General features: G+C 36.7%; 59 protein-coding genes and 1 pseudogene (2 of these 60 running past the window's edge). 11 read left to right on the top strand and 49 right to left on the bottom strand.

What is annotated here, in order from left to right; translation table 11 throughout:
* The 4 genes from H9655_RS02280 to H9655_RS02265 all read right to left on the bottom strand — a co-directional run.
* On the bottom strand, positions 1-29 hold the 5' portion of the coding sequence (locus H9655_RS02280) for an MFS transporter (RefSeq protein WP_191810478.1). It extends 1,177 nt beyond the left edge of the window; 29 of the gene's 1,206 nt are visible here — the first part of the coding sequence; the start codon lies at positions 27-29; its stop codon lies beyond the left edge, outside the window.
* Positions 30-225: 196 nt separating this feature from the next.
* Entirely contained in the window at positions 226-834 is a 609-nt protein-coding gene (locus H9655_RS02275) for a superoxide dismutase (protein WP_191810476.1), read from the bottom strand.
* A gap of 109 nt (positions 835-943) precedes the next feature.
* Positions 944-1,426, bottom strand: a complete 483-nt coding sequence (locus H9655_RS02270) for a DUF456 domain-containing protein (RefSeq protein WP_191810474.1) — start codon at positions 1,424-1,426, stop codon at positions 944-946.
* Positions 1,427-1,549: 123 nt separating this feature from the next.
* Entirely contained in the window at positions 1,550-3,178 is a 1,629-nt protein-coding gene (locus H9655_RS02265) for a Na/Pi cotransporter family protein (protein WP_191810472.1), read from the bottom strand.
* A 240-nt stretch (positions 3,179-3,418) separates the two neighbouring features.
* On the opposite strand from H9655_RS02265, the pseudogene H9655_RS02260 reads away from it, so the two are divergent.
* The 3 genes and pseudogenes from H9655_RS02260 (at position 3,419) to ispG (ending at position 5,896) form a co-directional block, all read left to right on the top strand.
* Positions 3,419-4,197 (top strand): annotated as a pseudogene (locus tag H9655_RS02260) (DUF1189 domain-containing protein).
* Between the two features lie 125 nt (positions 4,198-4,322).
* A complete protein-coding gene (locus H9655_RS02255) occupies positions 4,323-4,661 on the top strand; it encodes a hypothetical protein (RefSeq protein ID WP_191810470.1) in 339 nt (112 codons plus the stop codon).
* Between the two features lie 125 nt (positions 4,662-4,786).
* The gene (ispG, locus tag H9655_RS02250) at positions 4,787-5,896 is read left to right on the top strand and encodes a flavodoxin-dependent (E)-4-hydroxy-3-methylbut-2-enyl-diphosphate synthase (protein ID WP_191811346.1); all 1,110 of its coding nucleotides are present in this window, start codon (positions 4,787-4,789) and stop codon (positions 5,894-5,896) included.
* Positions 5,897-5,942: 46 nt separating this feature from the next.
* On the opposite strand, the gene H9655_RS02245 is transcribed toward ispG, so the two are convergent.
* Positions 5,943-6,317, bottom strand: coding sequence for a DUF308 domain-containing protein (locus tag H9655_RS02245; RefSeq protein ID WP_191810468.1), 375 nt, complete (start codon positions 6,315-6,317; stop codon positions 5,943-5,945).
* A gap of 209 nt (positions 6,318-6,526) precedes the next feature.
* Between H9655_RS02245 and H9655_RS02240 the strand changes: the two genes are divergently transcribed.
* Positions 6,527-7,099 (top strand): 5' nucleotidase, NT5C type, encoded by a 573-nt coding sequence (locus H9655_RS02240; protein ID WP_191810466.1) that lies wholly within the window; start codon positions 6,527-6,529, stop codon positions 7,097-7,099.
* A gap of 44 nt (positions 7,100-7,143) precedes the next feature.
* On the opposite strand, the gene H9655_RS02235 is transcribed toward H9655_RS02240, so the two are convergent.
* The 3 genes from H9655_RS02235 to H9655_RS02225 are packed head-to-tail and all read right to left on the bottom strand — an operon-like array spanning position 7,144 to position 9,218.
* Positions 7,144-7,554, bottom strand: a complete 411-nt coding sequence (locus H9655_RS02235) for a Fur family transcriptional regulator (RefSeq protein WP_191810464.1) — start codon at positions 7,552-7,554, stop codon at positions 7,144-7,146.
* Positions 7,555-7,578: 24 nt separating this feature from the next.
* Positions 7,579-8,427 carry a metal ABC transporter permease gene (locus H9655_RS02230; protein WP_191810462.1) on the bottom strand — a complete coding sequence of 283 codons (849 nt, stop codon included), beginning with the start codon at positions 8,425-8,427 and terminating at the stop codon, positions 7,579-7,581.
* A complete protein-coding gene (locus H9655_RS02225) occupies positions 8,424-9,218 on the bottom strand; it encodes a metal ABC transporter ATP-binding protein (protein WP_191810460.1) in 795 nt (264 codons plus the stop codon). The genes H9655_RS02230 and H9655_RS02225 overlap by 4 nt, the downstream gene beginning before the upstream one ends.
* 168 nt (positions 9,219-9,386) lie before the next feature.
* Between H9655_RS02225 and H9655_RS02220 the strand changes: the two genes are divergently transcribed.
* Positions 9,387-9,644, top strand: a complete 258-nt coding sequence (locus H9655_RS02220) for a DUF2624 domain-containing protein (protein ID WP_095372545.1) — start codon at positions 9,387-9,389, stop codon at positions 9,642-9,644.
* A gap of 94 nt (positions 9,645-9,738) precedes the next feature.
* Here the strand turns inward: H9655_RS02220 and H9655_RS02215 are convergent, their stop codons facing one another.
* Positions 9,739-10,632 carry a deoxyribonuclease IV gene (locus tag H9655_RS02215; RefSeq protein WP_191810458.1) on the bottom strand — a complete coding sequence of 298 codons (894 nt, stop codon included), beginning with the start codon at positions 10,630-10,632 and terminating at the stop codon, positions 9,739-9,741.
* An 18-nt stretch (positions 10,633-10,650) separates the two neighbouring features.
* Positions 10,651-11,955, bottom strand: a complete 1,305-nt coding sequence (locus tag H9655_RS02210) for a DEAD/DEAH box helicase (protein ID WP_191810456.1) — start codon at positions 11,953-11,955, stop codon at positions 10,651-10,653.
* A 222-nt stretch (positions 11,956-12,177) separates the two neighbouring features.
* On the opposite strand from H9655_RS02210, the gene H9655_RS02205 reads away from it, so the two are divergent.
* Both H9655_RS02205 and H9655_RS02200 read left to right on the top strand, forming a co-directional pair.
* Entirely contained in the window at positions 12,178-12,828 is a 651-nt protein-coding gene (locus H9655_RS02205) for a YqfQ family protein (protein WP_225230377.1), read from the top strand.
* Positions 12,829-13,120: 292 nt separating this feature from the next.
* Positions 13,121-14,077 carry a 4-hydroxy-3-methylbut-2-enyl diphosphate reductase gene (locus tag H9655_RS02200; RefSeq protein WP_191810454.1) on the top strand — a complete coding sequence of 319 codons (957 nt, stop codon included), beginning with the start codon at positions 13,121-13,123 and terminating at the stop codon, positions 14,075-14,077.
* A gap of 44 nt (positions 14,078-14,121) precedes the next feature.
* Here the strand turns inward: H9655_RS02200 and H9655_RS02195 are convergent, their stop codons facing one another.
* From H9655_RS02195 to rpsU, 26 genes are all read right to left on the bottom strand, one after another.
* Complete coding sequence (locus H9655_RS02195) at positions 14,122-15,237, bottom strand: Nif3-like dinuclear metal center hexameric protein (protein WP_191810452.1); 1,116 nt, start codon at positions 15,235-15,237, stop codon at positions 14,122-14,124.
* Positions 15,234-15,938 (bottom strand): tRNA (adenine(22)-N(1))-methyltransferase, encoded by a 705-nt coding sequence (locus H9655_RS02190; RefSeq protein ID WP_191810449.1) that lies wholly within the window; start codon positions 15,936-15,938, stop codon positions 15,234-15,236. Before H9655_RS02190 ends, H9655_RS02195 begins: the two co-directional genes overlap by 4 nt.
* A gap of 81 nt (positions 15,939-16,019) precedes the next feature.
* Entirely contained in the window at positions 16,020-16,373 is a 354-nt protein-coding gene (gene cccA / locus H9655_RS02185; protein ID WP_191810447.1) for a cytochrome c550, read from the bottom strand.
* A 361-nt stretch (positions 16,374-16,734) separates the two neighbouring features.
* On the bottom strand, positions 16,735-17,874 hold the full coding sequence (locus H9655_RS02180) for an acyl-CoA dehydrogenase family protein (protein ID WP_191810445.1): 1,140 nt from the start codon (positions 17,872-17,874) through the stop codon (positions 16,735-16,737).
* A 421-nt stretch (positions 17,875-18,295) separates the two neighbouring features.
* On the bottom strand, positions 18,296-19,423 hold the full coding sequence (rpoD, locus tag H9655_RS02175; RefSeq protein WP_191810443.1) for an RNA polymerase sigma factor RpoD: 1,128 nt from the start codon (positions 19,421-19,423) through the stop codon (positions 18,296-18,298).
* A 123-nt stretch (positions 19,424-19,546) separates the two neighbouring features.
* Complete coding sequence (dnaG, locus tag H9655_RS02170; protein WP_191810440.1) at positions 19,547-21,367, bottom strand: DNA primase; 1,821 nt, start codon at positions 21,365-21,367, stop codon at positions 19,547-19,549.
* Positions 21,368-21,411: 44 nt separating this feature from the next.
* Entirely contained in the window at positions 21,412-21,876 is a 465-nt protein-coding gene (locus H9655_RS02165; RefSeq protein ID WP_191811342.1) for a YaiI/YqxD family protein, read from the bottom strand.
* 313 nt (positions 21,877-22,189) lie between these two features.
* The gene (locus tag H9655_RS02160; RefSeq protein WP_095372534.1) at positions 22,190-23,008 is read right to left on the bottom strand and encodes a pyruvate, water dikinase regulatory protein; all 819 of its coding nucleotides are present in this window, start codon (positions 23,006-23,008) and stop codon (positions 22,190-22,192) included.
* A gap of 34 nt (positions 23,009-23,042) precedes the next feature.
* Positions 23,043-23,663: a helix-turn-helix transcriptional regulator gene (locus H9655_RS02155; protein WP_225230375.1), complete on the bottom strand. Its 621-nt coding sequence runs from the start codon at positions 23,661-23,663 to the stop codon at positions 23,043-23,045.
* A gap of 216 nt (positions 23,664-23,879) precedes the next feature.
* Entirely contained in the window at positions 23,880-25,952 is a 2,073-nt protein-coding gene (gene glyS / locus H9655_RS02150) for a glycine--tRNA ligase subunit beta (protein WP_191810438.1), read from the bottom strand.
* On the bottom strand, positions 25,945-26,835 hold the full coding sequence (glyQ, locus tag H9655_RS02145) for a glycine--tRNA ligase subunit alpha (protein WP_191810435.1): 891 nt from the start codon (positions 26,833-26,835) through the stop codon (positions 25,945-25,947). Before glyQ ends, glyS begins: the two co-directional genes overlap by 8 nt.
* A 381-nt stretch (positions 26,836-27,216) precedes the next feature.
* Entirely contained in the window at positions 27,217-27,972 is a 756-nt protein-coding gene (gene recO / locus H9655_RS02140) for a DNA repair protein RecO (RefSeq protein ID WP_191810433.1), read from the bottom strand.
* A 29-nt stretch (positions 27,973-28,001) separates the two neighbouring features.
* Entirely contained in the window at positions 28,002-28,145 is a 144-nt protein-coding gene (locus H9655_RS02135; protein WP_191810431.1) for a YqzL family protein, read from the bottom strand.
* 147 nt (positions 28,146-28,292) lie between these two features.
* Complete coding sequence (gene era / locus H9655_RS02130) at positions 28,293-29,204, bottom strand: GTPase Era (RefSeq protein WP_191810429.1); 912 nt, start codon at positions 29,202-29,204, stop codon at positions 28,293-28,295.
* Positions 29,197-29,595, bottom strand: coding sequence for a cytidine deaminase (locus H9655_RS02125; protein WP_191810427.1), 399 nt, complete (start codon positions 29,593-29,595; stop codon positions 29,197-29,199). The genes era and H9655_RS02125 overlap by 8 nt, the downstream gene beginning before the upstream one ends.
* Before the next feature lie 328 nt (positions 29,596-29,923).
* Positions 29,924-30,307 carry a diacylglycerol kinase family protein gene (locus tag H9655_RS02120; protein WP_191810425.1) on the bottom strand — a complete coding sequence of 128 codons (384 nt, stop codon included), beginning with the start codon at positions 30,305-30,307 and terminating at the stop codon, positions 29,924-29,926.
* Entirely contained in the window at positions 30,285-30,755 is a 471-nt protein-coding gene (gene ybeY, locus H9655_RS02115) for an rRNA maturation RNase YbeY (RefSeq protein WP_191810423.1), read from the bottom strand. Before ybeY ends, H9655_RS02120 begins: the two co-directional genes overlap by 23 nt.
* Positions 30,752-32,932: an HD family phosphohydrolase gene (locus H9655_RS02110; protein ID WP_191810421.1), complete on the bottom strand. Its 2,181-nt coding sequence runs from the start codon at positions 32,930-32,932 to the stop codon at positions 30,752-30,754. Before H9655_RS02110 ends, ybeY begins: the two co-directional genes overlap by 4 nt.
* 415 nt (positions 32,933-33,347) lie before the next feature.
* On the bottom strand, positions 33,348-34,310 hold the full coding sequence (locus H9655_RS02105) for a PhoH family protein (protein ID WP_191810419.1): 963 nt from the start codon (positions 34,308-34,310) through the stop codon (positions 33,348-33,350).
* Positions 34,307-35,500 (bottom strand): sporulation protein YqfD, encoded by a 1,194-nt coding sequence (gene yqfD / locus H9655_RS02100; protein WP_191810416.1) that lies wholly within the window; start codon positions 35,498-35,500, stop codon positions 34,307-34,309. Before yqfD ends, H9655_RS02105 begins: the two co-directional genes overlap by 4 nt.
* A 74-nt stretch (positions 35,501-35,574) precedes the next feature.
* Entirely contained in the window at positions 35,575-35,859 is a 285-nt protein-coding gene (gene yqfC / locus H9655_RS02095; RefSeq protein ID WP_191810414.1) for a sporulation protein YqfC, read from the bottom strand.
* A 73-nt stretch (positions 35,860-35,932) separates the two neighbouring features.
* Positions 35,933-36,439 (bottom strand): hypothetical protein, encoded by a 507-nt coding sequence (locus H9655_RS02090; RefSeq protein ID WP_191810412.1) that lies wholly within the window; start codon positions 36,437-36,439, stop codon positions 35,933-35,935.
* 43 nt (positions 36,440-36,482) lie between these two features.
* Entirely contained in the window at positions 36,483-37,478 is a 996-nt protein-coding gene (gene floA / locus H9655_RS02085) for a flotillin-like protein FloA (protein ID WP_095372519.1), read from the bottom strand.
* Between the two features lie 25 nt (positions 37,479-37,503).
* Entirely contained in the window at positions 37,504-38,820 is a 1,317-nt protein-coding gene (locus tag H9655_RS02080; RefSeq protein WP_191810410.1) for an NfeD family protein, read from the bottom strand.
* 222 nt (positions 38,821-39,042) lie between these two features.
* Positions 39,043-39,486: a GatB/YqeY domain-containing protein gene (locus tag H9655_RS02075; protein ID WP_095372517.1), complete on the bottom strand. Its 444-nt coding sequence runs from the start codon at positions 39,484-39,486 to the stop codon at positions 39,043-39,045.
* A 16-nt stretch (positions 39,487-39,502) separates the two neighbouring features.
* The gene (rpsU, locus tag H9655_RS02070) at positions 39,503-39,676 is read right to left on the bottom strand and encodes a 30S ribosomal protein S21 (protein ID WP_066201342.1); all 174 of its coding nucleotides are present in this window, start codon (positions 39,674-39,676) and stop codon (positions 39,503-39,505) included.
* A gap of 229 nt (positions 39,677-39,905) precedes the next feature.
* On the opposite strand from rpsU, the gene H9655_RS02065 reads away from it, so the two are divergent.
* Positions 39,906-40,832, top strand: a complete 927-nt coding sequence (locus H9655_RS02065) for a Na/Pi symporter (RefSeq protein ID WP_191810408.1) — start codon at positions 39,906-39,908, stop codon at positions 40,830-40,832.
* 81 nt (positions 40,833-40,913) lie between these two features.
* On the opposite strand, the gene deoC is transcribed toward H9655_RS02065, so the two are convergent.
* Positions 40,914-41,585 (bottom strand): deoxyribose-phosphate aldolase, encoded by a 672-nt coding sequence (deoC, locus tag H9655_RS02060; RefSeq protein ID WP_191810406.1) that lies wholly within the window; start codon positions 41,583-41,585, stop codon positions 40,914-40,916.
* A 297-nt stretch (positions 41,586-41,882) separates the two neighbouring features.
* On the opposite strand from deoC, the gene H9655_RS02055 reads away from it, so the two are divergent.
* Positions 41,883-42,083 carry a helix-turn-helix transcriptional regulator gene (locus H9655_RS02055; RefSeq protein ID WP_191810404.1) on the top strand — a complete coding sequence of 67 codons (201 nt, stop codon included), beginning with the start codon at positions 41,883-41,885 and terminating at the stop codon, positions 42,081-42,083.
* A 7-nt stretch (positions 42,084-42,090) separates the two neighbouring features.
* Positions 42,091-42,519, top strand: coding sequence for a hypothetical protein (locus tag H9655_RS02050; protein ID WP_191810402.1), 429 nt, complete (start codon positions 42,091-42,093; stop codon positions 42,517-42,519).
* Between the two features lie 141 nt (positions 42,520-42,660).
* Here the strand turns inward: H9655_RS02050 and mtaB are convergent, their stop codons facing one another.
* The 11 genes from mtaB to gpr form a co-directional block, all read right to left on the bottom strand.
* Positions 42,661-44,004 carry a tRNA (N(6)-L-threonylcarbamoyladenosine(37)-C(2))-methylthiotransferase MtaB gene (gene mtaB / locus H9655_RS02045; protein ID WP_191810400.1) on the bottom strand — a complete coding sequence of 448 codons (1,344 nt, stop codon included), beginning with the start codon at positions 44,002-44,004 and terminating at the stop codon, positions 42,661-42,663.
* Between the two features lie 6 nt (positions 44,005-44,010).
* Positions 44,011-44,757 carry a 16S rRNA (uracil(1498)-N(3))-methyltransferase gene (locus H9655_RS02040; protein ID WP_191810398.1) on the bottom strand — a complete coding sequence of 249 codons (747 nt, stop codon included), beginning with the start codon at positions 44,755-44,757 and terminating at the stop codon, positions 44,011-44,013.
* A gap of 58 nt (positions 44,758-44,815) precedes the next feature.
* A complete protein-coding gene (gene prmA / locus H9655_RS02035) occupies positions 44,816-45,754 on the bottom strand; it encodes a 50S ribosomal protein L11 methyltransferase (RefSeq protein ID WP_191810396.1) in 939 nt (312 codons plus the stop codon).
* Positions 45,755-45,776: 22 nt separating this feature from the next.
* Positions 45,777-46,898: a molecular chaperone DnaJ gene (gene dnaJ, locus H9655_RS02030; RefSeq protein ID WP_191811339.1), complete on the bottom strand. Its 1,122-nt coding sequence runs from the start codon at positions 46,896-46,898 to the stop codon at positions 45,777-45,779.
* 354 nt (positions 46,899-47,252) lie between these two features.
* Positions 47,253-49,088 (bottom strand): molecular chaperone DnaK, encoded by a 1,836-nt coding sequence (gene dnaK / locus H9655_RS02025; RefSeq protein ID WP_191810393.1) that lies wholly within the window; start codon positions 49,086-49,088, stop codon positions 47,253-47,255.
* 29 nt (positions 49,089-49,117) lie between these two features.
* The gene (gene grpE, locus H9655_RS02020; protein ID WP_191810391.1) at positions 49,118-49,738 is read right to left on the bottom strand and encodes a nucleotide exchange factor GrpE; all 621 of its coding nucleotides are present in this window, start codon (positions 49,736-49,738) and stop codon (positions 49,118-49,120) included.
* Between the two features lie 58 nt (positions 49,739-49,796).
* Positions 49,797-50,828, bottom strand: coding sequence for a heat-inducible transcriptional repressor HrcA (gene hrcA, locus H9655_RS02015; RefSeq protein ID WP_191810390.1), 1,032 nt, complete (start codon positions 50,826-50,828; stop codon positions 49,797-49,799).
* Positions 50,829-51,080: 252 nt separating this feature from the next.
* Positions 51,081-52,214 carry a radical SAM family heme chaperone HemW gene (hemW, locus tag H9655_RS02010; RefSeq protein ID WP_191810389.1) on the bottom strand — a complete coding sequence of 378 codons (1,134 nt, stop codon included), beginning with the start codon at positions 52,212-52,214 and terminating at the stop codon, positions 51,081-51,083.
* Between the two features lie 183 nt (positions 52,215-52,397).
* Complete coding sequence (lepA, locus tag H9655_RS02005; RefSeq protein ID WP_191810388.1) at positions 52,398-54,233, bottom strand: translation elongation factor 4; 1,836 nt, start codon at positions 54,231-54,233, stop codon at positions 52,398-52,400.
* Positions 54,234-54,630: 397 nt separating this feature from the next.
* On the bottom strand, positions 54,631-54,924 hold the full coding sequence (locus H9655_RS02000) for a DUF3679 domain-containing protein (RefSeq protein ID WP_191810387.1): 294 nt from the start codon (positions 54,922-54,924) through the stop codon (positions 54,631-54,633).
* 66 nt (positions 54,925-54,990) lie between these two features.
* The gene (gene gpr / locus H9655_RS01995; RefSeq protein ID WP_191810385.1) at positions 54,991-56,109 is read right to left on the bottom strand and encodes a GPR endopeptidase; all 1,119 of its coding nucleotides are present in this window, start codon (positions 56,107-56,109) and stop codon (positions 54,991-54,993) included.
* A gap of 247 nt (positions 56,110-56,356) precedes the next feature.
* On the opposite strand from gpr, the gene rpsT reads away from it, so the two are divergent.
* Positions 56,357-56,620, top strand: coding sequence for a 30S ribosomal protein S20 (gene rpsT / locus H9655_RS01990; RefSeq protein WP_191810382.1), 264 nt, complete (start codon positions 56,357-56,359; stop codon positions 56,618-56,620).
* A gap of 91 nt (positions 56,621-56,711) precedes the next feature.
* On the opposite strand, the gene holA is transcribed toward rpsT, so the two are convergent.
* On the bottom strand, positions 56,712-57,671 hold the 3' portion of the coding sequence (gene holA, locus H9655_RS01985; protein ID WP_191810381.1) for a DNA polymerase III subunit delta. The gene runs 75 nt beyond the window's last position; 960 of the gene's 1,035 nt are visible here — the last part of the coding sequence; its start codon lies beyond the right edge, outside the window; its stop codon occupies positions 56,712-56,714.

Below are 57,671 nucleotides of genomic sequence, written 5' to 3'. Positions count from 1 at the left end.
TTTCCAATCACTCTCTGCCATTTACTCATAAAAAAAACTCCCCTTCGATTCTACAAATAGTCTCCTTCAAAAACAATGGAGTTATGCAAAAAAAGGGAAGATCCGTATTGAAAATTATTTCGTTTCTTTTGGCTTTTTTATTAAATACAATGAGAATGAAATGACTAGGTAGAGATGCAAAAAGCGCTATTCATTGGAATAGCACTTTTTTACATTAAAGATTTTTCACTTCGCTTCTTGATACCTTTTGCTTACTTCGTCCCAATTGACAACATTCCAAAACGCTTTAATATATTCAGGACGTTTATTTTGATAGTTTAAATAATAAGCATGCTCCCAAACATCTAGTCCAAGAATCGGTGTTTTTCCTTCCATTAATGGTGAGTCTTGATTAGGTGTGCTTGTTATGGCAAGTTCACCCTTATCAACAACTAACCATGCCCAACCCGATCCGAAGCGACCAGTAGCTACTTTATCAAATTCATCCTTGAAGTCGTCAAAGCTACCAAATTTACTAGCTATCGCATCTCCTAATTCGCCTGTTGGTGTACCCCCACCATTTGGTGAAAGAATTTGCCAGAATAAAGAATGGTTAGCATGTCCACCGCCATTATTTCGGACAGCTGTACGAATATCTTCCGGAATATCATTTATATGAGCAATTAAATCTTCTATCCCTTTCGATGTGTATGCACTTTTTCCTTCAATGGCATTGTTCAAGTTAGTCACATAAGTATTATGGTGTTTCGTATGATGGATATTCATTGTTTCCTTGTCGATATGAGGTTCTAATGCATCATAAGCATACGGTAATTTTGGTAGTTCATAAGCCATGTAAACATTCCTCCTACTAAAAATATAATCATATGCAGACATAATTTAAATGTCCTCTCCTATTTTCTATACCACTCTGCCATAGAATCAAACATAAAAATTAAATTTTTTATAGAACCACAAATAAGAAATATATGACCATTATCGCTTGAACAATTCCTTTAGTAATGATGCTACTAATAAATCCTACGAGTGATCCGAATCCAACTAAAACTGCTTCCTTAAATGGACGACGATGTACAATTAATTCAGCAATGATTGCTCCGATTATTGGCCCGAGTAATATACCTGCCACCGGGATGACAAAAGGACCTACTAGTATTCCAATGGTGCTTCCCCATATTCCAGCTTTTGTGCCACCATATTTTTTCACACCAACCATATTGGAGATATAGTCGGCACCAAATAGTAATATAACAAATAAAATTTGGATGGACCAAAATAGCACACCAAAAGGTTCAAAGGAATAGAAAAATCCATAAACAATAAAACCAGCAGCAATAAACAGCACACTCGGAATAATTGGATAAATCAATCCGATAAAAGCTATAACAAATAAGATAATGATGAGCGTCCAAGCTAAAATATCCATAAGTTCCCTCCTATTCACAACAAACTCATATCTTGCAATAATTAAAACATTAAAATGGCATCTTTTCCATCGAAAGCTTTTAAAAAAAGAGGTAAGGATTGATTCCTTACCTCTTTATGGTACTTAATCTTCGCCTAATACAGCCTCTGCAATATTAACTGCATGATCACCGATTCGTTCGAGATTACTTAAGATATCCACATATACAATGCCTGCTTGTCCAGAACATACGCCTTCACTTAAGCGAATGATATGCTGTTTACGTAATTTACGCTCCATTTTATCTATTTTATCTTCTTTTTGAACCACATGATGTGCAGCTTCTTTATCATTATGGTCTAGCGCTTCTAATGATTCAGAAACCGTAGAGATCGTTAATTGGAACATATCATCTAAATCTTTCATAGCGGATTCCGTAATACTTACCTTATTTGCTTTTTTATAATCCATTAATTCAACGATGTTTTCGAAATGGTCACCTATTCTTTCAATATCTCGAATCGTATCCATTAGTACCGTATGCTCAGCCGATTCATTATTTGATAAAGAACTTCTGGAAAGTTGAATAAGATAATCTGTAATTTGTCTATCTAGATTGTTTATTGCACTTTCGATTTGATAAGCTTTTTCACCATGTTTAGGAGAACCATCTATTAAAAATGATCGTGTTTCATTTAATCCTTCAATAGCAAATTGTCCCATTCGAAGAACCTCTTCTTTTGCTTGTCCAAGAGCAATTGATGGCGATTGCTGTATAAAAACAGCATCTAAATGTTTGGCTTTTTGTTCTATAACGGTGTCTTCTCCTGGAATTAGCTTTGTCACAATAAATGCTAACACAGCGACAAAAGGAAGTTGTATTAATGTATTTGCAATATTAAATGTACCGTGAGCAAACGCAATGGTAAGCTCTGGGTTTAAACCAAGATTCGCTTGGAACATTTCAACCAATAAAGTAAATGGTTGAAGTAAAATTAAAAAGATAGTTGCCCCAATTAAATTAAACATCACATGTACGAATGCAGCACGTTTAGCAGCAACTGTAGCTCCTAGAGAAGCTAAAATAGCAGTAATCGTTGTACCGATATTATCTCCAAACAATACCGGAAGAGCTGCATCTAAGTCTATTAATCCCTCTGCAAATAACCCTTGCAAGATACCAATGGTAGCAGTTGAACTTTGTACTATAACGGTAATAACCGTTCCTACAAAAACACCCAATATTGGAATTTCACTCATACTAACTGTCAGGTCATGGAAACTTTGCAAATTACTTAATGGCTTCATTCCACCACCCATTAATTCTAGACCATAAAATAAAGCGCCAAAACCAAAAATAATTGAGCCTATATTTTGCATACGATTGTTTTTAAAGAAGACTAGACATAATACACCAACCGCTAAAATTGGCAACGCATAATCACCAATATCTAGCCCAATAATAAATGCAGTGAATGTTGTACCAATATTCGCACCCATAATTACACCGATGGCTTGACGTAGATTCATAAACCCAGCACTAACTAACCCTACTGTTAGCACTGTCGTTGCAGAACTACTTTGAATAAGCATCGTTACTAACATCCCTGCTAGTACACCCATTAATGGGTTTGTGGTAAATCTATCTAAAATATCTCTCAGACGATCTCCAGCTGACTTTTGTAAACCTTCTCCCATCGTTTTAATTCCGAGAAGGAAGATACCTAATCCACCGACAAACTCAAAAATCATCTTTTGAATATCTATTTCCAAGCTATTCAACCCCTAGAACTTTTTTCAATACTATTGTAAACCCCACACTATTATTAAAGCTAACTCTATTAATGTAAATAGTGTAACGATTAAATTTACAAACCTTTAATATTATCCTCCTTTGTTACAATTAGATGACAAAGGTTTAATTATTCAAAAAACTTATTATTCTTGTATGACGAAAGTATTGTCGGTAAAATGAATAGAATATAATGAAAAAAATAAGGACGTGGAAAATTTTTGAATATCCTAAAACAATTTATAAGAAGTATTTATTCACCAAAAGACATTGCAAACTTTCGTGAACAAGGAATAGGAAAGACAATAGGTTATGTTTTTTTCTCACTTTTCTATCCATTATCCCCACTATATTTTTTCTCAGTACATCCGTCTTTAATGGTGTACAATCAATGGAAGCAACCATAACGGATGATCTACCTGAATTTGAGATTGCGAATGGGACATTACAAGCAAATGAAACGGCACCGATTACTGTTGAGAATGATGGTGTGACCATTATTTTTGACTCTAATAATATTGTAAAGAAAGATGAACTATTGCAAACAAATGACACCATTGCCATTCTACAAGACGAAATGGTGTTCATTAGCGGAAACAATCAACAATCCTATAGCTATAGCATGCTTGGTGATGTCAATATTGATAAATCAGCCGTTATTGAATTAATACAAAAAGCCGATTCTTGGTTAGTCATATTCATTAGTATCGTTGCTATTGTACTGTACTTATTTTCTGTAGCAACGCGTTTAATAGAAATATCCATTATTGCCTTACTCGGTATAATGATTGTGAGAATTGTGCAAAAGACCATTCCTTATCGCTATATGTGGCGAATGGCAGCCTATAGTATCACATTATCAACAGTTTTCTTTATTATCATGGACACACTACAAACCGTTGTACCAAATGGAGCACTTATTAACTGGTTAATATCCATCATTATTCTCATGTTAGCTATCAAAGAAATACCTCATCAAAAAAAGGAAATATCTGAATAATAGTGGAATCTTACTGTAGACGCATATAACGTCTACAGTTTTTTTATGTACATATCTGTTCTAATAAGATGTGGACATGCATATGTATGATAATGATTATTCAATAATGACGGGAGCTTGTAAATATGAGAAGAATTTCAACCTTCATCTTAATTATTATCATTTCATTTGCTGTATACGTCGATCTTTCTAAAGGAACTCTCCCTAAACGGATTGCACCCGTGGCTACAGAGGTAACAAATTTAGAAAAAGGAGAACAAGAGGTAGGTCTTGCTTATTTCGAAAAAGAAGTGACTCGAGGCGATACCGTACTATCCATTATTGAACAACAAAATATGAACATCGAAAATCTTCCAATTAATGTTATCGCTGAAGATTTCAGTACATTAAATAATGGATTAAAACCTGAAGAAATTCAATACGGTTATACCTATAAATTTCCTTCATATAATAATGAAAACTAATTGCTTAGCATCTATTTCTTGTCAATTCAATCACTTCATTGATACAATAGTTGATGATAAGAGCTTACTTTGAGAAGTTCAAATATATTTTTTATATATAAAGGAGCGAATCTCCATTGAGTGAAATGATACATCGTACGAAAACTCGTCCGGTAAAAGTGGGACCACTAACGATTGGCGGAAGTAATGAATTATTTATTCAAAGTATGACTACAACGAAAACACATGATGTTGAAGCAACTGTTGCGCAAATTAAACGTTTAGAAGAAGCAGGATGCCAAGTTGTTCGCGTAGCTTGTCCAGATGAAAGGGCAGCTAATGCGATTGCTGATATAAAAAAACAAATTAATATTCCACTTGTTGTCGATATCCATTTTGATTATAAGTTAGCTTTAAAAGCCATTGAAGGTGGAGCTGACAAGATTCGAATTAATCCAGGTAATATCGGAAAACGCGAAAAGGTGGAAGCAGTCGTAAAAGCGGCTAAAGCGAAAGGAATTCCTATTCGTATAGGTGTAAATGCCGGTTCATTAGAAAAACGGATTTTAGAAAAGTACGGCTACCCTACAGCTGATGGAATGGTTGAAAGTGCACTTCACCATATTAAAATTCTTGAAGACCTAGACTTCCATGATATTATCGTCTCCATGAAAGCATCAGATGTCAATTTAGCGATAGAAGCATATGAGAAAGCAGCACAAGCGTTTGATTATCCACTACACTTAGGGATTACGGAATCAGGTACATTATTTGCTGGTACAGTAAAAAGTGCAGCTGGCTTAGGCGCAATTCTTCATAAAGGGATCGGAAATACGTTAAGAATTTCATTAAGTGCTGATCCTGTTGAAGAAGTAAAAGTGGCTAGAGAATTGTTAAAAGTATATGGTTTATCATCGAATGCTGCGACACTCATTTCTTGTCCGACTTGTGGGCGTATCGAAATTGACTTAATTAGTATCGCGAACGAAGTGGAAGAATATATTTCAACAATTAAAGCCCCAATCAAAGTCGCTGTTTTAGGCTGTGCCGTTAATGGCCCAGGTGAAGCAAGAGAAGCTGACATTGGAATTGCTGGAGCACGAGGTGAAGGTTTATTATTCCGCAAAGGGAAAATTGTTCGCAAAGTACCCGAAGATACAATGGTCGATGAATTAAAGATTGAAATTGATAAAATAGCTGAAGAGTATTTTGCCAAACAAAAAGAAGAAGAAGAAAACACCAAAGAAACAGTTTAAATAATAAACGCCTAGGGATATTCCTAGGCGTTTGTCGTTTCTTTATTTAAAAGAATGGCATAATAAAAATTCCTACTAAGAGCGATACAATACCAATACCAATCGCCCAAGTGCCAAATCCTCTAGCTCCTTTGCTATTTGCAATAATACCAAGTACGATCCCTGCAGCTCCAAGAAATATCGGCATAATGAATAGTGAAAGGATTGATAATACTAAAGCAGTAATACCTACTCCTCGGCCACCACTACGCGTTCCTTTTCTATCATCAATATCCCTTCCCCTGTCCTCATCATAAGTTACAGGAGCAGCAATTTCGGCTGCAGTTTCTTCTGAATAATCGCTTGAGACTTCATACTGGTTCTCGTCAACTTTGTCACGACGAAGCTGATCTTCATCATTTTTACGCATCTGATCTGCCATCATGATCCCTCGCTTTAATGGTATCCACTTTTTCTGTGGTGGAGCATTTATTATTATAAGCAAGCGTTACACTTTTACTTGTGTTAAGATTTTCTAGTAACAAAAAGGCTTTTATGGTTTATATAATGAAAAGTTTCCGCTAAAATTAGGAAGTAAAGATAAAATGAAGTGAACGGCTATCTGTTCAAGTTTTAAAGGAGAGCAATGAAATGAAAAAACGATTCGGAATTGATATAGATGGAACTGTCACGAGTCCAGCGGCAATGATTCCTTTTATGAACAAAGCATTTGGGCTACAACTTACTTTAGAAGACATTAAACAATATGACTTATATCCGCTTGTAGATATAGAACGTCAAGCATTCGATCAATGGTTTAAAGAAAATGAACCGGAAATTTATCGCCAGTCAACCATTGTACCTAACGCAAAATCAGTCTTAACAAAATGGAAAGAAGAGCATGAACTATTTTTTATTAGTGCGCGCTCCACTCATTTGATGAACGTAACTGAAAACTGGTTTACACAGAATGACATTTCTTTTGATCATATTGAACTTATTGGCTCGCATGATAAAGTCTCAGCGGCTAAACAACATCATATTGACTTATTCTTCGAGGATAAACATGATAATGCTGTGATGATTCATGAGGCGTGTCAAATCCCCGTCATATTGTTCGATACACCATATAACCGCTTACCGACTCCAGACGGCGTAAAACGGGTGACAAGCTGGAAGGAAGCAGCCATATGGGTAGAGAATTGGTTAAAAGTATCAGTGTAATATTTTCACATAAAAAACCCCTCATCATAGAGGGGTTTTTACAGTTAACAACATTCTGGGCATTTCCCGTAAATTTCAAATTTATGCCCGGAAACATCGTATCCTTTTAAGTTTTCTGCCAAAGTATTCATCGGACAAGTATCAATTTCTTTCGTTTTTCCACAATCCAGACAGATAAAATGATGATGATGATTTTCATGAGAACAAGTAAACCGAAAATGTTTTTCACCAGATAACTCGGTCATCTCAAGAATATCTAAGTTCACAAACAAAGATAAATTACGATAAATGGTATCAAAGCTCAACCCCGGATAATTTGGTTTCATTTCCTCTAAGACTTCTCTTGCTGTTAAGTACTTATTACTATCTGCAAATAGTGCAAGCATTTCTTCTCTCTTGCCTGTATGCTTATAGCCTCGATTTTTTAACAGCTCCAATGCTCCACTCACATTCATGACTGATTCACCCTTTTTTTGCAATTATACTTTAGCTGGTCTAGATGTCTTTACTTTCTTTAAAAGTATCGTTACTAACAATATTAACACAGCAATGATTACAATGGTTCCTCCAGGGGCAAGATCTAAGTAAAATGCTAAAAATAAACCGCCAAGTACTGACACTTCTCCAAAGATAACTGACAATAAAATCGTTTGCTTAAAACCTTTAGCAATCCGCATACTCGCAGCAACTGGTAAAGTCATTAAAGCGGAGACGAGGAGAATTCCAACGATGCGCATAGATGAAGCAATAACAAGTGCCACCATAACAATAAAAATAAAATGAACTATTTTTACTGGAATACCAGATGCTTGGGCATGCTCCTCATCAAAAGATAATAAGAATAGTTCTTTATATAAAGAAACAATAATTGCTATAATAATTACCGAAATAATGATAATAAGCCATAAATCTTCCCTACTTACTGCGCTAACGCTACCAAACAGGTAACCAAACAAATCTGAATTAAAGCCATCCGCTAGTGAAATAAATATTACACTAAGACCGGTTCCCCCAGAAAGAATAATAGGAATGGCAAGCTCCTGATAATGCTTGTACACAGACCTTAATTTTTCAATAAAAATCGAACCTGTAACGGAAAATGCCATCCCCATATAAACAGGATTGACTCCGATAAAACCGGTAAGTTTCTTTTCAAGTAATAAACTTGCTGCAATCCCTGCTAACGTTACATGACTAAGTGCATCTGCTATCAGTGATAAGCGCCTCACAACAATATATACCCCAAGTAAAGGAGCAATAACACCAATAATCATACCAGTTAAAAAAGCATTTTGTAAAAACTCATATTCAAAAATAGCAGCAATCATCCTCTCACCCCTTCATGATGATGGTGGTGATGATCATGGGATAAGATATGAACATCATGTCCATAAAATGTCGACATTTCAGCTTTATCAAGACGCTCAAATTCCTCCGTTTTCCCATGGAAATGAAGTGTTTTATTCATACATGCAACATGTGTTACTCGGTCAGAAATCGTCCCTATATCATGGGTAACAAGTAAAAGCGTAATGCCGCGGTTTTTATTCAGATCTTCAAGCATATGATAAAAAGATTGCACATGTTGAGCATCTACACCAACGGTCGGTTCATCTAATATAAGTAATTTAGGTTCACTAACTAGCGCCCTTGCAATAAACACCCGTTGTTGCTGACCACCAGATAATTCCCCCACATTACTCATTTCATATTCACGTAATCCAACAGCATCTATAGCATCTATAACATGACGCTTATCTTCCTTTTTCATCCATTTAAATAATCCAAGTTTTTTTGTTAACCCACTAGCAACAACTTCAAATACTGTTGCCGGAAAACCTGTATTAAATGAATTTGCCTTTTGCGAGACAAAGCCAATTTTTTGCCTGTCCTTAAACTGATTCATTTCTTCACCAAAAAGGGTGATTTTCCCGTTTTGTAATTTTAATAAATTCAATATTAACTTGAGAAGTGTGGATTTTCCAGAACCATTTGGACCAACAATAGCTAAGAAGTCCCCTTCATTTACGGTTAAATTTACCTGCTCTAATACATTATTCTTTTCATATCTAAAGGAAACATCCTCTATTTTTATCACTGGCTCTTGCCGTGTTTCCATCTTATTCACCTTCGATTTAAGAATCATTACGATTTAGTACAAAGAGTAGTATACATGAAGTTCCTAGGCTTGTAAAGGCGTGAAAAGAGGCTTGTTTCATCAATTTTTGTAGAAAAATAGGCAAATTATTCTCAAGAGGTGCATACAGTTTAATGAGGAGTGATGCACATGAAAATCTTTGAGAACATCATTAATCACAAAGTCAATCACATTACCGCAGATGAATTATTGAAGTATGGAAAACAATTTAATATCTCAGTTAGCCGCTCAGAAGCGGAGCAAATCGCCCAATATCTTCGCGGTAAAAAGGTGAATATCTTTAATGAAAATGAGCGGAAGAAACTTGTCAAAGAAATTGCCAATATTGCAGGTGTAGACACCGCGAAGTCAGTCAACCAAATATTTCTTATGTTTACTAATTCTTAATTCTATTACAAATACGATTGACACCTGCACCTGCGCTTTACAGACGATCGGAAGGGCACAGAAGAAGCATCGAGGATACCTCCTCCATGCTTTTTTATTGTGCTAAAATATCTTCTAATAGATTTTCATTAAATTCTTCTTTACGTAACATATTTATTTCAAATTGATAGGGTGGTTTCTTATTTTTCTTGTCCTCGCCAACATAAGGTGTTTCTAAAATTTTCGGTATGGACATAAGTTGTGGATGATGAACAATATTGTTTATGGCCTTAAAACCGATATGACCAAACCCAATATTTTCATGACGGTCTTTTCTAGCTCCCTGAATGTTTTTACTATCATTAATATGAAGCACCTTTAATCGATCGATACCAATGATTTTATCAAAGTCATTTAATACGCCATCAAAGTCATTAACAATATCATATCCAGCATCATGAGTATGACATGTATCAAAACAAACAGATAAATGTTCATTATGAGTCACACCATCAATTATTTTCGCTAGTTCTTCAAAATTCCTTCCACATTCTGACCCTTTTCCAGCCATTGTTTCAAGCGCGATTTGCACATTTTCATCGCCATTTAGTACTTCATTTAAGCCTTCAATGATTCTTGCAATACCGGTTTCTGCCCCTGCGCCGACATGTGCACCAGGATGCAAGACAATTTGTTTTGCCCCAAGCGCTTCTGTACGATCGATTTCAGAACGTAGAAAATTCACACCTAACTCGAAAGTAGCTGGGTTTGTTGTATTCCCTATATTAATAATATAAGGGGCATGAACAACAATATCACTTATGCCATTTTCCTTCATATGTGCTAGGCCTGCTTCTATATTTAAATCTTCTATTTTCTTTCGTCTCGTGTTTTGGGGAGCACCTGTGTAAATCATAAATGTATTCGCACCGTAAGACGCTGCTTCTTCACTGGCTGCTAGTAACATTTTTTTTCCGCTCATCGAAACATGGGATCCAATTTTCAACATATATTATCCCTCTCTCTTTTATTTTCTTTTGATCCTTCTTTCTCTCTTCTTTATCTTTTCCATTTCCCATTTGCGCTTTCTCTTGTATCCCGGTTTCACTTTTTTCGGTTTTTGTACAAGTGAACTAGCTTTCTTATCAATCTCATCTGTTTGACGTTGTCTCTTTTTCCTTTTATTACGATCGTCGAGCGTTACCCAATTACCTTTAACAAAATCTATATGAGTAAAAGTAACACCCATTTTCTCTAATTTATTTAATGCATCTTCATCTGTTGGATCATAAATCGTTAAGGCAATACCTGAAGTGCCTGCTCTTGCTGTTCTACCTACACGATGAATATAAAAATCTAAGTCTGAAGGTAATTCATAGTTAATTACGTGACTAATTCCTTTAATATCAATACCCCTAGCAGCTAAATCAGTTGCTACGATATATTGGAATTCGAGATCAACAATTTGCTTCATCATTTTCTTTCGCTCTCGTGGATTCAAATCACCATGAATTCTTCCGACTTTCAATCCTTTAGCCATTAAACCATCGGCGACTTCGTCTGCCTTTTTCTTCGTATTCGTAAACACGATGGCTAAATACGGGTTAAAAGACTGTAAAGCATCAAACACAAGATTTACTTTGTTGCGGTGTCTTGAAGGTAATAGTTGATGCTCGATCTTTGCTGCAGTTGGTTGCTTCGGCTCCACATGAACATATTTTGGGTTTTCCATATATTTTTTCAGGAATGGTTTAAGCTTCTCTGGGATGGTAGCTGAAAACACAAGCATTTGTAATTTCTCTTGCATATGTGAAGCAATTTGATCAACATCTTCTAAAAAGCCCATATCCAACATTAAGTCCGCCTCATCAACCACTAACAATGAAGCTGTATGAATCAACAATGCCTGCTCTTTAACTAAATCATTGATTCTTCCCGGTGTACCAACAACTATTTGCGGCTGCGTTTTAAGCTTTTCAATTGTTCTTTGTTTATCTGTACCTCCAATAAAGAGCTTAACTGCGATAGCTTCTTCACTATGACTAGTGATTTTTAAAACCTCTTGATAAATTTGGTTGGCTAGCTCTCTTGTTGGTGCAGTGATAATTGCTTGTACACCTTTTTTGTTTGTTTCAATCTTTTCTACCATTGGCAGAATATAAGCATGTGTTTTACCCGTACCTGTCTGGGATTGACCAATCGCACTTTCTCCTCTTAAGACAGTCGGTATTAATCTTTCTTGTATATCTGTTGGTTCATAAAACCCTAACTTCTTTACTGCTTCTATAATAAAAGGTTTAAACTCATACCTTTCAAATCTTGTTTCATTCATTTTTTTTAACTCCTCATTATCATGATGAAATGATCATAAGTACTTGCACTCATCATCACTTAAAATCGCAAACATTTACTCCATCATATTATTATAATAAAATTCCAGGTAAATAACCAGTTATACTTGTTATTCCTCCCTATCCTTTTATGAAAGATAAACCCATTTCTTCTTTTTGCATACAATGAAAGTAAAATCCCCTTTTTGAAAGGAGGAGATGTGATGTATCCAAGAATGGGACCAAATCGGGGGCAAAGACCAGGCTTTCCTCCACCACATCAAACACCACAAATGATGCAAAACTTTTCAGGTAGACCACCGTTTCCACCCAATATGACTCCATATGGACCAAATCAACCAAGAAATAGTGGTGGGATGAGAAACAACGGATCACCAAGAAGTGGGGGTCTATTATCTAAAATCCTTGGCGGAAGAGGTGGTTCTGGTGGTCAGGCAGTTGTAAACACTGCTACTAATGCAGCAACTGGATCTAGAGCCGCTGGCGGCGCAGGCATTCTTCAAACGTTAACTAACCCGACAAATATCAGCGGCTTTTTAACGAATACACAGAAATTCTTAAATACTGCAGGGCAAATCGCTCCAATGGTTCAACAGTACGGTCCGATGGTCAAGAATATCCCTTCAATGTGGAAGCTTTATCGTGGCCTTAAGAATATGAATTCGACAACTGAAGAAAAAGAGGAAGAAATTGAATCTAGCTCACTATCTCCGATAAAGGATAGTCAACCTTCTCCCTCAGCAGTGAAAACTAAAAAAGAGAAATCAGTCACAGTGGAGTCTTTAGAAGACGAGCCAATTCAACAACCCCCTACAAAAGCTAGTGGTCAGTCTATACCGAAACTGTATGTTTAATCATGCTTACCGCTCGCCGTGTTGGCGAGTTTTTATTTTATCTTAAATCGCTCATTTCCTTAATATGTGCATTGAAGACATTGTTTAAGTACCAACATGCGTGCGGTATCTTTACCATCACCCTCATGTCTTATTTTCATTCGCACTTACGTAACTATAAATTCTCCTTTTTGTGTTATTGCTTTATGTCTTATATAATAGATTAGAAGAGATGGATCATTTCATTCATCCATTGTTTTATTTACAATTATATAACACAAAATATATGTTTCAGATATAGGGAGGATATTCAATGAACGTCATCAAAATATCACCAAGGGGCTACTGCTATGGTGTAGTAGATGCAATGGTGATTGCTAAAAACGCATCACTCGATAAAACCTTACCGAGGCCGATTTATATCCTTGGCATGATTGTCCATAACAAACACGTGACTGATGCATTTGAAGAAGAAGGCATTATTACTTTAGATGGTAAAAACCGTGATGATATTTTAGACCAAGTCGAAAGTGGGACGGTTATCTTTACCGCACATGGTGTATCACCTAAGATAAGAGAAAAAGCTAAAGCAAAAGGGTTAGTAACTTTAGATGCCACATGCCCGGATGTGAGTAGCACGCATGATTTGATTCGTCAGAAGAAAGATGAAAATTATCAAATTATTTATATTGGTAAAAAGGGACATCCTGAACCTGAAGGAGCTGTTGGGGTTGCACCTGATATTGTTCACTTAGTTGAAACGATTGACGATGTTCTGGCGTTAACACTAACAAATGAAAAAATTCTCGTTACAAACCAAACAACCATGAGCCAGTGGGATGTCGGCGATATTATGGAAGAAATCAAAGAAAAATATCCTCAAGCAGAATTTCATAAAGAAATTTGTCTTGCTACTCAAGTTCGCCAAGAAGCAGTTGCAGAGCAAGCAGGAGCTGCAGATGTCCTTATTGTTGTTGGAGATCCGAAAAGTAATAACTCGAACAGGCTTGCTCAAGTTTCCGAAGAAATTGCTGGCACGAAAGCCTATCGTATTGGCGATATTTCCGAGCTTAATTTAGATTGGATTAAGGATGCTCAAACGGTTGCAGTGACAGCCGGTGCCTCTACACCAACGCCAATTACAAAAGAAGTGATTTCTTTTATTGAACAGTATGATCCAAAAGAAGAATCAACTTGGCTTACAGAAAAGAAAGTACCTTTATCTAAAATTCTTCCAAAGATAAAAAAGCCAAAAGTTGTACAAAAGTAAGCAAAAAGCCATCTCAATCTTGAGATGGCTTCTTCTATCTTCAATTATACAAATGTAAAGGGGTCTGTATGTACTTTAGAAGCAATAAACTCCACCTCTAACCCTTTTTCAGTACATTTTTTCTTCATATATTCTGCAACACCTGATTTCATCACTTTTTCGACGTTATGACCAGGGTCAATAATATTTAAACCTGCTTGCATCGCATCATGCGCAACATGATAATACATATCTCCCGTAACGTAAACGTCTGCACCTTTCATCTTCGCTTTTGCATAATATTTATTGCCATCTCCACCAAGAACGGCTACTTTTTTTACAATTGATTGTAAATCTCCCACAACACGCACGCTAGGCACATCCAACACCGATTTCACATGCTCGGCAAACTGTGCTAAGGTCATTTCTTTAATATCACCTATTCTACCAAGTCCAAGAACTTCTCCTTGATTAGCTAAAGGATAAAGGTCATAGGCCACCTCTTCATAAGGATGAACCGCTAGCATTGCTTTGATCACTTTCTTCTCTATATTAGATGGGAATATTACTTCAATTTTATTTTCTTTCACCTTTTCAAGTGTCCCCGATTGTCCAATATGCGGATTAGCTTCCTTGCTTGGCAGAAATTGTCCATTTCCTGCACTTGAAAAACTGCAATAACTATAATCTCCTAATGCACCTGCACCAGCATTACCTAAAGCTTGCTTTACTGCTTCCTCGTTCTCTTCAGGTACATAAACAGCAAGTTTCATTAAAGGTATTTCATATGTTGGTACAAGTACTTCTGTATTCTTCAATTGAAGTGCAGCCGCTAACAAATCATTTACGCCACCATTAGCGACATCCAAATTCGTATGAGCTGCATAAACTGCGATATCATGCTTAATTAATTTTGTATAGATTCTTCCTGCAGGTGTATCACTGTCTAATTTCTTCAAAGGACGGAAAATCGGTGGATGATGAGCAATAATTAAGTTAACACCCTCGTCAATTGCTTCATCAACCACTTCTTCTAACACATCAAGTGCTACCATCACTTTGCTTACTTTTTGGTTCAAGCTACCGATTTGTAATCCAATAGGATCTCCTTCCATGGCATACGCTTTTGGTGAAAACTGTTCAAATAATTGAATGATTTCATGTCCATTTGCTTTCTTCAAGATAGTACCCCTCCAACAATAGCTATTTTCTTCTGTAAAGCAACGATTTTGTCATTATTTTCATTTGATGATTTTGCTGCCTGAATTTGCCTAATTATTCTCTCCCAATTCGTTCGTTCATGTTTCCATTTTTTTATAAAGATTGCGGATTTTTCCTGCAGTAAATACGGCCCTAACAAAAGTCCCTCTTCCAAATCACCGTATCCTTGATTGATATCGCCTTTCTCAGCGATTAAAATCTCATAAATTTTTCCATCTTCTTCGATTATTTCTTCATTTATTAATGCCCAGCCATTTTCACGCAGCCAAAGTCTAATAGAAATGCTACTAATATTAGGTTGGAGAATTAATCGTTTTACACCACCTAAGTGATTAGAACCTTCTTCCAAAATGGACGCAATCAGTGTCCCACCCATACCGGCAATTGTGATTACATCCACTTCATCGTCCGCTAAAACCGAAAGTCCATTTCCTTTTCTCACGGAGATTTTGTCTTCTAATTTGTCTGCTTTTACTTGTGCTAACGCTGATTGAAACGGTCCTTCAACAACCTCGCCAGCAATCGCAGCTTGTGCAATTCCTTGTTTAACAGCATAACAAGGTAGGTAAGCATGATCCGAGCCAATATCGGCTATTTTCGAACCTTTAGGGATATATTGAGCAACTGTTCTTAATCGATTAGATAATTGATTTGTGTTCATTCTTTTTTCCACCACTTCTATGTATTAAGTTCTGATTATAGTATAAAAAAAGTCCCTTGCATATGCAAAGGACTTACTCGCTTATTCCAAAGTCATTAACCATTCAGCCATTTCTTGCTCTTTACCAGAGACAAGTCCCCCTGGCATTGCACCTTTACCATTTGTTAATACATCAACGATTTCTTCTTCTGAAAGCTTCTCGCCAACACCCGATAGTGCGGGTCCTACACCACCTTGATATTGGTCACCATGACAGCCAATACAGGATTGTTGGTAAATTTCCTCTGGTGACGCTGCTACCTCTTCTGTTGCTTCCTCGTCCCCTTCACTTGTCAGTTCTTTGTGATCACCTAATCCTTTAAATGAAACAAGGAACATTGCGCCAATCCCAAGGATAGCAATAAGAGCAAACGGTATTAACGGATTACGATTCAATGTTTAAACCTCCCTTATGTAAGAACTTCACAATTTAAGTAAGTATATACAAACAATCTCTATTTTACTGTAAAAAACGCTATTGGAAAAGCCCTAAAACGAATTTGTTATCAGCAATTCAAAATTATTTTAATAAACTGGCAAAAAAGTTTACTTCCTGTCATTTATTTTTTTACCATTTTACCCCTTTTCATTCCTTAAAATATTTTATGTATAACTTGTTTGATTAAAAAGAAAAACTATCTAAAAAATAGTTTTGATTACTGATGAAGGTCATTTTATACACGTAAAGTCTCAAAAGACCAAGCACTCTAACTATTCTTAGATAGCATTTTCCATTCATACAAAAAATATACTCCAATTAACAACCAATCTGTCTGGCAATAACCATACGTTGTATTTCTGAAGTTCCTTCTCCAATTTCTGTTAACTTCCCATCACGCATATATCTTTCGACATGATATTCTTTCATATAGCCATAACCACCATGAATTTGAACGGCCTGATCAGCGATTTCCATACAAATCTCAGATGCATATAATTTACACATTGCTGCCTCTTTGGAAAATGGTTTTCCTTGATCTTTCAGCCAAGCTGCTTTATAAACCATATTTCTCGCCAATTCAATTTTCATTGCCATATCAGCTAGTTTAAATTGAATAGCTTGAAAATGGGATAACTTTCTACTAAATTGTTCACGCTCTTTAGCATACTTTAGCGCCTTCTCATATGCTGCTTGAGCAATTCCTACTGCCATGGCACCGATGCCAATTCTTCCTCCGTCAAGAGTGATTAAAAATTGCTTAAATCCTTCACCTTTTTTACCGAGCAAGTGCTCAGTCGGCACGCGCACGTCTTCTAATATCAATTCAGTCGTATTGGATGCATTGAGTCCCATCTTCTCATAATTATCCAATACAGTGAACCCATTTACATCGGTAGGAACAATAATGGCACTGATTTCTTTATTCGTACCATTCATATTAGTGATAGCTGTTAAAGCTAAATGTTTTGCATAACTAGCATTTGTTATATAGCACTTATTCCCATTGATAATATATTCCCCGTTCTCTTCTACTGCTGTTGTTCTTGTCCCACCAGCATCTGAGCCAGCATTCGGTTCAGTTAAACCAAATGCCCCAAGGCTTTCACCGGTACAAATAGGTGTTAAATATTTATGTTTTTGTTCTTCTGTACCAAATAATGAGAGAGGTGCGCCGCCCAACGATATATGGGCAGAATACGTTATACCTGTTGAGGCGCATGCTTTACTTAATTCTTCAGTAACGATGGCAAAACTTATTGTATCGGCTCCACCACCACCATATTCTTCCGAAAAAGGTAAACCCATCATACCCAAGTCTGCTAATTTCTTAAACACTTCTAATGGAAATTCTTTTGTTCGATCTCTTTCTAATGCACCAGGTTCCACTTCTTCCATCGCGAACTCTTTAATTGTTTTAAAAATCATCTTTTGTTCAGATGTAAGATCAAAATTCATATAAATCCTCCTTCTTATGACTTTTGAATACGCTTTCAATTCCTATTATATAATTACCTCTATAATATTCTCAAGATTTAAAAAATTTAAAATTGCGCATAGTTATGTTTCGATAATAATTTCAGCATTAGAAATAAATTAAATCGGTTTAAGAAAATCTTGTTTTATTTCTTAATATAATAATAATTATCTAAAAAATAAATAATTTAAGAATTTTTTACAAAAAGTGATTTGCAATATAATTAACTATTCAGTAAAATAAACTGTAAATATAAGTATGGATATGACCATACATTTGTTTATTTATTAATATATGGTATCATATACAAATAAAGGAATTACCTTACTGAACTAAAGTGAATATCTTGCACTCAAAAAAAGATAGCTTACCCATTAAGAGTAAACTATCTCGAGTTGAGTTCTATTCTAAAAAGTCTTTCAGTCTTTTACTTCTGCTAGGATGTCTTAATTTCCGAAGGGCTTTCGCTTCAATTTGACGAATCCTTTCTCTAGTGACGCCAAAGACCTTTCCAACCTCTTCTAGCGTCCTTGTTCTTCCATCATCTAGCCCAAAGCGAAGCCTTAGGACATTTTCTTCACGGTCTGTTAAAGTATCGAGTACATCTTCTAACTGCTCTTTCAATAATTCGTAAGCAGCATGCTCAGATGGAGAAGTAGCATCTTGGTCTTCAATGAAATCTCCAAGGTGAGAATCATCCTCTTCACCAATCGGCGTTTCTAATGAAACTGGCTCTTGAGCAATTTTTAAAATTTCACGTACTTTATCTGGTGTTAAATCCATGTCTTCAGCAATTTCTTCTGGAGAAGGTTCACGTCCCAAGTCTTGTAGCAATTGGCGTTGAACGCGAATCAACTTATTAATTGTTTCAACCATGTGAACCGGAATTCGGATGGTTCTCGCTTGGTCAGCAATCGCTCTTGTAATGGCTTGACGTATCCACCATGTTGCATAAGTACTAAATTTAAAACCTTTACGATAGTCAAATTTCTCTACTGCTTTTATCAGACCCATATTGCCTTCCTGAATCAAATCTAAAAACAGCATGCCACGACCGACATATCGCTTGGCAATACTTACAACGAGACGTAAGTTAGCCTCCGCTAAACGGCGCTTCGCTTCTTCGTCGCCTTGCTCAATCTTATTCGCAAGAGAAATCTCTTCTTCTGCGGTAAGTAGGTCGACACGACCAATTTCCTTTAAATACATTCTTACAGGGTCGTTAATTTTCACTCCAGGAGGTACGCTTAAATCATTTAAATCAAACTCTTCTTCATTTTTGGCTAATTCTTGCGCGTTGGGATCTGCATCGTCATCATTATCACCAACTAGTTCCACACCTTGATCACCAAGAAATTCATAGAACTCATCCATTTGGTGAGAATCCAACTCATAATGAGACAATCTTTCTGCTATATCATCATAGGCGAGAACACCTGTCTTCTTTCCAGTTTCTAAAATCTGCTCTTTTGCTTGTTCTAGGGTCAATTCAATTTCAACCTCTTTCGAACGGGCCGATTTTTCAGCCATTTGTCCCCCTCCTTCCAAAAAATCACAAACCTCTGGGACAGCATAACACTTAAATGGTTATTATGGTAATCATTTGCTTTTGCTTATGCAGTCTTATAATATAATTAACACGATGAGAGATGATCACTTTTCTAATGATTTTCTTAATTGTAGAATCTCCATCGCAATTAATGCCGCTTTGGTATAGTCCTTTTGACGTTCTGCTTCTTTTTCATCTTGAATTTTTTCTTTTATTTTAATCATCTTTTGATGATTTAACACATGCTTAATATAATCAGATAATTCCTTTTCAGTAAAATCTTCATTGATAGGCATCATTACAATATCTGCTACAATGTGACGCAACTCTTTGTCTTTAATAAATTGCATAAAATTACTTGTATCGGGCACATGGCCACTTTCATAATATGCTAGAAGATAAGTATAAATCGCTTGGTGCTCATCCACATTAAATTCATTGCCACCTAACATTTCCTGAACCTTTAATGTCATATCTTGATTATTCATCATATGAGCTAACAACATACGTTCAGCATTTTGAAAAGCTGGTCTTAATACACTATTTGACTTTTGTTGTAATAAAAACGGTTCTGGCGGTAATGACTGTGGTTGATTTTTCGTATTTTTTTGCATTGAATAAAATATTTGTTTTTGTTGCTGTTGCAATGCATCTAATGAAATTGAAAATTCATTAGCGATTTGTCTTAAATAATGGTCTCTTTCTACTGCTTTCGTTAAACGACTTATTTCTGTTAGTACTTCTTCTATATAACGAAGCCGTTCTCCTTCATCATTCAACCTTTTTCCTAGTCTTAAATATCTCATTTTAAAGGACATATAAGTAAGACTAGCCTCAATGACCTCATTTTTAAACTTTTCTGCGCCATATTCCTTTATATAATCATCAGGGTCAAGCTCTTCCGGAAGCCAAGCAATACGTACATTACAACCGACTGATTGAAGCATATCTAAGGCACGATTAGCTGCTTGAATTCCTGCTTTATCCCCATCATAGCAAATCGTCACATGGTCAGTACTTTTTCGTATTAATTGGACATGTTCTTCTGTAAGGGAAGTGCCCATCGTAGCAATTCCATTAATGACACCTGCCCCATCAGCAGCAATGACATCGGCAAAGCCCTCAAAAAGAACAGCTCTTTGCTCTTTTTTAATGTGCTTCTTTGCTCGATTAAAATTAAAGACCGTTTTGCTCTTATTAAAAATGACCGTTTCAGGACTATTTAAATATTTCGGGTCTTCTTCCCCCAATGACCGGCCTGAAAAAGCGATAATATTCCCTTTTTCATTATGGATAGGGAACATAATACGATGGCGAAAGCGATCAAAAAAGTTACTATCTCTCTCCCTTTTGATTAATAGACCTGCTCTTTCCATGAGATCCAAGGGAAATTTTCTTTTCTGCAAAAATTTACAGACAAAGTCCCATGAATTTAAAGAGTAGCCAATTTTATACTTCTCAATTGACTCCATTGTAAATCCACGTTTTAGTAGGTATTCTAACGCTTCTTGACCATCCTTTGTGTTTACTAGCAAATGATGGTAAAATTTACATAATAATTCATGCGCATCATACATTTGCTGCAATTCAGGTGATTGTTTCACATTTTTGTCTTGTGAAGAAACGTCAATATCAATAGGAATATTTGCTTGTTTTGCTAAGTTAACAACAGCTTCTTGAAAAGAAAAACCTTCTAAGTCCATTAAAAATGAAAAAGCGTTTCCTCCTGCATGACAACCAAAGCAATGGTAAATTTGCTTATCAGGAGATACGGAAAATGATGGTGTATTCTCTCCATGAAAAGGGCAAAGTCCAAAATAATTTCGGCCTTGCTTCGTTAAATTCACATAATCCCCAATGACATCAACAATATCAACTGAATTTCGAATTTGATCAATCTTTTCTTCAGGAATACGTTCTGCCATAACGACAACTCCCCACTACATAAAGAAGTATTCTAGAAAAAAAGCTAAAATCCTTCAATTTTCGACAATATTTTTGTCAATTCATTCTTAAATCGCTGTCGATCCTCTTCCTTAAACGGTTTAGGTCCTTTTCCATAAACGCCTTGACGTCGTGCTTTTGCAGAAAGGTATCGCATATCTAATGCAGTATGGATTTGACCTTCCTCATATACATTACCCCTAGGCGATAAAACATGAACCCCATTTAAAAGGAGTGTAGAAGCAAGACCTATATCCTGGGTAATTACCACATCTCCTCGTTTGGAGTAATTTTGGATATATAAATCGACAGCTTCTTTACTGGAATCAACGAATGTCCATTCATCTGAGCGATACTCTGCTTTCATATGTGCATAGGATGCTATGAATTTGTAAGCAACCGAATGAACATGTGCCAATTCGACAATTTCCTGCTTTACCGGACAGGCATCAGCATCAACTAAGATGGTTGGTTCATCTGATGTTCTTATAATTCTACATCACTCCAGTATTTCCTCCTTATAAAGAAATTTCTTTATAATGGAAGGATTGTCGAATTTTTTTATATAATTCCCTTGACTTCTCCCAATAAATAGTTTATTCGTTAAAAGTCAAGTCTAAACCTATTTTATCATTTTTTATCACGATTTTTTATTATAATATATAAAACAGATAATTTCCAGACATATGTTTATAAGAATGCTTCCACTAACGCTCTCCTGTTTCAGCAGCGTAAATGGCAATTAAATATCTTTTAACCTGGTTCTCTACAAAGAAAAGGCACATAATCAATTACATTATGTGCTAATCCTTTAAAAGATTTTTACGATAATGATCTAGTACAAGATTTGCTGTTTCTTCAACCGCTTTGTTCGTTACATCAATCACTGAACAACCTATCTGATTTACAATGCGATCAAAATATGAAATCTCATCTTTAATTCTTTCTATATTTGCATAACTCGCGCTATCACTAAGTCCTAAAGATATAAGCCTTTCTCTTCTAATATGATTTAATTTTTCTGGGCTAATCTTCAAACCAAAACACTTCTCTTTTGGTACAAGGAATAACTCTTCAGGAGGGTCGACTTCTGGTACAAGTGGCACATTCGCCACCTTTAACCTTTTATGAGCTAAATATTGTGATAATGGTGTTTTCGATGTTCGAGAGACCCCAATTAAAACGATATCGGCCTTTAAAATTCCTCGCGGGTCTCTACCATCATCATATTTAACTGCAAATTCAATTGCTTCAATCTTCTTGAAGTAATCATCATCTAATTTTCTTACAACACCCGGTTCGTATAATGGTTCATTTCCATAGTTATTTTGAATTTGATCCATTATCGGTCCGATAATATCGTAGGCGAATATATTTTCTTTTTTAGCTGTTTCAAGCATATAATTACGTATATGTGGCTTCACTAACGTATATGCTATGAATCCTTTGTCGAGTTTGGCTAAAGCAACTACTTCATCAATATGAGCTTGTTCCTCGACATATGGAAAACGTTTAATTCTTACATCCCCATTATTGAACTGACTTGCAGCCGCCTTTATGACAAGCTCAGCCGTTTCACCAACAGAATCAGAAACTACATAAATAATTGGCATATTACCCATACTAGCATAATCAACTCCTTATTTGAGCTCTTACTTATTCACCCGCTAGTGCAACAAATGCTTTTGTTAAATTAGTCTTTGTTATTCTTCCAATAACCTCAAAGCCTTTATCAGCTTCCTTCACAACGGGCATACCATCAATCTGCTTATCAATGAGTTGTTGCGCTACATCTATAAGTAAGTCTTCTTTCTTACACATTGTGATGTTTGGCATCCTTGTCATAATGATATTTACTGGTAGTGCACCGAGCTCTTGCTTTCCGATACTGGCTCTTAACAAATCTTTTCTAGATAGTACACCTACTAGTAAAGAGTCCTTATCGACCACAAATAATGTGCCAACATCCTCTAAAAACATTGTTACAATGGCATCATAAACCGAAGTATTTTCACTAATAACAACCGGAATAGATTGGTAATCCTTCACAAATAACTTTTTCATATTCTCAGTTAAAAGTTGAGCACCCGTTTTCCCTGTATAGAAATATCCTACTCTTGGTCTTGCATCTAAATAGCCAGCCATCGTTAAAATAGCTAAATCCGGACGAAGCGTAGCTCTTGTTAAATGTAATTGATCAGCGATATGTTCCCCTGTAATTGGACCATTATCTTTCACGATTTCTAATATTTTTTCCTGCCGTTTATTGAGTTCCATTGATCTCACCACCTTGAATTGGAGCGTCTTCTAAGTAAACCTATGCATATGTAGAAGTTTTCCCCAAATAAGCAAATTATGAACGAGCAATAAGGTTATACTTTTATATAATTATTATATACTATTTCTCAGAAATGAAAAGAATTTGCTTGTTGATGTAAATGAGAAAGGGCGGAAAGAACCATATGGCAGCAGTTAAAGGTTCTTTCCTTTAAATCATTTCACAAGTATATGATTCATTTGTGCAAACGATTGTATCATCGCAGCTAAATGGGCCATGAAACTTAAACGATTCGCTTTCACTTTTGGATCTTTAGCCATTACCATTGTATGTTCAAAATACATATCAATTTCTGGTTTTAATGATACAAGATAGCGGAAATAATCCTCTGCACTCGTAGAATCATCAAGGTTATTTCTTACTTCAATGTATTTATTATACAGCTTATGCTCATCTTCATTCTCAAATAGTTCTATTTGAATATCTTCTATACTTTCTGCTTTTTGAGCGATATTCAAGACCCTACTTAATGCTTCTATTTCACCTTTGAAGCTGTCATTATCTTTGTTTAAATGCAAAACTTGTGCTCTTTCAATCATCGCTGGCACTGATGTTAATGCGCTGCCTAATACAGCATCAATTAAATCATAGCGAATAGCTTTTTCTTGTAAAATATATTTAATTCTTAAACGGAAAAAGACTAATAACTCTTCTTTTATTTTCGCATTCTCTTGTTTATTAATGCCCGCATTTTCTGTAAGGTGAATAGCTTGATTAAGTAACTCCTCAAGCGATACCTCCCACTTCATATTTAGCAATGTTTGGATGATTCCAGTCGCTTGTCTTCTTAACGCATACGGATCTTGTGAACCACTTGGGATAATCCCAATGGCAAAACATGAGGCAATCGTGTCTAATTTTTCTGCAATAGATAATATCGCTCCAGGTACAGATTTTGCAGTAGAATCATGTGCGTTTCTTGGCATATAATGTTCATTAATTGCCCGAGCTACTACAGCATCTTCTCCTTTTTGCAAGGCATATTTCTCACCCATGAACCCTTGGAGTTCTGGAAATTCATACACCATTTGGGTCACAAGGTCAAACTTACAAATTTCTGCAGCCCTGTCTGCTACTTTTTTATCCTCTGATGAGAGTGATAATAATTGAGCGAGATGGTTCGTTAATGCTCGTACACGATCTACTTTCTCAGACATCGTTCCAATTTCTTCATGATAAACGATTTTTTCTAATTTTTTCAAAGAAGCTGCAATTGGTGTTTTTTGGTCTTCATTATAGAAAAATGCAGCATCTGATAATCTTGCTCGTAGTACCTTTTCATTTCCTCGAGCGACATTATCCAAATGTTCGTGGCCGCCATTCCTCACTGTTATAAATTGAGGCAATAAGTCTCCACTTTTCGATTTAACAGGAAAATAGCGCTGGTGTTCTTTCATTGAAGTCACAAGTACTTCCTCTGGTAATGATAAGTACTCCTCTTCAAAACTTCCGAATAAAGCAGTCGGATACTCTACCAAGTTATTTACTTCTTCAAGTAAGTCTTCATCCATTGGCACGAGCCAATTTTGTTCTTCTTCTATTTTATTGATTTGCTGACGAATGGCTGCTTTTCTTTCCTCAGCATCTACAATTACATATTCTGCAAGCAGTGCTTTTTCGTATGATGTAGGACTTGTAATAACAACATCTTTTCCTAAGAAACGATGTCCTCTAGATGTGTTACCTGTTTGTACATTTGTTATTTCAAAAGGAATCACCTTTTCACCAAACAATGCCACTAACCATTTAATTGGTCTAATAAAGCGCATTTCTTTGTCTGCCCACTTCATATTCTTAGGAAAGTGCATAGAAAGAATGAGCTCTTTTAATTCAGGAAGTAATTTCAATGTTTCTTGGCCCTTGGTAAAGGTTTTAACATGCGCATATTCCACACCTTTGATTTCTTTAAAGAAAATATCATCAGGTGTCGCTCCTTGACCTCTACTAAAGCCAATCGCTGCTTTTGTCCACTCACCTTGGTCATTCATCGCGATTTTTTTTGCTGGTCCTTTTGCTTCTTCATGGACATCTTCCTGTGCTTCCTCCACACCCTCTACAAGAACAGCTAATCTTCTAGGCGTAGAGTATGCTTTCATTCCTTCAAATTGAATACCTTTTTCGACCAACCAAGTTTTTATTTTATCCGCTAGTTGGTTCATGCTATCTGTTACAAAACGGGCTGGCATTTCTTCTAAGCCAATTTCTAATAGGAGATCTTGTTTACTCATGGTCTATTCCCTCCTTTTCTTGAATCATTGGAAATCCTAATTTCTCACGTTCTTCATAAAATGTTTTCGCAATTTTTCGAGCGAGTGTACGACATCGACCAATATACCCCGTTCTCTCAGTGACAGAAATCGCACCTCTTGCATCTAATAAGTTGAATGTATGCGAACATTTGAGAACATAATCATATGCAGGATGAACGAGTCCCTCCTCCATTTGGCGATGAGCTTCTTTTTCATAAACATTAAAGAGGTTAAATAACATATCAACATCTGAAGTTTCGAATGTATACTTTGAATGCTCATATTCTGGTTGTCCAAAAATATCTCTTACCGTAAAGCCGTCTGTCCATTCTAATTCAAATACATTTTCCTTGTCTTGAATATAAGAGGCAAGTCTTTCAATACCATATGTAATCTCAACAGAAACAGGCTTACACTCTAATCCTCCGACTTGTTGGAAATAAGTAAATTGCGTAATTTCCATCCCATCAAGCCATACTTCCCAACCGAGTCCTGCACAGCCTAAAGACGGGTTTTCCCAATTATCTTCAACAAAGCGAATATCATGTTTTAATGGATCAATACCTAATGCTTCTAGAGAAGCTAAATATAGTTCTTGGATATTGTCTGGTGAAGGCTTCATAATCACTTGAAACTGATGATGCTGATAAAGACGGTTTGGATTTTCACCATATCGGCCGTCTGCTGGTCTTCTAGAAGGCTCTACATAAGCAACATTCCACGGTTCAGGTCCAATCGCTCTTAAAAATGTATACGGACTCATTGTACCTGCACCTTTTTCCGTGTCATAAGCTTGCATTAAAATACACCCTTGATCTGACCAGTGCTTTTGCAATGTTAAAATCATATTTTGAATATTCATAAGCCACCTCTTTCTTTACTTTTCAGTCACCATAGACCGGTATCTACATAGATAAACACTTGCTTTTTAGCCATTTGGGCGATAAATATTTTTTCTTTAAAAACATAAAAAACTCTCGTCTCTTATGCCTTTAATAAAGACATAGGGACGAGAGTTAACCCGCGGTTCCACCCTATTTGCTACTCAATTTCACGTAGCCTCTTTTACTTCACCTGTTGCTCCAGAGCGCCCTTCGTTCACTTTCTATTCTCTAGCTCACACTCTCCTAGAGTCGCTTGTATAGAGGGAGTGAAGTACTTTTCTCCTTCATTGCTAAACATAGCTATAATTTAAAGAAATAATAGCTGAATTTCTTTAGAAAGTCAATAGCTCACTTACTTATTATTGCATGAATCCTTTCATATTGGTCATTTGATTTAAAAACCTTTTTGTTTTTAATTGCAAGCCTGCATATTCATCGTAGTATGTTTCTATTACTTTTTTCAATTCAAGTTTTGTTTGTTCTTTTACCGATATATTCCCAAGCCTTGACATGTCCATGTAATAAAAAATGCGAAGTAATCTAACAGTAGCGGGAGAAAGCTTTAAATGATATGGATCTTTATCCAAACAGTGATGACAAATGAAGCCATTTTGACTAATAGAAAAGGCAAATGTCCCTTCCGTCCGTTGACAGACGGCACAATGGTTAAGCTCAGGATATAATCCAAATAAGCCAAGCATTTTCATTTCGAAAATATGTGTAAGAATTTCTGCATCATAGCCTTCATCAATTGCTTGTATACACCTAAATACAAGTTCGAAAAGATAGGGGTTAGGCTTCTTCTCTTCCGTCCCTTTATCCAGTAAGTCTACTATGTAACTCACATAAGCTGTTAGAAAGATATCTTCTTTTATACTACGCATTGAAAGTGAAATATCACCTTGTTGAAGGGTCCCAAGCCCTCTGCTTCTTTGTATCAAATAAGTGCCATAAGTAAAAGGCTGGGTGACAGCAGCAAGCCGACTATTCGGCTTTTTTGCACCGCGTGCCATCACACCAACCTTTCCCCACTCTCTTGTAAAGAGTGTGACAATTTTATTTGTTTCGCCATAATTGACTGTTCTAATGACAATGCCTTCACATTTTTCAAGCATTACTGTCACCATCCTTATATGATGACAACCTATGAAATCGGAAAATCAAATTCTGCTAGTTCTTCATCTTGTTCTACGGGTATATCCTGGTAATCTTTTTCAATTTCTTTAAAAAGAAGATATGTGTCAATATTACCTGTTTGAGAAAACACTTTCCAGGTAAAATCTTTCATAGATAACCCCACCTTTATTGTGTTTTTACTAGCAATTAAATCTATACTCTTATCATAGCCTGTCTTCTGAAAATCATAAGACGAAAAAATTGTTAATTAAATAGATGCATAAATCTTTGATTTCACCAATAACCTATGTTGACAGGTTTAATATTCATCTTCCCTAAATCCAAAGTCTCTTAACTGGGTCATTTTGTTACGCCAATCTTTTTGAACTTTAACCCATAACTCGAGGAAAACCTTACTTCCCATGAGATTTTCTATATCCACTCTCGCTCGTTGTCCGATCTCTTTGAGCATTTTCCCTTGTTTACCAATGACAATACCTTTTTGAGAATCTCTTTCAACAATAATCGTGGCCATGACGTGAATAATATCCTTCTTATCTTGCCGCTCAATCTTATCGATGACAACCGCTAATGAGTGGGGAATTTCTTCGCGTGTTAAATGTAAAGCCTTTTCACGTATCAATTCGGAAATAATAAACCTCTCAGGGTGATCTGTTACTTGATCAGCAGGATAGTATTGCGGCCCCTCTGGTAAATATTCCTTAAGCTGCTCTAGAAGACGATCAACATTATTTCCTTCTAAAGCGGATATCGGCACAATTTCGCAGAAGTTATATTTCTCTTTATAAGAATCAATGACAGACAATAAAGCATCCGGGTGAATTTTGTCAATTTTATTGATGACAAGAAAAACAGGTGTTTTGACTGATTGGAACTTTTCAATAATGAACTCTTCCCCTCTGCCAAATCCTTCTTCAGCATTCACCATAAATATTATCGCATCGACTTCTTTTAGCGTATTTTGTGCAACTTTCATCATAAAGTCACCTAATTTATGTTTAGGCTTATGAATCCCTGGTGTATCGATAAAGATATACTGTGCATCATTTGTTGTGAGTACACCTTGTACTTTGTTTCTTGTTGTTTGTGGTTTATCACTCATAATCGCAATTTTTTGTCCGATGACACGATTAAGTAGTGTAGACTTTCCTACATTTGGTCTGCCGATAATGGAAATAAACCCTGATTGATGTCCTTGTTGATTATTCATGTAAATCCTCCGATGAAAAAGCTCCTGGTAATAGTTGCTCTACTGTTAATTGTTGTGTATCTCCGTTTAAGTTTGTTAGAACGACCGGCATCTCTTTAGAACATAATTCAGAAATTACCTGTCTGCACGCGCCACATGGTGATACTGGCCTGTCAGTATCTGCAACAACTGCTAACATTTTAAATTCTGTTACGCCATCAGAATACGCTTTAAACAGCGCTGTTCTTTCAGCACAATTACACATACTATATGCGGCATTTTCTATATTACATCCGTGGAAAACTGTACCATCGACAGCCAAAAGAGCTGCGCCAACTTTAAATTTTGAATACGGTACATATGCCCGGTCCCTTGCTATTTTCGCTTCTTCGATTAATTGATCAATGTTCAATTGTTTCTTCCTTTCCGAAATGGCCGATTGCCTTCTTTTATTTTACACTATTTTTTTTGTAAAATCATGGGTTGTTGTCATTTTGTAATAAAATAATTGAATTTTCAGTAAATAAGCCTATTTATTAAATTTGCGTGTGCTCTGTCATTTTAGCTTAAACATCCGTACGATACAAACTGTTTACCTTCATTTCATGAAATGAAGAGATGAAAATGTGTTTTTCTTGTATGCAGCTATATTTTAATCCATCTTGTACTTTTTTAAAACAAACAGGCAAATAGTCTTAAAACGTGAAAAAAGCATATAACCGCACATAGCGGCTATACACTTAAAAGATCTTTGGTAAAAAAATTGAAAGGCCAATGATTACCGTTAAAACGGCAAATATAAGAACTGCCCCAGCTGCAATATCTTTCGCTTGCTTCGCTAGCGGATGCTGCTCTGTTGTTACAAGATCAACAACACGCTCTATCGCTGTATTCATTAACTCAAGTGCAATCATCCCAGCTATTGCAAAACTTACCAATAGCCATTCTGTTTTAGTCAATTCAAAAATAATCCCGAAAAAAATAACTAGTACTGCCATCACAAAGTGGATTTTCAAGTTTCGTTCCGCTTTTAAAGCGGTAAAGACCCCGATAAATGCAAAATAAAATGACGAGAGTAATGATTGTTTTTTGCGTGAATTTTTATCTCTGTAATCCGAATTCATCTAAAATTTCCTTTTGCCGAGTAAACATTATTTTCTCCTCCTCGGTTGTTTCATGGTCATACCCAAGTAAATGTAGGAAACCATGTACAGATAAAAATCCTAATTCTCTCATAAAACTATGGCCATACTCTTCTGCTTGTTCCACTGCTTTAGGAATAGAGATAATAATATCGCCTAACATGCGAGGCAAACCTTCACCGATAAGAGGGATTTCCCCTTCCCCCATTTCTTCCATTGCAAATGAAATCACATCTGTGGCCTTGTCTTTATTTCTATATTCACGATTGATTTCTTGTATGCGTGCATTTTCAACAAACGTAATAGAAATCTCCGTATCTTCTTCAACCACTTCTTTTACAGCTGCAAATTGTAGCAGGTTTTCAATCTCTCTTGTTTGCGCCTCTGTAAGTCCTTCTGTTTCATCGATAAAGTCAATGTGTAATGTCATGCTTGTGTCACCTTCTGATTCGTCATTTCTGGATATTCAATTCGTGAATGGAAAATTCCATTCAATGTTTCGTTAAATGATTTTGCAACTACCTCTAACTCTTTTAATGTTAAATCGCATTCGTTTAACTGCCCATCTTGAAGTCGGTCAGCAATGATTTTACGAATAAGATCATCAATTTGTTCTGGAGTAGGATGAGACATAGAGCGCACAGCTGCCTCTACGCTATCAGCTATCCCTATCACAGCCGATTCCTTCGTTTGTGCCTTTGGCCCAGGATAGCGGAAATCATCCTCTTTCACTTCGACTCCACTTTCTTTTGCTTTGTAGTAAAAGAACTTAAGTAAAGTCGTGCCATGATGTTGTTCAGCAATGTCAATAATTTCTTTTGGCATTTTATGCTTCCTTAACAAATCAGCACCATCTTGCGCATGTGCAATAATAATATTTTTACTCGTTAATGGCGGAAGCTTATCATGTGGGTTATCTTTGTTTATTTGGTTTTCGATAAAAAATTGTGGCCTTTTTGTCTTTCCTATATCGTGATAATAGCAACCAACTCTCGCTAGAAGTCCATTGGCACCAATAGCTTCACAGGCAGAATCTGACAGGTTAGCAACCATTACACTATGGTGATATGTTCCTGGCGCCTCTGTTAGAATTTTCCTTAAAAGCGGATGATTAGGGCTCGATAGTTCGATTAGCTTCATAGCAGAAAGGATCCCGAAGCCTGCCTCAAAAAATGGCAAGAACCCGATTGTAAGAACAGCTGCGGAAATGGCTGATATAAATCCAGAAACCATATAAAAACTGTACTCTACAAGATCCACTTGACCATTTCTTAGCAATAACAATGCTAAAATCACTAAAATATTAACGACAGAAACAAGCAGGCCAGCTTGTAAAATTTTTGATCGTTGGTTTTGTTTGCTTAAAAATAATACGCCCGCTATTCCACTACAAGTGATATAAATGGCAGCAGTTACATGAAACGTTCCAGTAATAGAGCCATTAAAGATAAGGGAACCACAAATAGCAATAATCACTGAATAATAAAGGGCCAGTTTTTCACTAATAAGGATTTTAATTAACATCGAACCCATTGCAGCAGGAAATATATAGAGTATATCAGAATACTCAAATGCCTGTATATAGCTAATCCCCTTCATAAGTAATAAGGAAATGATGAAAACAATACTATAGACTAACAAGAAATTTTGCTTCGCTTCTTGCGGTTTATCGAGCTCATAAAAATAATAATAAGTAGCTGCTAGAATGATGAGAACAACTAACGCTAGTCCAATAAAGGGTTGGATGCTATTTTCACTATCTAACATGCCTACTAGTTCAAGTTGACGATAAACTTCCCTACTAATAAGTTGATTTTGCTCAACAAGAATTTGTCCTTGTAATATTTTGACTGGTTCAACGGATTCAACAGCTGTTTGTCTTTTCTCTTGTGTTTCCTCCGGAGCGTAAAATTCATTCTGGTAAATAGCATACCTACCAAGCTCTATCATAGCAGTTTTTAAAGTATTATTGAGTGATGTTAAGCTAATTTGATCTTGCACACGTTTTTTAGCGTTTTCTACCCCATCAGCAGGGATCCTTTGTTGCATTACGTGATTAATCTCTGTAATTGTAACATCCTTTGCAATGGATAATTGATTAGGGCTTGCTTCTAATAACGTGATCAATACGGTATCTGAAATTTCCTTAGTCACTTCTTCGGTTAATTGTGATTTTGTGCGCTCAAGTTTCTCATCAAGACTAACTAGCTTAGGTTTTTCATCCTTTTCGCTTTCTTTCGCCTTTTCTGAAGCTTGCTTGTTTTCCTCCGTGGCATCTTCATTTACTTCCGAAACGGTATCAAAAATTGATGTAATGAGATCCACTCGATTTTGGGCAATTTCTTTTTTTACGACATAAACGTCCTCAACTTGGTTTTCAGCTTCTTTCTTTTTCTTTTCGGTACTTTCTTTATCTTCAATCGTAACAGGCGAACGAATCGTTTGCTCTGCTACAGAAAAAAGACTTAATTCCAATTTCTCTGGTCGTACATTTGAAAACATTGTTGCGTACATAATGATTCCAAGGAGAACAAAGAGCAAAACCCTAACAAATGTCATTTTTAATAAGTTTCTAATTTTATGTATGTAGTGCTGGAGTTTATCCATTAGCTAGACCTCCAATCCTAAGTATCTCTGAGAAATTCTTTTCTCCTTAATTATGTAAAATCATAACAGTTTTTTTTCAAGATTACACTAATATTTTTAATTGATGACAATTTGTAATCATCTCTATCTTACCCTATTCATCCATATACTCCAAATAACAATCAATCGTAATTCCAGGGAGATTGCCCGTAGAAATCAAGCAAAAGCGCGCATCATTCCTTTAAATATCGCCCCATACACCCTTTTAGGATATGCATTTCACCTTACAAGTACTTCCCATATATGATGATTTTAATAAGGCATGTATGATTTAAGGCACCCTGAAAATTCAATCATTTATAGGTCACGATAAAAAGAACAAACTCTGATTCAAAAGCAGAATTTGTTCTTAGATTGTGTTGCTGAAAACAGCCATTTATTCAGCATTTTCTTCGTATGCTTGGATGATTTTTGCCACAAGTGGATGTCTGACGACGTCACTTTGTTCTAAATGAATAAAACTTATTCCAGATACACCATTTAATATTTGTTCACTTACCACGAGACCTGATCTAGCACCACGAGGAAGATCTATTTGACTTTTGTCACCAGTAATAACCATTTTTGATCCAAAGCCTAAACGTGTTAAGAACATTTTCATTTGCGCTTGTGTTGCGTTTTGCGCTTCATCTAAAATAACATAAGCATCATCTAACGTACGTCCCCTCATATAAGCAAGTGGGGCAATTTCAATTGTTCCTCTTTCAATTAACCTTTCTGTATGCTCTGCTCCTAGTATATCGTGAAGCGCATCATACAAAGGCCGTAAATACGGATCAACCTTTTCTTTTAAGTCTCCTGGTAAAAACCCTAAGCTCTCCCCTGCTTCTACAGCTGGACGAGTAAGAATAATCTTTTTCACTTGTCCATTCTTAAGCGCATTCACTGCCATTACAACAGCTAAGTAGGTTTTCCCCGTCCCTGCAGGACCAATACCAAAAACTAAATCTTTCTGTCGCATGGCCATAATATATTGGCGCTGACCTAAAGTTTTAACTCGAATCGACTTACCTTTTGCATTTTTCATTATTTCTTCTTCATAAAGTTCTTTGAAATATTCTAATGTGCCCTTCCTTGCCATCTCCAAAGCGTAAATAATATCCCTACCACTTATTTGAATACCTTTTCTAATAACATAGAGAAGTTGCTCAATTACGTCACCTGCAATGGCCACAGCATCTGTCTCACCTGAAACATAAACAGATTCGCCTCTTGTAACAATCGATACCGCTAATTGCTCTTCAATTAATTTAATATTTGTGTCGCCATTCCCTAATAGGGCAATAGCTTCATTTGGGTTTTCAAAATGCACATTTAATGTCTTTAAATCTTCTGTCATTCTTTATCTCCTTGGATTATTGGTTGTTCCTCAGCAATATTCTCAATAATTTGGAAATGTATTGATAATGTAACTTTACCATTCTCTATCGATTGGTGCAAAACATTTTCCCCTTTAATCGTAGCATCTTCATCTAGCTGCTTTTTAATCTTACTTCTAGCTAATTTCTTCGCCTCTAAAATCGCCTCTTTTTCATTAAAAACTTGTGTCATCACTTCTGCTTCCCTGTAGATATTTTTTGTCATTACAATGGGTAGCTCCCATTTTAAGAATTTAACTTGCCGCTTGTCCTCTTCTTTTACATAGTGGTCAAAATCTATATTTCCAAAGCCCCATAAAGGAATCTTTAATGAACCGAGCTCCAATGTGTGTTTTACTTTTTGATCGCCGGTGTATACGTTGGACTTTTTCTCTAATGGATAGGTTACATTCGCTTTATACCACGTTTCCGCTAACACTTCTCCTTTGGCAGGCACTATTTTCTTTTTTTCATCATTTCCAATTAGGCCGGAAACTAATAATTGACCTGGTTTAACAAAGTCATTAATTTTCGCCTTCGCTTCTCCCTCTTCAATAAACATACCGACAATCGTTCCTTTTTTCTTTGCCACTAAATGCTGTGGACTTAACAATTCTGTTTTCTTTGGTTCATTTTTTTCTACCACTTGAAGATGATAGGTTGTCCCTTTCAGCTCTACACCGACCCAAGTAATTTCATTCACATTTTCAGTTAAATACCGTTGTATACCTTCAGGTGTATCGATAAAGAATTGTAGTTTCCCTTTTTTTACGCCAATTTTCTCTAACTCTTTTTCCATCTTATATTCTGTTGCTGGATTTGCGCCTTTAATTTCGATCCCCCACACCATATTTGACAACAAAATCACAACGACTAAGAAAGCAATTGCCCCAAAAAAGAACCCACTATTACGTAGCATACGCTTTTTCATGAAGGGCAATCCTTTGCGACCGACAAACTCAAATTTGCAGTCAGCAGTTCTTGCATATTGTCTTAAAGTCGGTAAATCATCTAACTTCATTTGAAATGTAAGGACTTGGCTTCCATGAGCTTTAACATTCCATACGGATACACCAGCTCTCGTTAAAGTATTTAAAAATCTTTCACTCCCTCTACCGCTTGTCCTAACTGTGACGATTCCTTTTAAAAAAAAGAGCCATTGATTTTTCATCGTATCCTCCTCATATTTGAGCAGGTGGAAATCGCTAACCCTGTAATAGAATAGCGACCCTTCCCACATCAAATTTACTCAGCTACAAAAAGAACATGCTCAATTGTTCCCTGCAATAATATTTCTTCAGGCATAATTGTTTTAATGACAAAGTTATTCCCTTTAATGAGCAGTTGACCATGCTCTAATAACAACCTTACTTCTTTATCTGAAAAACCAAGTAAGCCGCGGTGGTTCTCAATATAAATATGAATTTGTCCAATCATAGTAATGCGGGGCAAATCCATCATGACATCTTGAGGAAGTTCCATATTTTTTGTCATCCAGCTTCTTAGTCGTTCTCCCCATTTTTTTGCCATAAAAAAAGAACCCCCTTTCATCTCATATGTATGAGAGAAAGGAAGGTTCTAGCACTGAATTCAACAGCAAATTTTATTTTCTTTTCATCGTTCGATGTGGGTTTCTTGATCTCGGTTGTCCGAGAATTTCTGACCAAACAACCGCGTCAACTAATTGTTTATTAGAGACTCTCATACTAGGTTGATCTACTTTGTTATTGGCCACATCTTTATTTTTTGTTGCTGAAAGGAAAGCACTTGCTCGTTTTTGCGCTTCTGCTTTTTGTTTTCTTAAATCGGCCAGTCGCTCTTCTGCTTCTTTTTTACGATCTGAGACTTCTACACTAGCTTCTTGCACAATATCTTTCGCGTAGCGTTTTAGCTTCTCTTCATTGCGATCATAAACAGGTGGCACTTCTTCTTGTTTCTCAGCATCCTGCATCATCTGACGCCTAGCTTCTTCTTGCTCTTCGACAGACATTCCACGTGGCTGCTTTTGTTTGTCCGGCTGCTGGTCATTAACTTTCTTACCAAATAAGGAAGTAATGATCCCGATAAGAAAAATCAATAATAAAGGATTTTCCAATAAAAAATCAATCATGAGATAGAACACTCCCCTCTAGAGGTGAGTCCGATTAGGACATTCAATCTTTCTTCGGCCCTTGTTTTGAGTCATCTGATACTTTACTAATCGAGTCTCTCATTTCTGTATCAGCTTCAATATTTTGGATATTCATATAATCCATCACACCAATATTGCCACTTTTTAATGCATCTGCCATTGCTAAAGGAACTTGAGATTCTGCTTCCACGACTTTCGCTCTCATTTCTTCGACTTTCGCTTTCATCTCTTGCTCTTTGGCAACAGCCATTGCACGGCGTTCTTCCGCTTTGGCTTGGGCAATGTTTTTATCAGCTTCTGCTTGCTCTGTTTGTAACTCTGCGCCAATGTTTTTACCGATGTCTACATCAGCGATATCGATGGATAGAATTTCAAATGCTGTACCAGCATCCAAACCTTTTGCTAAAACAGTTTGTGAAATCATGTCAGGGTTTTCCAATACTTCTGTATGTCTTGTAGAAGAACCAATGGTAGAGACAATCCCCTCACCAACACGGGCAATGATTGTTTCTTCTCCAGCACCCCCGACTAGTCGGTCGATATTGGCTCTTACAGTAATTTTTGCTTTTGCTTTAACTTCGATACCATTAATCGCTACACCAGAAATAAACGGTGTTTCTATTACTTTTGGGTTAACACTCATTTGAACTGCTTCAAGTACATCACGACCAGCTAAGTCAATTGCCGCACTTCTTTCAAAACTTAATTCCATATTGGCACGATGCGCTGCAATTAAAGCATTTACTACTCTATCTACATTACCACCTGCTAAATAATGGCTTTCAAGTTGATTCGTATGAACTTCTAATCCCGCTTTATGTGCTTTAATTAAAGGATTAATTACACGGCTTGGAATTACTCGTCTTAATCTCATTCCAATGAGGGTGAAAATACTTACCTTAACACCGGCTGCTAATGCTGAGATCCACAGCATAACTGGTACGAATGTGAAGAGTATAGCTAGAGCAATAATGGCTAATACCACAATCACGATCGTCATAATAGAAATAGGTTCCATTCAATTACCTCCTAAAAATACTTGGTTATTTATCTAAATTTGTTAATTCACGGACGACTACTCTCGAGCCCTCTGCTTTGATGACTTCCACTTTTGCATCTTTTTTAATAAATCCACCTTCACTAACGACATCAATTCTTTCATTTTCAATGACAATCGTTCCTGATGGACGTAATCCTGTTAAAGCGTAGCCTTGTTTTCCAATTAGCTCTGAACGGGATTTATTTGAGATGTATCCTCTTTCAGTATTTGTAGAATCGCTTAAAATTAGTTTTTTAAAGAATTTCATTTTTTTACCAAACACCTTTACCATTAGAATAGAAACCGCAATAGATAATATAGCCGCAATCATAATGGAGGTTGCCATATGTTGCACATCAGCACCTGCCATGAATAAACTCCCAATTACTGCAGCAATCCCCAACACTCCGGCGATACCACCTGGGAGGAAAAACTCTGCGATAATTAACCCAATTCCAATAATAAATACAATGAGTGATTCATACCCGGCAAAGCCAGCAACCATATGACCGTAAAAAAATAAACCAAGAGCTGTGAGTCCCATTATACCTGGAATACCAAACCCAGGAGAATAGAGCTCTAGCAGTAATCCAATACTTCCTATAGATAGAAGAATAGGTACAATGATTGGATGTGTGATAAATCTAGCTATTTTCTCAGCAAAACTTGCCTCGATAGACCTTACCTCTGCATCTTCATAACCTAAATGTTCTAAAAGCTCTGCTTGCGTAGCAAATGTCCCTTCTGAATATTCCACCTGTTCTGCTTGACTAGCTGTTAACGTCAATAATTTTCCTTTCGGTGCACCTAATTCAGGTAAATCGATTGAATCATCTGCCATTGCTTGAGCAATCTCTGGATCTCTCCCACTTTGTTCAGCCGCTGCCGTCATAGTAGATAACCATGCTGAAACTGCTTTTTTATCAGCTGTGTTACCTTCTTGATCGATAATCGCTGCCGAACCCATTGTAGCTCCCGGCGTCATATAAATCTCATCCATGTTTAATGAAATATACGCACCAGCAGACAATGCTTGTTTATTCACAAATGAAATCGTTTTAATATTTGTAGATGATAATACTCTGCCAATTTCCTTGGCCGCTTCTACTTCACCGCCAGGCGTGTTTACTTCGAAAATAATCGCACTTGCTTGATTTTCTTCAGCTGTAGTCACCGCTCTATTGATAAAAGCATGCAATCCTTTTTCAACAGTCTCTTCTATTGGTACGACATACACAACCTCGTTATCAGCCTTGCTGATCGGTGTCATCATGACGAAAAATGCCCATAAAAACGAAAGGATGATTGTCGCTTTTCTCATTCTCTTCTCCCCTCCCCCCTTATACAGAAATACCTATGATTGTTATACGGCTGGCGCGTGAAAAGGTTTCATTTTTCTTTACTTATTTTGATTATGATTACATAAAGTAAAAAATGTGACTATGTAATATGTATAAAAAGAAACCTTACTCCTAGTATGGCATCTTTTAGACAAAATAAAAAGACCGTAAGCTCGAAAGCTCCGGTCTTTCCGTACATCTTTTTATGAAAGGTGTTGTTGTACAAGTTTATTAATAAGTGCACCGTCTGCCTTGCCTTTTAGCTTTGGCATAATGGCTGACATCACTTTACCCATTTCAGCTTTCGATGTAGCGCCTGTATCGGCAATGGTTTGTTTAACGATAGCAGATACCTCTTCATCAGAGAGCTGCTCAGGCATATATAACTCTACGTACTGTAATTCAGTACGAATTTTTTCAACTAGATCTTCACGACCTGCCTTGTCAAATTCATGGAGGGAATCCTTGCGTTGCTTTACTTCGCGAGAAAGGACAGTAAGTTCCTGATCCTCGGTAAGATCTTTTCCTTCCTTGATCGCCTCATTTTGCAATGAAGCTTTGATCATCCGAATCACAGTTAACTTATCTTTTTCTTTGTTCCTCATCGCTTGTTTCATATCTTCATTTAAACGCTCGAGAAGACTCACTTACATACACCCTCTCTTAAAACTTGCGCTTTCTTGCAGCTTCAGACTTTTTCTTACGTTTGATACTTGGTTTTTCGTAGAATTCGCGCTTTCTTGCTTCTTGCAAAGTACCAGTTTTTGATACTGAACGTTTGAAGCGACGAAGAGCATCTTCAAGCGATTCGTTTTTACGAACGACGGTTTTAGACATTCTCTTTCCCTCCCTCCGAGCACAACACACTTACATGTCAACATGGAATACCATGTACTTTGCAATTATAATATAACAGCGGTGTGAGGTCAACTGTATTTCACCTAGTCTTTCGCTGTTTAAAGATAAATGTACGTTTGTCTTATTTATTTTTATTATTTATTTTTTTGATTCTTCGTATGCATGTCCCTCAATTTTTCACCATATGCTTTTCTAGGAGGGACAAAGCATGACTTCATTTCTTATTTTTATAATAATGATTGCTGTTTTTATTTTTGGCATGACTTTATTGCGAAAAGGGCTATTCTATTTATCAGCAGATTCAACGAAACGCTGGTTAACAAAGTTTACAAATACACCGCTTAAAGGGATGATGGTTGGCATCCTCTTAACAGCTATTATGCAGAGTAGTTCTGCAGTTATGATTATCACCATTGGTTTAGTTGCTGTTCACTTACTTACTTTCCGCCAAACGATTGGTATTATTTTAGGGACAAACATTGGCACAACTATCACCACAGAGTTAATTACTTTCAATATAGAATCTTTTATTTTACCGATTGCTATTATTGGCATGTTATGTGCATTAATAAGGCGGCGATCCTTTCAGAGTATTGGCATTGGATTAATGGGCATCGCTTGCGTATTTGCTGCGATGAGGGGGTTTGAACATTTAGCTTTTTCCATTAAAGAAACCCCATGGATAAGAGATTTTCTTATCACATTAGATCAAAGCCTATTCTTAGCCGTTATAACCGGTATTGTTCTTACTGCGATTATTCAGTCAAGTACTGCCACTACAGGTATTCTGATGGGGTTTTTAACAGCAGGTGGGATGGACCTCAGTACAGCGATTGCTATCATGCTTGGTTCCAACATCGGCACTTGCGCCGATGCCTATCTCGCCAGTATCGGTGGACGTAAGGAAGCAAAGTTAACTGCTTATGCCCACATTTGGTTGAATATAATAGGTGTATTGCTCTTCTATCCATTCATTGAAATGCTAACAAATTTTGGTATTACTTCAACAGACGAGATTGATAGGCAACTTGCTCATGTCGGTGTCCTTTTTAATGTCATCACTTCCCTTCTCGTTCTACCTTTTGTCAAACCTTTCAGTGACTTGATTATTCGCCTACATGACAGAAAACAGTAGTGATATTGTTGTTCTATCATCCTCCACAGTCAAAAAGAGAGCCGAACATGTAAAATGTCCGGCTCTCTTGCAACAACTATATTAATAATCTGTTGTAGCTGTTAATCCATTTACGATAGCAATGCCTGAGCTTGCACCGATTCTAGTCGCCCCAGCATCAATGACTGCTTGTGCATCTTCAGCACTTCTCACTCCACCAGAAGCTTTGACCCCAATATCAGGACCTACCGTTTCTCTCATTAATTTCACATCAGCAACCGTTGCGCCACCAGTTGAGAAGCCAGTTGATGTTTTAACATAATCCGCTCCTGCTTTAACAGCCAATTGACACGCGATTACTTTTTCTGCATCTGTTAACAAACAAGTCTCGATAATTACTTTTGTCAAAGCCTTACCTTCTGCCGCCGCCACAACTGCACGGATATCCTCTTCTACAACATCTAATTTGCCACTTTTAAGTGCGCCAATATTAATTACCATATCAACTTCTTTGGCTCCTTGTTTGATGGCTTGTGTTGTTTCAAAAGCTTTCACATCTTTATCCGATGCACCTAACGGGAAGCCAATTACTGTGCAAACAGCCACATCTGATTCCTGAAGAAGTTTAGCCGCTTGTGAAACCCATGTAGGATTTACACATACAGAAGCAAAGCCATTCTCTTTTGCCTCCTTACATAAAGTATCAATTTGCTCAGCCGTTGCATCAGCTTTCAATAATGTATGATCAATCATTTTTGCTATATTATTTGTCATCAATGAAATCTCCTTTTTTATAAAATACTTTCCTACTTATTTTTCTCTAATAGTTGTCCGTACCTCTGTTATCATATCATTTTATGAATGAAATATCGAGAATCTCTTTAGTAAAATGAGACAAACTGATTAAATGTAGGTTCTAAAACATACTTAAGACTCTTTTTCAAGATGTTAAGGTAATAATTTATACCTAGTACTTTATTATCCTTATATTGAAAGGCTGTTATTCATGTAACATATATATTGAATAATGTAATATATATGTTACAATTTAGAAAAGGAGTGATACAATATTTGGATAATAAGGTTAAAATTTCTCGTATTCACGTAAATTTGACACAACAAGAACTCGCAGAAAAGATAGGGGTTACTCGCCAAACCATCAGTTTAATTGAAAAGGGCAAGTATAACCCTTCTCTCAAATTATGTCTGGATATATGTTACGCAGTGAATAAAACATTAGATGAAGTATTTTGGATAGAAAAAGGTGGCTGATACACAGATGAAAAAGATCACAGATGAACGTTTAGTCTTACAAAACTTAAAAAATATACGAATTGCATTTATCATCCAGACCATTGGCATTCTTGGAATTTTAGGTTATGACTTAGTTACAAGTGGGTTAGATGAAATGAGGCAAAACCCACTATGGACAATATTTATAATCACCGGAGTTGTTTTAGCATATTTATCAATGAGTATTAGTACAGACCATGAAGATCATAAAATAAACCCGCGGAAAAGTCTCATTATCTCATTAGCCATTCTTATTTTCATTTCAACAATTGTTGGTTTTTTGGTCTCTGTCACTGAAGGATTTTCTATCATCAACGGAGTCATCGTGGGTGTCATTCTATTTATTTGTGGCTTTATTCCTATCATTTATATTTATTTTTTAAGAAAAAATCGCCAAGAGGAAGAAGCCGAATAAAATATTGGTTGTTGTGTGTTTATTTGATATAAATTAGATGATTGCTTATGGTTCTTTTTAGTTTTCTAGATTTTAATATTCGCCATTATAAACATTTAGGTAAAAAAGCTGACCGGTCAATGAACGGTCAGCTCTGATCATTTATACTGCTCTTTCTTTCATCTCATCCATGACACGAATAAATTGCCCTTCGTTATAAGGATAACCTGCTTTTGTTATTTTTACTTTGACTAATTTACCTACCATCTCTTCTGTTGCAGGAATGACTACTTTTAAGTAATTATCTGTATAGCCTACGTACAAATTCCCTTCTGGCGCATCTTTGTATTTTTCTTCAGGGATGATTTCGAGCACTTCATCTTCAAAACGACTTGCGTACTCTTTCGCTAGTTGATCAGATAAATGAATTAAGCGATGTACTCTTTCATTTTTAACTTCTTCATCAATTTGATCGGTCATTCGTGCTGCTGGTGTGCCCGTTCTACTTGAATAAGGAAAAACATGCAGCTCTGAAAATTTATGTTTTTTAATAAAATCATACGTCTCCATAAATTCTTCTTCTGTCTCACCAGGAAAACCGACAATGACATCTGAAGTGACTGCTAAACCTGGTAAGGCTTCTTTTAAGCGCTCAATTCGTTCAGCGAAAAACGCCATCGTGTACTTACGACGCATTCTTTTTAATACTGTGTCTGAGCCTGATTGAATCGGAATATGCAGATGACGGACAACGACCTTGGAGTTTCTGATTACTTCAATCACTTCATCCGTAATTTGACTTGCCTCAATAGATGAAATACGAATCCGTTTAATGCCTTTAACTTGTTCTTCTAAATCCTTTAATAGCATAGCTAGATTATAATTCTTAAGATCCTCGCCATAACCGCCAGTATGTATCCCAGTTAAGACAATTTCTTTATAACCAGCTTCCACTAATTGTTGCGCTTGATGAATCACTTCTTTTGGATCTCGAGATCTCATTAATCCACGAGCCCAAGGAATGATACAAAAGGTGCAGAAGTTATTACAACCTTCTTGTATTTTTAAAGAAGCACGCGTTCGATCTGTAAAGGCCGGAACATCTAGTTCCTCATAAACTCGATTTTTCATAATATTGCCGACCCCATTAATTGGTTGGCGTTCAGTTTTATACTGCTCAATATATCCTAACATTTTCTTCCGGTCCTGTGTGCCAACGACAACATCCACACCCGGAATGGCCATGATTTCTGCCGGAGATGTTTGTGCATAGCATCCTGTTACACAAATGACAGCGTCCGGATTTTTCCGAATGGCTCTACGAATAACTTGTCTGCTTTTTTTATCACCCGTATTCGTAACCGTACATGTGTTAATCACATACACATCAGAGGTAGATTCAAAACCGACACGATCGTATCCTTCTTCTTTAAACAATTGCCAGATGGCTTCTGTTTCATAATGGTTTACTTTACAACCAAGTGTATGAAAAGCTACTGATGGCATATATCTTCACTCCATTAATTCAAAATGATAAGAAACAGCTGAAAGGACATAGGAAGGTGCTGTTTCAGTTCTTAATATTCTTGGTCCTAATCCACAAGAAATAAACCCTTCATCCTCTAAAAGCGAAATTTCTTTCTCTGTCAGGCCACCTTCTGGCCCAAATATAAAAAATAAAGAGTCTCCTCGGGACATCCCCTTGAGTACTTGGTGAAAAGCTGATGATTCACCTTGTTTACTGCTTTCTTCATAAGCGACACATTTATAATCATAATTTTTACTTATTTCTAGTAACTGTTGTAAGGACTGTGGTCCATCCACATGTGGTACTATGATGCGATGAGACTGCTCGGCCGCTTCTTTAGCGATCTTTTGCCAACGATCTTTCTTTTTATTCGCCTTTTTTTCATCTAACTTTACAATGGAACGAGCTGACATAAAAGGGATAAACCGATGGGCGCCAAGTTCTGTGCCTTTTTGTATGATCCATTCGAGCTTATCCCCTTTAGGCAATCCGCTCACGATGGTAACATCAACCGGTAATTCGACATTTTTCTCTATCCATTGTACAACTTCTAACTCTACCACTTCAGAGGTAATGTTAACCAGTTTGCATTGAGCTGCTTTTCCATCAGGGTCTACACAAATAATTTCGTCACCTACGTTCATTCTCATTACGCGGGTAATATGATGATAATCATCATCTGTAATAAAAAAATGATCATTTTCTCTATGATTCACAAAATATCGTTGCATATATATAACCCCTTACTAAACGAATAAATAGGGGGAATTCATGACTCCCCCTAGTACATTACTGCTTCTTACCTATAATGGCAACCCAATCTTCCATTTGAATCGTTTCAACAATATCAAAACCACTTGATATCATCGCATCTTTAACAGCTTGTTTTTTCTGCTGAATAATGCCAGAAGCAATAAAATGACCTCCTGGTTTCACCACTTGTGCAACATCATCTGTAAAGCTGACAATTACTTCTGCTAAAATATTAGCGACAACTACTTCAGCTTGTACATTAATATTATCTAACAGATTGCCTTGAGACACCTCTACAATATCCTGCACTTTATTTAACTTGATATTGATTTTTGCTGAACGTACAGCAACTTCATCCAAATCGAGTGCAGTAATATGCTCAGCACCGAGCATCGCTCCAGCAATACTGAGCACACCTGACCCCGTACCAACATCAATAATATGATCACCAGGTGTAACAATATGCTCTAATGCTTGAATACACATCACTGTTGTTGGATGCGTCCCTGTTCCAAATGCCATTCCTGGGTCCAATTCAATAATGAGTTCATCACTACTTACTGGCGTGTATTCTTCCCAAGTCGGGACAATCGTGAATCGTTTAGAAATTTTTACAGGGTGATAGTACTTCTTCCAAGCAGTCGCCCACTCTTCTTCGTTCACTTCACTGATGCTGACCTCATTTTTACCAATATCAATGTTAAACGATAAAAGGTTACTAATGGCATTCTTTATCTCTTCTACTGTTTCACCTAAAAAGCTATTAATCGGTAAATAGGCTTTAACGATTACGCCTTCTTCTGGATAATCATGTGGATCGAGCTGGTAGATTTCGCCGTATTGATCTCTTCGTTCTTTCGTCAATTCAAATGGATCTTCAATCACTACACCACTTGCACCTGCTTCATGAAGAATATTTGAAATCGGCTCGACTGCTTCGTTCGCCGTGTGAACACTAATCTCTGACCATTTCATCTTACTACCAACTCCATTTCACTTATTCACCCTTAAAGGCACGCTTTACTTTTGAGAAGAATCCATCTTCTTGTTCACCTTGAGGTACTTTGCCACTCACTTCTGCAAATTCATTTAATAGCTGTCTTTGTTTATCTGATAATTTCGTCGGTGTTACCACTCTAACAATTATATGTTGATCACCAGTACCGTAACCTCTCACATTAGCTACACCTTTTCCTTTAAGACGGAATTTCGTGCCTGTCTGTGTTCCTGCTGGTACTTTGAGCTTAACCTTGCCGTGAAGCGTTGGAACTTCTACTTCATCCCCAAGTGCAGCCTGGACAAATGTAATTGGCATTTCACAATAAATATCGTCGCCATCCCTCTCAAAGAACTCATGAGCACGCACGTGGAAAACAACATATAAATCACCTGCTGGTCCACCGTTTACACCAGGTTCCCCTTGACCAGATACACGAAGCTGTTGGCCATCATCAATACCTGCTGGGATTTTTACACTGATTTTGCGACGTTTTTTCACTTTACCGTCGCCACCACATGTCGAACATTTATGTTTAATCTCTTTGCCCGTTCCATTACAGTAATTACATACACGACGGTTGACAATCTTACCAAACGGTGTGTTTTGCTCTACATTTAATTGACCGGATCCGTGACAATGTTTACATGTTTCCGGTTTCGTCCCAGGTTTCGCACCTGAACCATCACATGTTTCACACGTTTCTTCACGTGGAATTTCGATTTCAGTATCTTTACCAAAAGCGGCATCTTCGAAAGATACCGTCATATTATATTGCAAATCAGCACCTTGTCGCGGTGCATTCGGATCTCTTCTTCTCGATCCTCCACCAAAGAAAGAACTGAAGATATCTTCAAAGCCACCAAAGCCTTCGAAGCCACCTCCACCACCAAAGCCCTGGTTTGGATCTGTATGACCAAATTGATCGTAATGCGCTTTTTTCTGATCATCACTTAATACTTCATAAGCTTCTTTCACTTCTTTAAACTTTTCATCCGCACCAGGCTCTTTATTAATATCCGGATGATACTTCTTAGATAATTTTCTGTACGCTTTCTTTATTTCATCCTTAGACGCACCTTTACTAACGCCAAGGACTTCATAGTAATCCCTTTTATCCATGATTACCACTCCCCGATCCATTTCACATAAAAATAATTGTATCATCCCACCAACCCAAAAGGCAATAAGAAAAGCGAAAGCGGCTTGCTCTGGAGCGACAAGCATCTTCATGTGCGCTGCCATCCAACATGTCCACTTAGCTTCACCTATACGGGTGAGGATACATAATTTTTATGACTATTTTATGTTCTTTTCATTAACAAAGTGTGGTTTATTGTTTAGAAATAAGAAGTAAGCTGACGATTGCTTCCTTACTTCTTATTTCTAAACGAATGCCACTAAAAGAAAATTGAATGCAAAAATAAAGCCAAAGCCAAGTAATACCTGACTTTGACTTTTGTTTGGACTTTAAAATTATTTTTTATCGTCGTCTACTTCTTCGTACTCAGCATCTACCACATTATCGTCTGCTTTTTTAGATGCATCGCCTTCTGCACCTTGAGCTGCTTGAGCTTGTTGTTGTGCTTCTTCATATAACTTCATAGTCAAAGCTTGAACGATTTCTTGAAGTGCATCTTTCTTCGTGCGAATGTCTTCTAAGTCACCTTTTTCAATGGCAGCTTTCAATTCATCCTTCGCTTCATTTGCTTTTGTCACTTCTGCTTCTTCTACTTTACCTTCAAGGTCTTTTAATGTTTTTTCAGTAGTGAAAACTAATTGATCTGCTTCATTGCGAAGTTCAACTTCTTCTTTACGTTGTTTATCCGCTTCTGCATTATCTTCAGCTTCTTTCACCATACGATCGATTTCTTCATCTGAAAGACCTGTTGAAGATTTGATTGTGATAGCTTGTTCTTTATTTGTGCCAAGATCCTTCGCACGAACATTCACAATACCGTTTTTATCGATATCAAATGATACTTCAATTTGTGGCACACCACGTGGTGCTGGTGGAATATCTCCTAATTGGAAACGACCTAATGTTTTATTATCTTGTGCCATTGGACGTTCACCTTGAAGTACATGAATATCAACAGCAGATTGGTTATCAGCAGCCGTAGAGAATACTTGTGATTTAGATGTTGGGATAGTTGTATTACGCTCAATTAGCTTCGTGAATACCGCACCCATTGTTTCAATACCTAGTGAAAGTGGAGTTACGTCAAGTAAAACAACGTCTTTCACATCACCAGTGATTACACCACCTTGAATAGCAGCTCCCATCGCTACGACTTCATCAGGGTTTACCCCTTTATGTGGATCTTTACCTGTTTCTTTTTTAATCGCTTCTTGTACAGCTGGAATACGCGTAGAACCACCAACAAGAATAACTTTATCAATTTCTGATGGAGAAAGGTCAGCATCTTTTAACGCTTGGCGAGTTGGTCCCATTGTGCGTTCAACTAAATCTGCAGAAAGCTCATCAAATTTTGCTCTTGATAAAGTAACTTCTAAGTGAAGTGGTCCAGCTTCTCCTGCTGTAATAAATGGTAAAGAAACTTGCGTAGAAGTCACACCTGAAAGGTCTTTTTTCGCTTTTTCAGCTGCATCTTTCAAACGTTGAAGTGCCATTTTATCTTTAGCTAAATCAATACCATTTTCTTTTTTGAATTGTTCTACCAAGTAGTCAATGATCACTTGGTCAAAGTCATCTCCACCTAGTCGATTATCCCCTGCAGTAGATTTTACTTCAAATACGCCATCTCCTAATTCAAGGATAGAGACGTCAAAAGTACCACCACCAAGGTCATAAACTAAAATCGTTTGATCTTCGTCCGTTTTATCCATACCGTAAGCAAGTGCGGCAGCAGTTGGTTCGTTAATGATACGCTCAACTTCTAACCCTGCAATTTTACCAGCATCTTTTGTTGCTTGACGCTCAGCATCATTAAAATAAGCAGGAACAGTGATAACAGCTTTATCAACTGTTTCACCAAGATAATCTTCAGCATAACCTTTTAAGTATTGAAGGATAGCTGCAGAAACTTCTTGTGGAGAAAGCTCTTTACCTTCTGCTTCTACTTTATAATCTGTTCCCATATGGCGTTTAATTGAAATAATTGTATTCGGGTTCGTAATTGCTTGTCGTTTAGCTACTTCCCCTACTTGACGTTCACCATTTTTGAAAGAAACAACTGATGGAGTTGTTCTATTTCCTTCAGGGTTTGGAACTACCTTTGCTTCGCCGCCTTCAAGCACGGCAACACATGAATTTGTTGTTCCTAAGTCAATACCAATAATTTTGCCCATGATCTATACCTCCATTACATAATATGTAGTTATTGATTTACTTTAACCATTGCCGGTCGAATGACACGGTCTTTCAGTAAATAACCTTTTTGAAATTCTTCAACGACTACATTAGAATCGTAGCCTTCTTCCTCCACCTGCATAACAGCTTGATGGAATTGAGGGTCAAATACTTGGCCTACAGCTTCAATCTGTTCAACGCCTTCTTTTTTCAGCGCCTCAATTAAACTGCGATAAACCATTTCCATTCCTTGTAGCAATGATTGCACGTTACTATCGTCTGTATTAGTAGATTGCAGTGCTCTTTCAAAGTTATCAAGGGCTGGTAATAAATCTGATACTAAGCTTTGTGCTCTATATTTTTCAGACGCTTCGCGATCTAATTTCGCACGACGTCTGCTATTATCAAAATCAGCTTGTAATCTTAAATAACGATTATCGGCCTCTTCCACCTTTTTCTCAAGCTCTGCCACCTTAGCTTCCAGCGCAGAAACCTCACTATTTACTTCAGATGAATCACCTTCAGATTGAGTGTCAGCAGCTTCACCAAAAACTTCTTCTGGTTGAATGTTTTCTTGCTCGGATTTGTTTACCTCTTCTTGTAGAGTCTCTTTTTCTTCTGCCAACTTTTTCACCTCCCTTAAATGCATTGGGTTCATAGTTAAAGGGGTGGAAGCGAAATTCCACCCTTATTCAATATTTCCAGGGTTATTCGTTTTGATACAGCCTAGTCAACTCATAAGATAAGCCTTTACTTAAAAATTGTAGCAAACTAATGACTCTGGAATATTCCATTCTGGTTGGTCCTAATATAGCAATCGTTCCTAATTGTTCTACACCAATAGAATAGCTTGCAGTAATTAAACTACAATTATCCATCGCAGAATTTTTATTTTCGGTACCAATTTTAACGCGGATACCTGAGGAATGATTACGTATTAAATCATAAATCCCTTCTTCCTGCTCAATCATATAAAGTAAGTCTTTTACCTTGTCTATATCATGAAACTCAGGTTGACTTAATATATTCGTTTTCCCGCCAAAGAACAATTTCTCATTTGCAGGCATTTGAATCGTATCAATAATTGAGTGGTAAAGAAAGTCATAATGTTGGATATGCTGGCGTAAAACGATGGCAACTTCTTTATAAATCGTTTGATTCAGATGTTCAATTGGTACACCTACTAAACGATCGTTTAAGATATTGACCATCATTTCAATATCTGCTGGGTTCATGGATTCAGGAAAATGAAACATTCTATTTTCCACATGCCCAGTATCTGTCACAATAATTGCAATGGCTGTGTGATCATTCAATGGAACGATTTGAATTCTTTTTAATCTATTTTCCTTCACTGCCGGACCTAAAACGATGGAAGTGTAATTCGTCATTTCAGAAAGAATTTTAGCTGATTTTTGCACGATTTTTTCTAATTCGTACATTTTATCACTAAAAATGCTTTTCATTTGTACAACTTCACTTTTATTAAGTTGCTGCGGGGATAATAGATGGTCGACATAGTATCTATAACCCTTCTCAGAAGGGATTCGTCCTGATGAGGTATGAGTTTTTTCTAAAAAACCAAGCTCCTCTAAATCAGCCATTTCATTCCTAATTGTCGCCGAGCTAAAAGAAATTTCATCTTTCTTAGATAATGTTCTTGAGCCAACCGGCTGTGCCGTCTGAATAAAATCATCAACAATTACTTGGAATATCAACAATTGACGATCTGTTAACACAGTAATCACCTCTGTTAGCACTCTCATTTAATGAGTGCTAAATCTAATAATAAATTATCAAATCTAGGAGCGAGTGTCAATCATTTGCGCCTTATCTCCATCATAATTATTAAAAGAAAGACAACAAACCATCTTTCAAAGAAGTATGTTGAAGGTACCACTCGTATAATAGTCGCTTAGACTGTTATGATTTCAACATATTCTTTTCTCGATACAACTGATAAATAGAGCGGTAGCCTTTTACAGCTTTGTTCATTTAATAAATGATTGAAAAACTTCGTTGCCTAATAATCGGCCTTGCTTTGTTAATTGAATAGAATCATCTTTTATTTCTAGTAATGACTTCTGTTCGTGTGCCATTAATTCTTCACGAAATACCTCCATGATATCTATATCAAATTTCTCCTTAAAACCTTTCATCGAAACACCTTGTGTTTTACGAAGTCCAAGAAACATTTCTTCCTCCATTTTCTCCTTCTTCGTCACTTCATGTTTGTCCATAATAGGCAACTGATTTTGATCTAATGGTTCCATATATTTTTTTAAAGGGCCGTAATTAGAGCGGCGATAACCATCTACATAGCTATGGGCGCCAGCACCAAACCCAAAATAAGCTTCATTATTCCAATAGGTTAAATTATGTTTACTTTCAAAGCCAGGCTTAGAAAAATTACTAATTTCATACTGCTCAAAGCCATTCTCTTTCATCTTTTCCATCAATAACTCATACATTGCTGCTTCAACATCCTCCCCAGGAGTATGAAGTTTACCTTTACGCATCAGGTTATAAAATACGGTTTTCGGCTCTATAATCAGCGAGTAAGCAGAAAAATGTTGAACATCTAATTGAAAGGAAGTGTTTAAAGTTTCTTGGAAGTCTGCCATCGTTTGAGTAGGCAAGCTGTATATCAGATCTATACTCATATTCTTAAAACCAGCTTTTTTTGCAGATTCCACTGACTGATACACATCTTTCGCTCGATGGACTCTACCAATTTTTTCTAACAATTGATCGTTAAATGTTTGTACACCTAAGCTTAAGCGATTGACCCCATGATCGAACAACAACTTAAGTTTTTCGTATGATAAGTCACCTGGATTAGCTTCAAAAGTAAACTCATACTGACCAGCAAGAGGTAATCTTTTACGAATCGACTCTAGAAAAGTGGCAAGTTGCTTTTCATTCAAAGCAGTCGGTGTCCCTCCTCCGACGAATATAGTCTTAAAAGGAGCGTATTCACTGCTGTTCATCGTGATTTCCATTTCTTTATCTAAATATTGTAGATACTCATCTACTGGTTGTCCCTTTAAGAAGACTTTATTAAAATCACAATAGTGACAAATATGTTCACAAAACGGTATATGAAGGTATGCCGCTTGAATCATTACTTTCACAACCTTACTTTTTTAGGTTTCTCATCTTGATGAGTTTAGCAAAAACAATCTTTGGACTTTCCATTCTAGTCTCTTTGTTTCTGCTTCTATTTTAAAAATTTAAAACGGAAAAAAATAGGCTAGGATACGCCTATGGGAAAGCATACCTAACCTATCCTAATAAAGCAATTTATTTTATTTCTTCGTATTATTATCGTCCATTTTTAATACAGCCATAAATGCTTCTTGCGGTACTTCAACCGACCCAACTTGCTTCATGCGCTTTTTCCCTTCTTTTTGCTTTTCAAGCAATTTTCTTTTACGGGAAATATCTCCACCATAACATTTTGCAAGGACATTTTTACGCATCGCTTTTATTGTTGAACGAGCAATGATCTTTTGCCCAACTGCTGCTTGAATAGGGACTTCAAACTGTTGACGCGGAATAAGTTCTTTTAATTTTTCAACAATCACTTTTCCTCGTTCATATGCAAAGTCTTTATGAACAATAAAGCTAAGAGCATCCACTTTCTCTGCGTTTAATAAAATATCCATTTTCACAAGCTTAGATGGGCGATAACCGATTAATTCATAATCAAAAGACGCATACCCTTTTGTATTTGATTTTAATTGATCAAAAAAGTCATAAACAATTTCTGACAGAGGTATTTCATAAATAATATTCACACGTGACTCATCCATATATTGCATATCAATGAAATTGCCGCGTTTTAATTGACACAGTTCCATAATCGCACCGACATATTCATTTGGTGCCATCATCGTTGCTTTTACATACGGTTCTTCTACTCTTTCAATTTTTTGTGCATCCGGCATATCTGAAGGGTTATCAACTTTTAACTCCGTTCCATCTGTTAACACCACATCATAGATTACACTTGGTGCCGTTGTAATTAAATCAATCTTAAATTCTCGCTCAATTCTTTCTTGAATAATCTCCATATGCAGCAAACCTAAAAATCCACAACGGAACCCAAATCCAAGCGCCTGCGAAGTCTCAGGTTCGTACTGAAGAGCAGAGTCATTCAGTTCGAGTTTTTCAAGTGCTTCACGCAAATCATTGAATTTCGCACTATCAATCGGATAAAGTCCACAATAGACCATCGGGTTCAGTTTACGATAACCAGGTAACGGTTCTGTTGCACCATTCTTTGCACTTGTAATCGTGTCACCAACTCGTGTATCGCCTACGTTTTTAATTGCTGCCGTTAAGAAACCAACATCTCCAACTGAAAGCTCATCCATTGGCGTCGATTTAGGTGTAAATACGCCAACCTCAGTTACTTCGAACTCTTTGCCTGTGGCCATCATTTTTACTTTGTCGCCTACTTTAACTGTTCCATCAACGACGCGAATATAAGCAACAACTCCACGATAAGCATCATATAAGGAATCAAATATTAACGCTTTAAGAGGCGCATCTGGATCTCCAGTCGGTGCCGGAACCTTCTCTACCACTTGCTCTAGAATCTCTTCAATCCCAATCCCTGCTTTGGCAGATGCTAAAACAGCTTCAGAAGCATCAAGTCCAATGACTTCTTCCACTTCATTTCTTACACGCTCTGGATCGGCACTAGGTAAATCTATTTTATTAATCACAGGTAATATTTCTAAATCATTGTCTAACGCCAAGTATACATTAGCTAACGTTTGCGCCTCTATTCCTTGAGCAGCATCGACGACTAATACTGCACCCTCACATGCTGCTAAACTTCTGGACACCTCATATGTAAAATCGACATGCCCTGGCGTATCAATTAGATGGAAAGTATAAATTTCTCCATCCTTAGCTTTATATTTGAGTTGTACAGAATTTAATTTAATCGTAATGCCACGTTCTCTCTCTAAATCCATCGAATCTAGGAGCTGATCTTTCATTTCCCGCGAAGTAAGTGCATTTGTTTTTTCCAGAATACGGTCAGCCAATGTGGATTTCCCATGGTCAATATGAGCAATAATGGAAAAATTACGGGTCCTAGATTGCCTATTTAGTCTCTCTTCTCTATTCATGTAACTTTCTTCACTCCTATATAAAAGCGCAAATCACACATATGTGTATGGTTCACAACAGTTTTCACTAGTAAGCACACTAATGGTCTGGCTACACAAAGACTCTATATACGATCATCTTTGTTAGCCAAGTTTCTTAGCACTTAAAAAGTGGATGATATGTACTTCATTTATTTACTTGCTTCTCTATCTAATCGAAAAGACATACATATTTTTGATTATAGCAGTACAAAATGGAAGATTCAACGAAATTCATGAAAGGGTGTACAGATTCAATCGGAGTTTCATTTCTATTTTTAGAATAGAGAAGCTAGTTGGGGGATTGGTTTCATCTGACATCATTGACCATTTTTATAAATCCTAGGCGGATCCTTGAATCCACCTAGGGAATGCTCTATTACTCCTCATCTTTTGCTTGTACCTTATCAACTACCATATCAATGCCTGTTCTTGTTATGGCTTGCGTTCCTTTTGATATGGACTTACCAATAGATGAGAAGAGATTAAAGGACTTCATCTCCTCTAATTGTTTCTGCTTACCTTGTAAATCATGTGTGGATGCGCCCCTATCATCCCCGACTGTTAGGGTACTCATCTCTACCATTGCATGATTCGCTTGCTTCATACCAAACAAAACAGAAATAAACATGAGAGATATGATAAATATAGCTGCGATCATAAATCTTTTCATTCGAATCACCTTTTCCTTATTCTAGTAATAGATTGTATGAAAAGAATAGAAAAGATAGAACCTTTTTTATCTCGTATAAAAGCCTGTATTCTCTTGGTTTACTTTCGTATGGAGGGCAGCATTTAATCCATTAGCTAGTAAATTAGCCATATCTTCTATAAACACATCTACTTCTTTTGGGGTTACCATCAAGTTATGCCCCAGTGGAGATAGAACTTCCCCGATTAATTTACGTTTTTCTTCCTCAGGTAATGTACCCACAATACCCATAAATGTTTGTCGCTCATTCTCCTCAGGTAAATCTTCTTCAGATAGCTTGCGCTTTTCTCCAAATGTCATGCCAGCCGGTGTTAAAGAGCGAGAAGGCTTGTCCCCATCTTTTAGTTCCTTCCCAAAATGCTTGAGGATGAAATCTATTGTGTCACTTGTAATCGAAACAGCATCAACAACAGTTGGCACACCAATAGCAATAACCGGTACACCTAAAGTTTCTTTACTAATTTCCTTTCGCTTGTTGCCAACACCTGATCCAGGATGAATGCCTGTATCTGAAATTTGGATAGTAGAATTGACCCTTTCAATAGACCTTGCTGCTAGAGCGTCCACAGCAATGACAAAATCCGGCTTCGTTTTCTCAACAATACCAAACAAAATGTCACTTGTTTCAATACCCGTTAACCCCATTACACCAGGCGAAAGCGCGCTAACAGGACGATAACCATCTTCTACACTCTCAGGCTGTAACTCAAATAAGTGCCGAGTAATTAGTAAGTTTTCACATACTTCAGGTCCAATCGCATCAGGTGTAACATTCCAGTTCCCTAAACCAACGATTAAACACGAATCATTAGGGCCAATGCCAAGGTCTTTAATAAAGTAGGCCATTTCTTTAGCAAATAGCTTTTCCACTTGCAGTTGTGTTTCCGTATCTTGTTGTCTAATCCCCTGTACCTCTATTGTTAAATATTTACCTGGTTTTTTCCCTAGCATTTCACTTCCTTGTTCTGTCACTTCGACATAAGAGGTTTTCATGCCATTGTCTTCTTTTTCTTTTATAATAACGCCTTCGATTTGGGACTGATTCTCTTCACCGTGTATTCCTTGATTTTCTAATACGACCTCGCGAGCTTCTATCGCTAAGTCCGTTCTTATACCATATTTGCTTAAATCCAACTTCTCATTCAAAGCGAAACGACCACCTTTTTTGCGTATTATAGTTAGTTTTAGGATGACCACCACTTGTTCAAATCATGCATGTTTTATATGTGAACAATATGTTTCTACAGTGAAGGAGAAGATGGATTTCCTCGTTTTGTATTGATTTATTGTCTCAGCTTTGATAGAATATCACTTGTTCTGAATTTATAATAATGATGAATACAAATATCGAGTTCATAAAAATTCGATGCCTTTTTTGTAGGAGGTGAATGGAATGCCAAATATTAAATCTGCTATCAAACGTGTTAAAACAAACGAAGCACGCAGTGCACGTAACATTCAAGCTAAGTCTAACATGCGTTCTGCAGTGAAAAAATCTGAAGCTGCGATTGCTAACAATGATGCAACTGCTGCTGAGAGCTTTGCACAAGCTGCAAGCAAACTAGATAAAGCTGCTGCAAAAGGACTTATCCATAAAAATGCTGCTGCTCGTAAGAAATCTCGTTTAATGAAAAGAATGAATGCTGCAAATGCTTAATTTGTAGAAATCATAAAAAGCTATCCAAATGATGGATAGCTTTTTTTCATTTCATATAAAGATTAAGCCCGATGGAAAATACATGAGGTATTTATAAAACTTCAATATCTCGTTTATTTAATTTAAATAAAAATAACTCAATTAATAATTGCTTGTTCATTCCTCCGGTTTTCATTTGATAATCAGCTTCTGCAAGCACATCCATGATTTGCGATAACTCTTCTTCACTAAAAAGTCTCGCTTGACCGGCCGCAAGTTTCACTCTAAAAGGGTGAGTTTTAATATATCCAGCCATCTGATTTTGCCCATAACCTCTTCTAGACAATTCTTTCACTTGGTAAATGAGACGGAACTGATTTGTAATTACTGCCAAAATTTTAATAGGTTCCTCATTTAACTTTAATAAATCATAAAAAATTCTTAATGCTGCTTCTATGTCTCTATGGACGACTTTATCAACTAGTGTAAAGATATTTTGTTCTAAAGACCGCGACACTAATTGATCGACCATTTCAACCGTAATGCGTTTTTCATCATTACCGTATAAAGCTAGCTTGTCCATTTCGCTCGTTAACATAAATAAATTCATACCTGAAAGTGTAAGAAGAAGATTAATTGCTTCTTCATCAATCTGTACGCCATTTTTGGATGCACGATCACGCATCCATACATGTAACTCTTTCTCATTCAATTGTTTCGCTTCTAACACTGCAGCATTTTTTTTGATTTGCTTTGTTAACTTTTTTCGCTCATCTAGCTTTTCATACGCACCAGAAAATACGAGAATAGTGTAAGGAGCAGGATCTTTCAAATAGTTCTCAAGTACATTTAATTGATGCTCCACCTTTGCTTTCCCTTTATCCGCTGTTAAAAAATATGGATTATGTAAAATAATAAGACGGCGCTCTCCCATGAAAGGAAACGTTTCAGCGTCTTCAATTGCAACTTCAATTGGCGTTTCTTCTAAATCATAGGTAGATAAATTGAAGTCAAGTTCTTCTGGCAGTAACGCATGATTGATTAATAATTGTTTCGTTTCATTGATAAGGTA

This window comes from Cytobacillus stercorigallinarum, assembly GCF_014836495.1.
Lineage (GTDB): Bacteria > Bacillota > Bacilli > Bacillales > Cytobacillaceae > Cytobacillus > Cytobacillus stercorigallinarum.
The sequence above is the reverse complement of the archived record's forward strand: the minus strand, read 5'-3'. Positions and strand labels throughout refer to the sequence as shown.

Bases quoted from the DNA above. Each gene is read 5' to 3' on its own strand.
- rpoD (WP_191810443.1), bottom strand. From the start codon at position 19,423: ATGGCTGAAAAATCGGCCCGTTCGAAAGAGGTTGAAATTGAATTGACC.
- H9655_RS02065 (WP_191810408.1), top strand. From the start codon at position 39,906: ATGACTTCATTTCTTATTTTTATAATAATGATTGCTGTTTTTATTTTT.
- H9655_RS02080 (WP_191810410.1), bottom strand. From the start codon at position 38,820: ATGAGAAAAGCGACAATCATCCTTTCGTTTTTATGGGCATTTTTCGTC.
- dnaJ (WP_191811339.1), bottom strand. From the start codon at position 46,898: ATGGATAAAAGGGATTACTATGAAGTCCTTGGCGTTAGTAAAGGTGCG.
- rpsT (WP_191810382.1), top strand. From the start codon at position 56,357: ATGCCAAATATTAAATCTGCTATCAAACGTGTTAAAACAAACGAAGCA.
- H9655_RS02225 (WP_191810460.1), bottom strand. From the start codon at position 9,218: ATGGAAACACGGCAAGAGCCAGTGATAAAAATAGAGGATGTTTCCTTT.
- era (WP_191810429.1), bottom strand. From the start codon at position 29,204: ATGAATAATCAACAAGGACATCAATCAGGGTTTATTTCCATTATCGGC.
- H9655_RS02160 (WP_095372534.1), bottom strand. From the start codon at position 23,008: ATGGGTAATATGCCAATTATTTATGTAGTTTCTGATTCTGTTGGTGAA.
- glyS (WP_191810438.1), bottom strand. From the start codon at position 25,952: ATGAGTAAACAAGATCTCCTATTAGAAATTGGCTTAGAAGAAATGCCA.
- H9655_RS02135 (WP_191810431.1), bottom strand. From the start codon at position 28,145: ATGAAAGATTTTACCTGGAAAGTGTTTTCTCAAACAGGTAATATTGAC.
- ispG (WP_191811346.1), top strand. From the start codon at position 4,787: ATGATACATCGTACGAAAACTCGTCCGGTAAAAGTGGGACCACTAACG.
- H9655_RS02205 (WP_225230377.1), top strand. From the start codon at position 12,178: ATGTATCCAAGAATGGGACCAAATCGGGGGCAAAGACCAGGCTTTCCT.
- H9655_RS02230 (WP_191810462.1), bottom strand. From the start codon at position 8,427: ATGATTGCTGCTATTTTTGAATATGAGTTTTTACAAAATGCTTTTTTA.
- lepA (WP_191810388.1), bottom strand. From the start codon at position 54,233: ATGAATAGAGAAGAGAGACTAAATAGGCAATCTAGGACCCGTAATTTT.
- H9655_RS02190 (WP_191810449.1), bottom strand. From the start codon at position 15,938: ATGAACACAAATCAATTATCTAATCGATTAAGAACAGTTGCTCAATAT.
- hemW (WP_191810389.1), bottom strand. From the start codon at position 52,214: ATGATTCAAGCGGCATACCTTCATATACCGTTTTGTGAACATATTTGT.
- H9655_RS02200 (WP_191810454.1), top strand. From the start codon at position 13,121: ATGAACGTCATCAAAATATCACCAAGGGGCTACTGCTATGGTGTAGTA.
- recO (WP_191810433.1), bottom strand. From the start codon at position 27,972: ATGCTTGAAAAATGTGAAGGCATTGTCATTAGAACAGTCAATTATGGC.
- H9655_RS02270 (WP_191810474.1), bottom strand. From the start codon at position 1,426: ATGGATATTTTAGCTTGGACGCTCATCATTATCTTATTTGTTATAGCT.
- H9655_RS02180 (WP_191810445.1), bottom strand. From the start codon at position 17,874: ATGAATTTTGATCTTACATCTGAACAAAAGATGATTTTTAAAACAATT.
- H9655_RS02255 (WP_191810470.1), top strand. From the start codon at position 4,323: ATGAGAAGAATTTCAACCTTCATCTTAATTATTATCATTTCATTTGCT.
- yqfC (WP_191810414.1), bottom strand. From the start codon at position 35,859: ATGGCAAAAAAATGGGGAGAACGACTAAGAAGCTGGATGACAAAAAAT.
- H9655_RS02220 (WP_095372545.1), top strand. From the start codon at position 9,387: ATGAAAATCTTTGAGAACATCATTAATCACAAAGTCAATCACATTACC.
- grpE (WP_191810391.1), bottom strand. From the start codon at position 49,738: ATGCATTTAAGGGAGGTGAAAAAGTTGGCAGAAGAAAAAGAGACTCTA.
- deoC (WP_191810406.1), bottom strand. From the start codon at position 41,585: ATGACAAATAATATAGCAAAAATGATTGATCATACATTATTGAAAGCT.
- H9655_RS02105 (WP_191810419.1), bottom strand. From the start codon at position 34,310: ATGACAGAAGATTTAAAGACATTAAATGTGCATTTTGAAAACCCAAAT.
- glyQ (WP_191810435.1), bottom strand. From the start codon at position 26,835: ATGAATATTCAAAATATGATTTTAACATTGCAAAAGCACTGGTCAGAT.
- H9655_RS02240 (WP_191810466.1), top strand. From the start codon at position 6,527: ATGAAAAAACGATTCGGAATTGATATAGATGGAACTGTCACGAGTCCA.
- H9655_RS02215 (WP_191810458.1), bottom strand. From the start codon at position 10,632: ATGTTGAAAATTGGATCCCATGTTTCGATGAGCGGAAAAAAAATGTTA.
- dnaK (WP_191810393.1), bottom strand. From the start codon at position 49,088: ATGGGCAAAATTATTGGTATTGACTTAGGAACAACAAATTCATGTGTT.
- yqfD (WP_191810416.1), bottom strand. From the start codon at position 35,500: ATGAAAAATCAATGGCTCTTTTTTTTAAAAGGAATCGTCACAGTTAGG.
- mtaB (WP_191810400.1), bottom strand. From the start codon at position 44,004: ATGCCATCAGTAGCTTTTCATACACTTGGTTGTAAAGTAAACCATTAT.
- H9655_RS02000 (WP_191810387.1), bottom strand. From the start codon at position 54,924: ATGAAAAGATTTATGATCGCAGCTATATTTATCATATCTCTCATGTTT.
- dnaG (WP_191810440.1), bottom strand. From the start codon at position 21,367: ATGGCAGAACGTATTCCTGAAGAAAAGATTGATCAAATTCGAAATTCA.
- floA (WP_095372519.1), bottom strand. From the start codon at position 37,478: ATGGAACCTATTTCTATTATGACGATCGTGATTGTGGTATTAGCCATT.
- H9655_RS02120 (WP_191810425.1), bottom strand. From the start codon at position 30,307: ATGAATTCGGATTACAGAGATAAAAATTCACGCAAAAAACAATCATTA.
- H9655_RS02275 (WP_191810476.1), bottom strand. From the start codon at position 834: ATGGCTTATGAACTACCAAAATTACCGTATGCTTATGATGCATTAGAA.
- rpsU (WP_066201342.1), bottom strand. From the start codon at position 39,676: ATGTCTAAAACCGTCGTTCGTAAAAACGAATCGCTTGAAGATGCTCTT.
- H9655_RS02050 (WP_191810402.1), top strand. From the start codon at position 42,091: ATGAAAAAGATCACAGATGAACGTTTAGTCTTACAAAACTTAAAAAAT.
- H9655_RS02040 (WP_191810398.1), bottom strand. From the start codon at position 44,757: ATGCAACGATATTTTGTGAATCATAGAGAAAATGATCATTTTTTTATT.
- H9655_RS02245 (WP_191810468.1), bottom strand. From the start codon at position 6,317: ATGGCAGATCAGATGCGTAAAAATGATGAAGATCAGCTTCGTCGTGAC.
- prmA (WP_191810396.1), bottom strand. From the start codon at position 45,754: ATGAAATGGTCAGAGATTAGTGTTCACACGGCGAACGAAGCAGTCGAG.
- H9655_RS02155 (WP_225230375.1), bottom strand. From the start codon at position 23,663: ATGGAACTCAATAAACGGCAGGAAAAAATATTAGAAATCGTGAAAGAT.
- ybeY (WP_191810423.1), bottom strand. From the start codon at position 30,755: ATGACATTACACATTGACTTTATCGATGAAACAGAAGGACTTACAGAG.
- H9655_RS02210 (WP_191810456.1), bottom strand. From the start codon at position 11,955: ATGAATGAAACAAGATTTGAAAGGTATGAGTTTAAACCTTTTATTATA.
- H9655_RS02235 (WP_191810464.1), bottom strand. From the start codon at position 7,554: ATGAATGTGAGTGGAGCATTGGAGCTGTTAAAAAATCGAGGCTATAAG.
- H9655_RS02090 (WP_191810412.1), bottom strand. From the start codon at position 36,439: ATGATTGATTTTTTATTGGAAAATCCTTTATTATTGATTTTTCTTATC.
- H9655_RS02110 (WP_191810421.1), bottom strand. From the start codon at position 32,932: ATGGATAAACTCCAGCACTACATACATAAAATTAGAAACTTATTAAAA.